This window comes from Bradyrhizobium sp. JHI2711, assembly GCF_056156565.1.
On sequence record NZ_JBPZPT010000004.1, the window covers coordinates 508,265 to 563,358 of the forward strand.

56 protein-coding genes and 3 pseudogenes (2 of these 59 running past the window's edge) are annotated in these 55,094 nt (G+C 64.5%); 23 read left to right on the forward strand and 36 right to left on the reverse strand.

Translation table 11 applies throughout. The annotated features are described in order from the left end of the window. Positions 1-1,052: the 5' portion of a sugar ABC transporter ATP-binding protein gene (locus ACTEK7_RS29845; protein WP_225148105.1), read on the reverse strand. The gene continues 466 nt to the left of window position 1, outside the view; only the first 1,052 of its 1,518 coding nucleotides appear in the window; it begins with the start codon at positions 1,050-1,052; the stop codon falls past the left edge of the window. A gap of 34 nt (positions 1,053-1,086) precedes the next feature. Next, on the reverse strand, positions 1,087-2,040 hold the full coding sequence (locus ACTEK7_RS29850; RefSeq protein WP_036007875.1) for a sugar-binding protein: 954 nt from the start codon (positions 2,038-2,040) through the stop codon (positions 1,087-1,089). A 380-nt stretch (positions 2,041-2,420) separates the two neighbouring features. Between ACTEK7_RS29850 and ACTEK7_RS29855 the strand changes: the two genes are divergently transcribed. Both ACTEK7_RS29855 and ACTEK7_RS29860 read left to right on the forward strand, forming a co-directional pair. Further along, positions 2,421-2,588: a hypothetical protein gene (locus ACTEK7_RS29855; protein ID WP_167361689.1), complete on the forward strand. Its 168-nt coding sequence runs from the start codon at positions 2,421-2,423 to the stop codon at positions 2,586-2,588. A gap of 61 nt (positions 2,589-2,649) precedes the next feature. Further along, positions 2,650-3,057 carry a hypothetical protein gene (locus tag ACTEK7_RS29860; RefSeq protein ID WP_225148106.1) on the forward strand — a complete coding sequence of 136 codons (408 nt, stop codon included), beginning with the start codon at positions 2,650-2,652 and terminating at the stop codon, positions 3,055-3,057. 75 nt (positions 3,058-3,132) lie between these two features. Here ACTEK7_RS29860 and ACTEK7_RS29865 read toward each other — a convergent pair whose 3' ends face one another. Further along, positions 3,133-3,708, reverse strand: a complete 576-nt coding sequence (locus ACTEK7_RS29865) for a YybH family protein (RefSeq protein WP_225148107.1) — start codon at positions 3,706-3,708, stop codon at positions 3,133-3,135. A gap of 79 nt (positions 3,709-3,787) precedes the next feature. On the opposite strand from ACTEK7_RS29865, the gene ACTEK7_RS29870 reads away from it, so the two are divergent. The 4 genes from ACTEK7_RS29870 (at position 3,788) to ACTEK7_RS29885 (ending at position 8,485) form a co-directional block, all read left to right on the forward strand. Then, positions 3,788-4,741, forward strand: coding sequence for a LysR family transcriptional regulator (locus ACTEK7_RS29870; protein ID WP_225148108.1), 954 nt, complete (start codon positions 3,788-3,790; stop codon positions 4,739-4,741). A gap of 159 nt (positions 4,742-4,900) precedes the next feature. Further along, positions 4,901-6,361 (forward strand): GH1 family beta-glucosidase, encoded by a 1,461-nt coding sequence (locus ACTEK7_RS29875; protein ID WP_225148109.1) that lies wholly within the window; start codon positions 4,901-4,903, stop codon positions 6,359-6,361. 243 nt (positions 6,362-6,604) lie between these two features. Further along, positions 6,605-7,837 (forward strand): acetyl-CoA C-acetyltransferase, encoded by a 1,233-nt coding sequence (locus ACTEK7_RS29880; RefSeq protein WP_225148110.1) that lies wholly within the window; start codon positions 6,605-6,607, stop codon positions 7,835-7,837. Positions 7,838-8,182: 345 nt separating this feature from the next. After that, entirely contained in the window at positions 8,183-8,485 is a 303-nt protein-coding gene (locus tag ACTEK7_RS29885; protein WP_018320691.1) for an HU family DNA-binding protein, read from the forward strand. Between the two features lie 70 nt (positions 8,486-8,555). Here ACTEK7_RS29885 and ACTEK7_RS29890 read toward each other — a convergent pair whose 3' ends face one another. The 8 genes and pseudogenes from ACTEK7_RS29890 to ACTEK7_RS29925 all read right to left on the reverse strand — a co-directional run. Next, a complete protein-coding gene (locus tag ACTEK7_RS29890) occupies positions 8,556-8,711 on the reverse strand; it encodes a hypothetical protein (protein ID WP_225127644.1) in 156 nt (51 codons plus the stop codon). A gap of 5 nt (positions 8,712-8,716) precedes the next feature. Beyond that, a complete protein-coding gene (gene lon / locus ACTEK7_RS29895) occupies positions 8,717-11,095 on the reverse strand; it encodes an endopeptidase La (RefSeq protein ID WP_225127643.1) in 2,379 nt (792 codons plus the stop codon). A gap of 8 nt (positions 11,096-11,103) precedes the next feature. Next, a complete protein-coding gene (locus tag ACTEK7_RS29900; RefSeq protein WP_024342525.1) occupies positions 11,104-11,487 on the reverse strand; it encodes an Hsp20/alpha crystallin family protein in 384 nt (127 codons plus the stop codon). A gap of 161 nt (positions 11,488-11,648) precedes the next feature. Continuing rightward, the gene (locus ACTEK7_RS29905; protein WP_036007836.1) at positions 11,649-12,215 is read right to left on the reverse strand and encodes a YciE/YciF ferroxidase family protein; all 567 of its coding nucleotides are present in this window, start codon (positions 12,213-12,215) and stop codon (positions 11,649-11,651) included. 103 nt (positions 12,216-12,318) lie between these two features. Then, positions 12,319-12,525 (reverse strand): hypothetical protein, encoded by a 207-nt coding sequence (locus ACTEK7_RS29910; RefSeq protein WP_036007833.1) that lies wholly within the window; start codon positions 12,523-12,525, stop codon positions 12,319-12,321. Positions 12,526-12,611: 86 nt separating this feature from the next. Beyond that, the gene (locus ACTEK7_RS29915; protein ID WP_225142659.1) at positions 12,612-13,799 is read right to left on the reverse strand and encodes a carboxylate-amine ligase; all 1,188 of its coding nucleotides are present in this window, start codon (positions 13,797-13,799) and stop codon (positions 12,612-12,614) included. A gap of 3 nt (positions 13,800-13,802) precedes the next feature. Next, positions 13,803-14,621 (reverse strand): gamma-glutamyl-gamma-aminobutyrate hydrolase family protein, encoded by an 819-nt coding sequence (locus tag ACTEK7_RS29920; RefSeq protein WP_244608944.1) that lies wholly within the window; start codon positions 14,619-14,621, stop codon positions 13,803-13,805. Between the two features lie 6 nt (positions 14,622-14,627). Then, positions 14,628-14,828 (reverse strand): annotated as a pseudogene (locus ACTEK7_RS29925) (DUF3606 domain-containing protein); the annotation flags it as partial. Positions 14,829-14,873: 45 nt separating this feature from the next. On the opposite strand from ACTEK7_RS29925, the pseudogene ACTEK7_RS29930 reads away from it, so the two are divergent. From ACTEK7_RS29930 to ACTEK7_RS29940, 3 genes and pseudogenes are all read left to right on the forward strand, one after another. Further along, positions 14,874-14,960: pseudogene (locus ACTEK7_RS29930) on the forward strand (MarC family protein); the annotation flags it as partial. Positions 14,961-15,089: 129 nt separating this feature from the next. After that, complete coding sequence (locus tag ACTEK7_RS29935; protein ID WP_225142663.1) at positions 15,090-15,743, forward strand: L-fuculose-phosphate aldolase; 654 nt, start codon at positions 15,090-15,092, stop codon at positions 15,741-15,743. 13 nt (positions 15,744-15,756) lie between these two features. Then, positions 15,757-17,544 (forward strand): chloride channel protein, encoded by a 1,788-nt coding sequence (locus tag ACTEK7_RS29940; RefSeq protein WP_225142665.1) that lies wholly within the window; start codon positions 15,757-15,759, stop codon positions 17,542-17,544. Between the two features lie 6 nt (positions 17,545-17,550). Here the strand turns inward: ACTEK7_RS29940 and ACTEK7_RS29945 are convergent, their stop codons facing one another. Next, positions 17,551-17,802, reverse strand: a complete 252-nt coding sequence (locus tag ACTEK7_RS29945) for a DUF2798 domain-containing protein (RefSeq protein WP_225142667.1) — start codon at positions 17,800-17,802, stop codon at positions 17,551-17,553. Positions 17,803-17,848: 46 nt separating this feature from the next. On the opposite strand from ACTEK7_RS29945, the gene ACTEK7_RS29950 reads away from it, so the two are divergent. The 4 genes from ACTEK7_RS29950 (at position 17,849) to uraD (ending at position 21,957) form a co-directional block, all read left to right on the forward strand. Next, complete coding sequence (locus ACTEK7_RS29950) at positions 17,849-18,490, forward strand: hypothetical protein (protein ID WP_463671677.1); 642 nt, start codon at positions 17,849-17,851, stop codon at positions 18,488-18,490. A 1,225-nt stretch (positions 18,491-19,715) separates the two neighbouring features. Next, complete coding sequence (locus ACTEK7_RS29955; RefSeq protein ID WP_036045261.1) at positions 19,716-20,129, forward strand: DUF3830 family protein; 414 nt, start codon at positions 19,716-19,718, stop codon at positions 20,127-20,129. Beyond that, positions 20,130-21,065 carry an allantoinase PuuE gene (gene puuE / locus ACTEK7_RS29960; RefSeq protein ID WP_225148111.1) on the forward strand — a complete coding sequence of 312 codons (936 nt, stop codon included), beginning with the start codon at positions 20,130-20,132 and terminating at the stop codon, positions 21,063-21,065. 4 nt (positions 21,066-21,069) lie between these two features. Beyond that, entirely contained in the window at positions 21,070-21,957 is an 888-nt protein-coding gene (gene uraD, locus ACTEK7_RS29965) for a 2-oxo-4-hydroxy-4-carboxy-5-ureidoimidazoline decarboxylase (protein ID WP_225148181.1), read from the forward strand. Between the two features lie 97 nt (positions 21,958-22,054). Here uraD and ACTEK7_RS29970 read toward each other — a convergent pair whose 3' ends face one another. The 3 genes from ACTEK7_RS29970 to ACTEK7_RS29980 are packed head-to-tail and all read right to left on the reverse strand — an operon-like array spanning position 22,055 to position 27,024. Beyond that, a complete protein-coding gene (locus ACTEK7_RS29970) occupies positions 22,055-23,452 on the reverse strand; it encodes a nucleobase:cation symporter-2 family protein (RefSeq protein ID WP_225148112.1) in 1,398 nt (465 codons plus the stop codon). A 24-nt stretch (positions 23,453-23,476) separates the two neighbouring features. Next, on the reverse strand, positions 23,477-26,200 hold the full coding sequence (locus ACTEK7_RS29975) for a molybdopterin-dependent oxidoreductase (protein ID WP_225148113.1): 2,724 nt from the start codon (positions 26,198-26,200) through the stop codon (positions 23,477-23,479). Beyond that, positions 26,197-27,024 (reverse strand): FAD binding domain-containing protein, encoded by an 828-nt coding sequence (locus tag ACTEK7_RS29980; protein WP_225148114.1) that lies wholly within the window; start codon positions 27,022-27,024, stop codon positions 26,197-26,199. The genes ACTEK7_RS29975 and ACTEK7_RS29980 overlap by 4 nt, the downstream gene beginning before the upstream one ends. A gap of 146 nt (positions 27,025-27,170) precedes the next feature. Here ACTEK7_RS29980 and ACTEK7_RS29985 point away from each other — a divergent pair, with 146 nt between their 5' ends. After that, the gene (locus tag ACTEK7_RS29985; protein WP_225148115.1) at positions 27,171-28,520 is read left to right on the forward strand and encodes an 8-oxoguanine deaminase; all 1,350 of its coding nucleotides are present in this window, start codon (positions 27,171-27,173) and stop codon (positions 28,518-28,520) included. 110 nt (positions 28,521-28,630) lie between these two features. Here the strand turns inward: ACTEK7_RS29985 and ACTEK7_RS29990 are convergent, their stop codons facing one another. From ACTEK7_RS29990 to ACTEK7_RS30035, 10 genes are all read right to left on the reverse strand, one after another. Continuing rightward, on the reverse strand, positions 28,631-29,707 hold the full coding sequence (locus ACTEK7_RS29990) for a BMP family ABC transporter substrate-binding protein (protein WP_036045328.1): 1,077 nt from the start codon (positions 29,705-29,707) through the stop codon (positions 28,631-28,633). 76 nt (positions 29,708-29,783) lie between these two features. Next, positions 29,784-30,701 carry an ABC transporter permease gene (locus ACTEK7_RS29995; protein ID WP_225148116.1) on the reverse strand — a complete coding sequence of 306 codons (918 nt, stop codon included), beginning with the start codon at positions 30,699-30,701 and terminating at the stop codon, positions 29,784-29,786. Beyond that, entirely contained in the window at positions 30,688-31,782 is a 1,095-nt protein-coding gene (locus tag ACTEK7_RS30000) for an ABC transporter permease (protein ID WP_036045285.1), read from the reverse strand. Before ACTEK7_RS30000 ends, ACTEK7_RS29995 begins: the two co-directional genes overlap by 14 nt. Beyond that, positions 31,766-33,337, reverse strand: coding sequence for an ABC transporter ATP-binding protein (locus tag ACTEK7_RS30005; RefSeq protein ID WP_225148117.1), 1,572 nt, complete (start codon positions 33,335-33,337; stop codon positions 31,766-31,768). The genes ACTEK7_RS30000 and ACTEK7_RS30005 overlap by 17 nt, the downstream gene beginning before the upstream one ends. A gap of 253 nt (positions 33,338-33,590) precedes the next feature. Beyond that, entirely contained in the window at positions 33,591-34,076 is a 486-nt protein-coding gene (locus ACTEK7_RS30010; RefSeq protein ID WP_225133209.1) for a nucleoside deaminase, read from the reverse strand. An 11-nt stretch (positions 34,077-34,087) separates the two neighbouring features. Beyond that, on the reverse strand, positions 34,088-35,620 hold the full coding sequence (locus tag ACTEK7_RS30015) for an ABC transporter ATP-binding protein (RefSeq protein WP_225133208.1): 1,533 nt from the start codon (positions 35,618-35,620) through the stop codon (positions 34,088-34,090). After that, the gene (biuH, locus tag ACTEK7_RS30020; protein ID WP_057028619.1) at positions 35,617-36,300 is read right to left on the reverse strand and encodes a biuret amidohydrolase; all 684 of its coding nucleotides are present in this window, start codon (positions 36,298-36,300) and stop codon (positions 35,617-35,619) included. Before biuH ends, ACTEK7_RS30015 begins: the two co-directional genes overlap by 4 nt. 17 nt (positions 36,301-36,317) lie before the next feature. Beyond that, entirely contained in the window at positions 36,318-37,244 is a 927-nt protein-coding gene (locus ACTEK7_RS30025) for an ABC transporter permease (protein WP_225148118.1), read from the reverse strand. 1 nt (position 37,245) lies between these two features. Further along, on the reverse strand, positions 37,246-38,358 hold the full coding sequence (locus ACTEK7_RS30030) for an ABC transporter permease (protein ID WP_036007716.1): 1,113 nt from the start codon (positions 38,356-38,358) through the stop codon (positions 37,246-37,248). Then, positions 38,355-39,467 carry a BMP family ABC transporter substrate-binding protein gene (locus tag ACTEK7_RS30035; protein ID WP_225148119.1) on the reverse strand — a complete coding sequence of 371 codons (1,113 nt, stop codon included), beginning with the start codon at positions 39,465-39,467 and terminating at the stop codon, positions 38,355-38,357. The genes ACTEK7_RS30030 and ACTEK7_RS30035 overlap by 4 nt, the downstream gene beginning before the upstream one ends. 397 nt (positions 39,468-39,864) lie before the next feature. On the opposite strand from ACTEK7_RS30035, the gene ACTEK7_RS30040 reads away from it, so the two are divergent. Together ACTEK7_RS30040 and ACTEK7_RS30045 are read left to right on the forward strand one after the other, a co-directional pair. After that, a complete protein-coding gene (locus tag ACTEK7_RS30040) occupies positions 39,865-41,121 on the forward strand; it encodes an allantoate amidohydrolase (RefSeq protein WP_225148182.1) in 1,257 nt (418 codons plus the stop codon). A 107-nt stretch (positions 41,122-41,228) separates the two neighbouring features. Further along, positions 41,229-42,602, forward strand: a complete 1,374-nt coding sequence (locus tag ACTEK7_RS30045; protein ID WP_225142690.1) for a hypothetical protein — start codon at positions 41,229-41,231, stop codon at positions 42,600-42,602. Between the two features lie 11 nt (positions 42,603-42,613). On the opposite strand, the pseudogene ACTEK7_RS30050 reads toward ACTEK7_RS30045, so the two are convergent. From ACTEK7_RS30050 to ACTEK7_RS30060, 3 genes and pseudogenes are all read right to left on the reverse strand, one after another. Beyond that, positions 42,614-42,750, reverse strand: a pseudogene (locus ACTEK7_RS30050) (C4-dicarboxylate transporter DctA); the annotation flags it as partial. 37 nt (positions 42,751-42,787) lie between these two features. Next, positions 42,788-43,801, reverse strand: coding sequence for a formamidase (locus ACTEK7_RS30055; RefSeq protein WP_225142692.1), 1,014 nt, complete (start codon positions 43,799-43,801; stop codon positions 42,788-42,790). 135 nt (positions 43,802-43,936) lie between these two features. Further along, a complete protein-coding gene (locus tag ACTEK7_RS30060) occupies positions 43,937-44,158 on the reverse strand; it encodes a hypothetical protein (RefSeq protein ID WP_036007707.1) in 222 nt (73 codons plus the stop codon). A 351-nt stretch (positions 44,159-44,509) separates the two neighbouring features. On the opposite strand from ACTEK7_RS30060, the gene ACTEK7_RS30065 reads away from it, so the two are divergent. Next, entirely contained in the window at positions 44,510-44,686 is a 177-nt protein-coding gene (locus ACTEK7_RS30065; protein ID WP_167361687.1) for a hypothetical protein, read from the forward strand. A gap of 19 nt (positions 44,687-44,705) precedes the next feature. On the opposite strand, the gene ACTEK7_RS30070 is transcribed toward ACTEK7_RS30065, so the two are convergent. The 3 genes from ACTEK7_RS30070 to ACTEK7_RS30080 all read right to left on the reverse strand — a co-directional run bounded on the left by ACTEK7_RS30070 (position 44,706) and on the right by ACTEK7_RS30080 (position 47,385). Then, the gene (locus tag ACTEK7_RS30070; protein ID WP_036007773.1) at positions 44,706-46,085 is read right to left on the reverse strand and encodes a vWA domain-containing protein; all 1,380 of its coding nucleotides are present in this window, start codon (positions 46,083-46,085) and stop codon (positions 44,706-44,708) included. 5 nt (positions 46,086-46,090) lie between these two features. After that, complete coding sequence (locus ACTEK7_RS30075; RefSeq protein ID WP_036007771.1) at positions 46,091-47,038, reverse strand: AAA family ATPase; 948 nt, start codon at positions 47,036-47,038, stop codon at positions 46,091-46,093. A gap of 146 nt (positions 47,039-47,184) precedes the next feature. Then, positions 47,185-47,385, reverse strand: coding sequence for a hypothetical protein (locus tag ACTEK7_RS30080; RefSeq protein WP_036007702.1), 201 nt, complete (start codon positions 47,383-47,385; stop codon positions 47,185-47,187). Positions 47,386-47,608: 223 nt separating this feature from the next. Here ACTEK7_RS30080 and ACTEK7_RS30085 point away from each other — a divergent pair, with 223 nt between their 5' ends. After that, positions 47,609-48,583, forward strand: a complete 975-nt coding sequence (locus ACTEK7_RS30085; protein ID WP_036007700.1) for a quinone oxidoreductase family protein — start codon at positions 47,609-47,611, stop codon at positions 48,581-48,583. 162 nt (positions 48,584-48,745) lie between these two features. Here ACTEK7_RS30085 and ACTEK7_RS30090 read toward each other — a convergent pair whose 3' ends face one another. Next, positions 48,746-49,021 carry a hypothetical protein gene (locus ACTEK7_RS30090; protein ID WP_036007697.1) on the reverse strand — a complete coding sequence of 92 codons (276 nt, stop codon included), beginning with the start codon at positions 49,019-49,021 and terminating at the stop codon, positions 48,746-48,748. 100 nt (positions 49,022-49,121) lie between these two features. Further along, positions 49,122-49,730, reverse strand: coding sequence for a S24 family peptidase (locus tag ACTEK7_RS30095; RefSeq protein WP_036045323.1), 609 nt, complete (start codon positions 49,728-49,730; stop codon positions 49,122-49,124). 155 nt (positions 49,731-49,885) lie between these two features. Between ACTEK7_RS30095 and ACTEK7_RS30100 the strand changes: the two genes are divergently transcribed. Both ACTEK7_RS30100 and ACTEK7_RS30105 read left to right on the forward strand, forming a co-directional pair. Then, a complete protein-coding gene (locus ACTEK7_RS30100) occupies positions 49,886-50,422 on the forward strand; it encodes a GcrA family cell cycle regulator (protein ID WP_157283862.1) in 537 nt (178 codons plus the stop codon). Between the two features lie 45 nt (positions 50,423-50,467). Then, a complete protein-coding gene (locus ACTEK7_RS30105) occupies positions 50,468-51,043 on the forward strand; it encodes a hypothetical protein (RefSeq protein ID WP_225142695.1) in 576 nt (191 codons plus the stop codon). Positions 51,044-51,088: 45 nt separating this feature from the next. On the opposite strand, the gene ACTEK7_RS30110 is transcribed toward ACTEK7_RS30105, so the two are convergent. Further along, positions 51,089-51,445 carry a hypothetical protein gene (locus ACTEK7_RS30110; protein WP_036007687.1) on the reverse strand — a complete coding sequence of 119 codons (357 nt, stop codon included), beginning with the start codon at positions 51,443-51,445 and terminating at the stop codon, positions 51,089-51,091. A gap of 569 nt (positions 51,446-52,014) precedes the next feature. Here ACTEK7_RS30110 and ACTEK7_RS30115 point away from each other — a divergent pair. Both ACTEK7_RS30115 and ACTEK7_RS30120 read left to right on the forward strand, forming a co-directional pair. Next, positions 52,015-52,200 carry a hypothetical protein gene (locus ACTEK7_RS30115; protein WP_036007684.1) on the forward strand — a complete coding sequence of 62 codons (186 nt, stop codon included), beginning with the start codon at positions 52,015-52,017 and terminating at the stop codon, positions 52,198-52,200. A gap of 133 nt (positions 52,201-52,333) precedes the next feature. After that, positions 52,334-52,675, forward strand: coding sequence for a phasin (locus ACTEK7_RS30120; RefSeq protein ID WP_036007681.1), 342 nt, complete (start codon positions 52,334-52,336; stop codon positions 52,673-52,675). 287 nt (positions 52,676-52,962) lie between these two features. On the opposite strand, the gene ACTEK7_RS30125 is transcribed toward ACTEK7_RS30120, so the two are convergent. Next, complete coding sequence (locus ACTEK7_RS30125) at positions 52,963-53,280, reverse strand: c-type cytochrome (RefSeq protein WP_036007678.1); 318 nt, start codon at positions 53,278-53,280, stop codon at positions 52,963-52,965. A 301-nt stretch (positions 53,281-53,581) separates the two neighbouring features. Between ACTEK7_RS30125 and ACTEK7_RS30130 the strand changes: the two genes are divergently transcribed. After that, positions 53,582-53,668, forward strand: coding sequence for a hypothetical protein (locus ACTEK7_RS30130; protein ID WP_368736791.1), 87 nt, complete (start codon positions 53,582-53,584; stop codon positions 53,666-53,668). A 143-nt stretch (positions 53,669-53,811) separates the two neighbouring features. On the opposite strand, the gene ACTEK7_RS30135 is transcribed toward ACTEK7_RS30130, so the two are convergent. Further along, positions 53,812-55,094, reverse strand: partial view of a ShlB/FhaC/HecB family hemolysin secretion/activation protein gene (locus ACTEK7_RS30135; protein ID WP_225148120.1) — the 3' portion only. The gene runs 514 nt beyond the window's last position; 1,283 of the gene's 1,797 nt are visible here — the last part of the coding sequence; its start codon lies off the right edge, out of view — the gene reads right to left on this strand; its stop codon occupies positions 53,812-53,814.

Below are 55,094 nucleotides of genomic sequence, written 5' to 3' on the forward strand. Positions count from 1 at the left end.
GAGACGTCGAGCAGCAGGCCTGCGCCCTTGCGGTCCTCCGGAACGAGATAGATGCCTTGCTCGATGGCGGCCCGTGGGCTTGCGATACGGATCGGCTCGCCATCGAGACGTATCGTGCCGCCACGCAGTGGGTCGATGCCGAAGACGGCGCGGGCGAGCTCGGTGCGGCCGGACCCGACGAGACCGGCAAGCCCGAGGATCTCGCCGTGGCGGACCGACAGGCTCACGGCGCGGCCGGGATAGGTGTCGGTGACCGCATCGACGATCTCCAGCACGCTGTCGCCGGGCGGCGCGGCCGGCGGCACGTAGAGCGATTTCAGGTCGCGGCCGATCATCAAGCGGATCATCGCCGCCGGAGAGAGCTCCGCACGCGTCAGCGCGCCGACCACGCGACCGTCGCGCAGCACGACCGCACGGTCGGCGCACTGCATCACCTCGTTGAGCCGATGCGTGATGAAGATGATGCTGACGCCGTGGGCTTTCAGGCCGGCCACGGTGCGCATCAGGCGGTCCGTCTCGGCGAGCGTCAGGCTCGAGGTCGGCTCGTCCATGATGACGAGACGAGCGTCGAGCGAAAGCGCCTTCATGATCTCGACGAGCTGGCGCTGCGCCAGCGACAGGTCGGCGAGCGGCGCATCGGCCGCGAAATCGCAGCCCAGCCGCTCCAGCAGCGGCGCGACATCGGCATACATCCGTTTGCGGTCGATCAGCCGCAAGGGTCCGCCGTGCACGGGCTCGCGGCCGATGAAGACGTTGCCGGCGACATCGAGATTGTCGAACAGGTTCAGTTCCTGATGGACGAAGGCGATGCCCGCCTTGATCGCATCCGCCACGGTGAGCGAAGATCGCGCGGCGCCGTCGACACGAATGAAGCCGCCGCTGGGCTCCACGACCCCGCCGAGCACGCGCATCAGCGTCGACTTGCCGGCGCCGTTCTCGCCGATCAGCGCAACGACCTCGCCGGGCGACACCTGGAGACCGACGTGGTCGAGGGCGACCACGCCTGGATAGCTCTTGCTGATGTCGACCAGTTCGAGAAACGGTGCTGGCATGGCAGGCTGCGCGGGCGGGCAGCGCGGATATCTCCTATTTCTTCAGCATCTGCTTCATCGAGGCCATGAACTCGTCGACATTCGCCTTTTCGATGACCTTGCCGGGCACGATGATGATACCGTTGGCCGGAATGCCGGACTTGTTGCCGCCGATGTAGTTCGCCATCAGCTTCATGCCCTGATAGCCCCATTCGAACGGCTGCTGCACCACCGTGCCGACGATGCTGCCTTCCTTGACGCCGCCGAGCGTAATCGGATCCTCGTCGAAGCCGATGATCTTGATCTTGCCGAGCTTGCCAGCCTCCTTGAGCACCTCGTAGATCCGCGGCGTGTTGTAGGAGTAGAAGCCGACGAGGCAGCTCACATCGGGCATGGCGGCGAGGATGTCCTCGACGTTGCGCTTGGCGCGGGTCTGGTCGATCTCGTCGCCGCGAACGTCGACGAGCTCGACCTTCGAGCCTTTGAGCGTCTCCTTCACGCCTTCGATGCGTTCGCGTGCGTTGTCGGCGCCGGGTAGGCCGACGAAGCCGACGCATTTGCCGCCGTTCGGCAGCGCCTTGACCATCAGCTTTCCTGCCTCCTTGCCGAGGTCGGTGTTGGAGGAGCCGATATAGGCCACGCGCTTGGATTTCGGCGCGTCGCTGTCGGTGGTGAACAGCACCGTCTGGGACGCAACCTTGTTGAGATGCTCGGTCTGGTTCTTCGGATCGACCGCGCTGACCATGATGCCGGCGGCACCGGCGGCGACGAGGTCGTCCATCACGCGCTGCTGCACGGCGGCCGCAGCCTGTTCCGGATATTTGAACTGGAGCTCGTAGTTGGGCAGCTCGCCCTGCGCCTTCTTCATCCCGGCCTCGGCGATCTTCCAGAAGTCGGACGCCCCGTTGACGACGAAGGCCAGAACCTTCTTGTCCGCCGCATCCGTCGGGCCGACACCCGCTGCGATCGCGAAGGCAACAGACACACCTGCAACCAAGAGACGCTGCATATCATTCCTCCCCTAAGGCGGTCGGCCCTTTGATGGCCAACTCTGCTTGAACCCAGATTGGGCGCATGCCTCACCCCCAGCGGCACGGCAATCAGCCGCTACCCGCATCGTTGCGGCAGAGGCGGGTCACCGACCCGGCCGGCGAGGTGAAATGAGGCACGTACCTCAAGCTAGCAGAAGCCCGCCGCGCACGCAATTGGAAGCAACGGTCTGGACGTCAACCGCCGCGCTCAGGCTGGTGTCGCCGGTCCCGCGGCAGCCTTTTCGGGCAATCCGCAGCCCGCTTGCGCCTTTAACCGATTGGAAACCATCGCAAATGATCTGAAAATTGTAACGAAACTCTCCGGCCGTCTCCGCGTCGGTTCGCCGGAGGGCCTGTGATGACTGAGCAGCAGTTGAGAGAGCAGGAATTCCAGATTGCGCGGTACCGGCATCTGGAGCGCGAGGTGACCGATCCGCTAGCAGCGTGTCTGCTTCACAGCATCATCGAGGAGCTCGAGGCCGAGCTGCGCAAGCAAAGACCGGATTGGCACGGGCCCGGTCATTAACCGTTTATTGGCGCTAATGATGCCAATTGTCGGCGTGGGAATACCAGGGGAGGCTGCTCCCATGCTGAAGGACGGCACCTACGCCGCTTGGTACAAGACGTCCATCGACCAGGGTACCGGGATCGTCCATGTCGCAGACGGCCAGATCTGGGGCCGTGACAGCCTGATGACCTATCACGGCACCTGTCAGATCGATGGAGATCGCTTCACCGCAACCGTATTGACGAAGCGTCACACCGACGGACGCGCCACCGTGTTCGGCAACGATCAAGAGCTGACGTTGACGATCGAGGGAAGCTGCCCTGGCAAGATCGCGACCTACACCGCGACAGCACCTCAGGCGCCGGGCATGATCCTCCACGGAACGCTCATCCTCAGGGAACAACAGCCGCCCCCACCTGAACCACCAGGGCAGATGCCGGCATTCAATCCCGACAAGCTGCCGAAATTGCCGAAGCGCTCGCGCTGATCATCGCGACGAAATCGCACGTCGTCTCGACTGACCGCCGGCCGGCTCCGAATCCAGCTCATCTGCAGCGCTTCGTCATTTTTCCTCCGGCCATCCCCGGGCGAGTGTCGCCGCCTGTTGCAAGGTGATGCTTCGGACCAGCGGATCCGCATGACGGTGCACGAGTTGCCAATCCGTGCCGTCCTTGCGGTAGACTTCGGTCACGCGCAGCGACCAGTCTTGAGCCGGCAACCCGCCCACCTCGGCGCGCTGGCGCTCGACCATGACGAGAGCGACGAGCGCGTCGGATGCATAGGTTTGCAAAACCTCAAGTTCGGTTTGGCCTTCCCTGAAGTATCGGGAGAGGGCAGCCAGACGCTGGGGACTAGCGTCGAATCCCCGACTCGTAGGCCCGCCAAAGGGCTGCATCAGCGTGAAATCGGGCGCGATGCGGACAAGCTGGGACCAGCGGTCCACATCGCCACGCATGAAGGCGGCATTCTTCTCGCGGGCGCGTTCGACGAGGCCTGCTATCGCGTCGCTTCCAGCGGCCGCATCGGCCGAAAGCTGACCGGACAGGGGAATTGCTGCGGTAGCGGCCATCATCGAGCGCCGCGATATCTTTTCCTGCTCGCATGGCCGCCTGTTCAGCCCGGACGGTTTGTTGGTCATTTCTCAGCTCCTGATCGAACGACGAGGCCCATGCATGAAGCCTTGATCCCAATGAATCCAGCGATATGATTTCAGCAACATGCTGAACCAAATTGATTTATCCAGGATCGACCTCAATCTCCTCGTGCTCTTCCGCGTGGTCCTGGAAGAGCGCCATGTCGCGCGTGCAGCCGCTCGGCTGAGCCTGACGCCGTCGGCTGTCAGCCATGCGCTTGGCCGCCTCCGTCTTCTGCTGAACGATCCGCTGTTTCTGCGGACGCCGAAGGGCGTCGTTCCGACGGCGCGCGCCCTGGAGCTCGGCGAGCCGGTGGCCGAGATCATCGCGCGCGTCGAACAGCTGATCGGCTCGGCCACACCGTTCGACCCGGAGCAAAGTGGCCGTCGATTTACGATTGGCGCTCCCGATGCCGTACTGGTCTCAGCGATCGGTCCGCTGTTGCAATCGATCGCGACTGCGGCGCCCCACATTGATATCGGGCTGATCCACCTGATGCCTGCGCCGCGCGGTGGTGCAATCGGAGAACCTTGGCAGCAAAGCCTAGACATGCTCGAACGACGCGAGCTCGATATCGCAATGCTGCCGCTGCCGGCGGTATCACCGCGTTTCGAGGCGCGCAGGCTTTACGAGGAGGAGTTCGTGCTGGCCATGCGCAAGCGACATCCCTTCGCAAAAGCGCCAACCCATGCTGCGTTCGCGCGATCACAGCACCTGCTGGTCTCTCTCAGTGGGGAACCGCGCGGTTTCGTTGATGAGATGTTGGCAAAGCGCGGCCTCGAACGCCGCATCGCTTTGACTGTTCCGAATTTCATGATGGCGCTTGCCCAGCTTTCCGGGTCTGATTTGATCGCCGCATTGCCGCGCCGACTGGTGGAGCAGCACGCCAGCCGTTTCGGCCTCGTGTTGGTCGAGCTGCCTTTCGCGCGCAAACCGGATACGATCCGGGCCATCGCGACCAAAGCGGCTATGAAAGACGCGGGCATCGCGTGGCTGATGCAGATTGTGGTCGGTTCAATCGGAGCAGGCCGAAGCTAGAATCCGGTTTGAACTCAATAGGCGTTCATCTCGGCAAGGGAACGGCATTGTGCTGCCGCGCCTGCGGTGGCGGATCTGGGACCTCCTGCACCCGCTTCTCAAATCGCCCGGAACTGTTCATTGTGCCGGCCCGAAACGAAAAGAAGTGGAGCAGCATCAATGACGGAGGGGGTCTCGCGCCGCCGGTTTGCCAAGCTGGCGGGATTGTCCGCAGCCGGGATTGCGAGTCCGCTTGTCGCCGAAGCCAAGCCGGCGCGGCCGCCGCGCAATGCAGCCGGTTTTCCGGCGGGCTTTCTCTGGGGCACGGCGACCTCGTCCTATCAGGTCGAGGGTGCGGTCGAGGAGGACGGGCGAGGGGCCTCGATCTGGGACAAGTTCGTCCGCATCCCCGGCAAGATCGAGGACGGCACCAACGGCGACCGCGCCAACGAGCACTATCACCGCTACAAGGAGGACATCGCCCTCATCAAGGAGCTCGGCTGCAAGGCCTATCGCTTCTCGGTGGCCTGGCCGCGGCTGTTCCCGGACGGCGACGGCAAGCCCAATCCGAAGGGGCTCGACTTCTACAACCGTCTCGTCGACGAGCTGCTGAAGAACGGCATCGAGCCGTGGCTGACCCTCTATCATTGGGACCTGCCCCAATCGCTCCAGGACCGGTTCGGCGGTTGGCGTTCGACCGAGACCTGCAAGATCTTCGGCGACTACGCGGCCTATATCGCCGCGCACCTCACCGACCGCGTCAGGAACGTGTTCACGTTGAACGAGAGCGGGCGCTTCGTCTATTTCGGTTACGGCGTCGGCATCGACGCGCCGGGCTTGAAGCTGCCGCAAGCCGATGTCAATCAGATCAGGCACAACAGTGCGCTGGCGCACGGGCTCGCGGTGCAGGCGGTGCGAGCCCATGGCCGCCGCGGCACCAGGGTGGGGCCGGCGGAGAACATCGATGCCTGCGCGCCTGCCTTCGACACGCCGGAAAACGTGCGGGCCGCGGAGACCGCGCTGCGCGAGATGAATGCCGGCTACCTCAACGTCATCATGACGGGCCGCTATACCGACGCCTTCCTGAAATACGCCGGGTCCAACGCGCCGAAATACACCGATGCGGAGCTCAAGATCATCTCTTCGCCGGTCGATTTTCTCGGTCTCAACATCTATGCGCCGCAGAACTACGTGGTGGCCTCCGACCAGGGCGCGGGCTTCAAGCCGCTGCCGATCCCGAAATCGTTCCCGCACATGAATTCGGACTGGCTGCGCGTCGGGCCCGAGACGATCTACTGGGTGCCGAAGCTGGCGGCGAAGATCTGGAAGACGGATGCGATCTATATCAGCGAGAACGGCACCTCCGGCGACGATGTGGTGTCGCCCGACGGCAAGATCTACGACACCGATCGCATCATGTATCTGCGCAACTATCTCGCCCAGCTCCAGCGCGCCACCGACGAAGGCGTGCCGGTGCGCGGCTATTTCCTCTGGAGCCTGATGGACAATTTCGAGTGGGTGTACGGCCTTAACAAGCGTTTCGGGCTGTACCACGTCAATTTCGACACCCAGGTCCGCACGGCAAAACTCAGCGCCAGCTTCTACCGCAACGTGATCGCGAAGAACGCGGCGGGGGCGTAGCTCTTCTCCCTCTCCCCGTTCTTACGGGGAGAGGGCAGGGGTGAGGGGCTCTCTCCGCGAGTCCATCTGTCACCCTGTCACCGTTCTTGCTGAGGCTCCCCCTCACCCGGATTTTCCGCTGCGCGTAAAATCCGGCCCCTCCCCGCACGCGGGGAGAGGCGAAGGGCGAGCGCCGCACATTGACTCTCTTCTCCCCCTTATTCAAAACCGTTCTCAACACCCATAAACAAGAGGACGACGCCAATGCCTGACGCGCTGATCATTGATGCCTGCCGCACGCCGCGGGGCATCGGCAAGGCCGGCAAGGGAGCCCTGTCGGGCATTCATCCGCAGCAGCTCGGGGCGACCGTGCTGCGCGCACTCGCCGACCGCACCGGCATCGATACCGCCGATGTCGACGACATCGTCTGGGGCTGCAGCGCGCAGGTGGCAACGCAAAGCGGCGATCTCGGCCGCATGTCGGCGCTCGATGCTGGCTACGACGTGCGCGCCAGCGCGGTGACGCTCGACCGCTTTTGCGGCAGCGGCATCACCAGCGTCAACATGGCGGCAAGCTCGATCATGGCGGGTGCGGAAGACCTCGTCATCGCCGGCGGCTGCGAGATGATGTCGATGGAGGGACGCCGCGGCGGCGGTCCGATGATGATGGAAGGCGGCAATCTGCGTCTGCGGGCACGGCATCCGCAGTCGCATCAGGGCGTCTGCGCCGATGCGATCGCGACGCTGGAAGGCATCACCCGAAGCGACGTCGACGCGCTCGGGCTGGAGAGCCAGAAGCGCGCCGCGCATGCGATCGCGAACGGCCACTTCAAGAACAGCCTCGTGCCGGTCCACCGCGAGGACGGCAGTCTGGCGCTGGATCATGAAGAATACCCACGGCCGCAGACCACGATGGAAGGCCTCAGCAGCCTGAAGCCGGCATTCCCCGCCGTCGCGGACTACGCGCTCGACGACAAGGGCACGACCTATCGCGGCCTGATCCTGCAAAAGTACCCTGATCTCGAAATCGACTTCGTGCATCACGCCGGCAACTCCTCCGGCGTCGTCGACGGCGCTGCTGCGATCCTTTTGGCCTCGCCCGCTTATGCCAAGGCGCATGGCCTTAAAGCCCGGGCCCGCGTGGTCGCGATGGCCAACATGGGGGACTCGCCGACCCTCATGCTGAACGCACCGGTGCCGGCAACGCGCAAGGCGCTGGCCAAGGCGGGGCTCACCATCGACGATATCGACCTGTTCGAGATCAACGAGGCCTTCGCCGTGGTGGCGGAAAAATATATCCGCGACCTCAAGCTCGATCGGGCCAAGGTCAACGTCAACGGCGGCTCGATCGCGCTCGGCCACCCCATCGGCGCCACCGGCTCGATCTTGATCGGCACCGTGCTCGACGAGCTCGAACGGCGCGACCTCAAGCGCGGTCTTGTCACCATGTGCGCCGCCGGCGGCATGGCGCCGGCCATCATCATCGAGCGCGTCTAGCCAATCGCCCACTGACTTTCTCCCCATTTTTACGGGGAAGAAGACCGGCGACCAGCGATCCGACCCTTATTTTTCAGGGTGAAACACGACCGGCCTCTCATAAAGAGGCCGGTCGTCGCTTGTCGAAAGCGGCGAATCAGTTCTAGCAAGGTTGCGTGCGGGCCTTTGAAACAAGGCAAAAACCGCTGCCCGAGGCTTCCTCCGCTCTGGAAGTAGCTAAAAAGCAGGGTTTTTTGTCACAGCAGGCCAGAAAAGCCCGTAATTTCGCGACAAAACTGTGCAGAAGGCTATAGGCCTTCAACGGTTGGTCTAATATGCAACCGGCAACGAATCAGAGGAGACACGATGCCGACCCAGATGTCCAAATCGCAATTGATCGAAAAGATTGCGACCGCCACCGAGCTTTCCAAGCGTGACGTCAAGAACGTCATGGAGACGCTGACCGACGTCGGCCACAAGGAGCTCAAGAAGAACGGCCTGTTCCTGGTGCCGGGCTTCGCCAAGTTCGTGGTCATCAAGAAGCCCGCGACCAAGGCGCGCAAGGGCACCAACCCGTTCACGGGTGAAGAGATGATGTTCAAGGCCAAGCCGGCCCGGAAGATCGTCCGCGCCCGCCCGGTCAAGGCCGCCAAGGACGCCGTGGGCTAACAACGCAAAGGCCCCCTCGAAGGAGGGGGCCTTTTGTCTGGGGCTGCCGCGAGGGTTCGAGACGGAGGGCTCAACCCTTGCGGCGCTTCACTCGGACCGTAGCAGGCTGAAGCCGCGGCTCGGGTCCTGCGAGCCCATCGCGAATCCGGTCGATCGCGCGATCGAGCAATTGGCGCAGCCGCTGCGTCTTCCGCGACCGCTTCGCTATTTCCAGCAGTTTCTTCATCGCCTTTACTCCGCCGCTTCCTTGGCTTCAGCCGGCTCGAGCGCCGCGGCGATGGCTTCGTCGACGCGCTCCAGCCAGATGAACTCGAGGGTGTCCCGCGCGCTCTTCGGGATGTCGTCATAGTCCCGCTTGTTGCGCGCCGGCAGCATCACCCGCTTCAGGCCGGCAGCAGCCGCAGCCACCACCTTCTCCTTGATGCCGCCGACCGGCAGCACCAGGCCGCGCAGCGAGATCTCGCCGGTCATCGCGGTGTCACTCCTCACCGTGCGGTTGGTGAGCAGGGAGGTCAGCGCCGTGAACATCGCAACGCCCGCGCTCGGCCCGTCCTTCGGGGTTGCGCCCGCGGGGACGTGAACGTGGATGTCGCTCTTCTCGAACGCTTGCGGATCGATGCCGAGCTGAGAGGCCCGGCTCTTCACCAGCGTCAGCGCAGCCTGCACGCTCTCGCGCATGACGTCGCCGAGCTGGCCGGTCAGGATCAGCCCGCCCTTGCCGGGCACGCGCGTGGCTTCGATGAACAGGATGTCACCGCCGACCGGCGTCCAGGCAAGGCCGGTGGCAACGCCCGGAACGCTGGTGCGCAGTGCGATCTCGCCCTCGAAGCGCGGCTGGCCGAGCACGGTGGCGATGTCCTTTGCCGTCACCGTGACCTTCGCGGCCGTGCCTTCGGCGACCTGCACCGCGGCATGCCGGAGCACCTTGCCGATCTCGCGCTCGAGGTTACGCACGCCAGCCTCGCGGGTGTAGCCCTTGACGATCAGCTTCAAGGCTTCCGGCTCGATCTCGGCCTGCTCGGCCGAGAGGCCGTTGGCCTCCAACTGCCGCCGCACCAAATAGCGCCGCGCGATCTCCAGCTTCTCGTCCTCGGTGTAGCCGGCGAGGCTGATCAGCTCCATGCGGTCCAGCAGCGGACCCGGGATCTGGTCGAGCATGTTGGCGGTCGCGATGAACACGACGCGCGACAGATCGAAGGGCACGCCGAGGTAATTGTCCCGGAACGTTCCGTTCTGCTCGGGGTCGAGCACCTCCAGCATCGCGGCGGAAGGATCGCCCTGCACGCCACGGCCCATCTTGTCGATCTCGTCCAGCATCATGACGCAGTTCCTCGCGCCCGCCTTCTTGATGCCCTGGATGATGTTGCCGGGCAACGCGCCGATATAGGTGCGGCGGTGACCGCGAATCTCGGCCTCGTCATGCACGCCGCCCAAGCTGACGCGCACGAAGGGGCGATCCATCGCGCGCGCGATGGATTGGCCGAGCGAGGTCTTGCCGACGCCGGGCGGGCCGACGAAGCACAGGATCGGCGCCTTGCCCTGCGGGGCGAGCTTGCGCACCGCCAGATATTCGATGATCCGGCTCTTGATCTTCTCCAGGCCGAAATGGTCGGCATCCAGGATGGCTCGCGCCTCCTTGATGTCGATCGGCTTCTCCGCGGGCAGCGCCCAGGGCAGCTCGATCAGCCAGTCCAGATAGGTGCGGACCATGCCGGCCTCGCCGGCGGCCTCCGGCATGCGCTCGTAGCGGCGCAGCTCCTTCTTGGCATGCGCTTCCGCCTCCGGCGGCATGTTGGCCTTGGCGATCGCAGCCGTCAGCTCGGTGACCTCGGCCTGCTTGCCGTCGCCCTCGCCCAGCTGGCGCTGGATCGTCGCCATCTGCTCGCGCAGGATCGCCTCGCGCTGCCGCTCGTCGAAGGAGGCCTTGGTCTGCTGGCCGATTTCGTTGCTGATGCGCAGCACCTCCAGCCGCTCGGCCAGGTGCTTCGACACCTTCTCCACGCGAAGAGCGAGGTCGATGGTCTCCAGCACCTCCTGCTTGTCCTGCGGCTTGATGTCCATGAACGAGGTTGCCAGATCCGCCAGCGCGCCGGGCGCGCTGGTGCCCTGGAACATCGCGGCGAGCTCGGGCGGCGCCTGCGGCAGCAGCTCGATCGCCTCGATGGCCTGGCGCTGCAGGTTCAGCGCGCGGGCCTCGATCTCGGGCGAGGTCGTGGTCGGCTCGGGGATCTGCTGGAAGCGCGCGGCCGGGAACGGCGTCCCCGGCAGGAAGTCGAGGATGCGCGCGCGCTGCACGCCCTGGCAGACGATGTGATGGGTGCCGTCGGGCGCGGTGATGTAGCGCACGATGTTGGCGATGGTTGCGACCCTGTAGAGGTCGTCCGGCCCGGGGTCATTGGTCTCGGGGCTGCGCTGCAGGACGATGCCAATCGGCCGCTGCTCGCGCAGCGCCTGCTGCGCGGCGGCAATGGACTTCGCCCGGCCGATCGTGATCGGCGCGATCGCGCCGGGAAACAGCACCATCTCGCGCACGGGGACGATGATCAGCGCGTCGTCGGGGATCTTCACGTCGTTATTGCTTTGTTCGTTGTTCATCTGTTCGGTGGCCATGATCGACCTCAGGATTTCGCGAGGCGCAGTGCGACGCAGCCGTCCATCACGAAGCGGCTGATGGCGTAACGGCCGAGGGGCAATGCAATGCGGCGCTCAAAACGCCCTTGCGGCAGCTCGAGCCGATGGATGCGGGCGTTGCGAAGCTCCGGCGGGAGGGTGCGCTGACCCGAGATGACGAGCACGCCGTCATGGATGACGGTCTCGACATTGTCCGGATTGACGCCGGGAAGCGCGACCAGGATCAGGAGCTCGCGCTCGGTCTCGAGCACGTCGATCGGCGGCTCCCAGCAGGCTTCCTGGCGGCCGAACTGCTGGCGCAGCCGATCGGCGCGGGTCAGCGAGTCCAGGGCTTCGGACAGCATCCAGTCGAGGGGATTTTTGGGTTGCATGATGCAGGCTCTGGGGTGGGAAAGCCTGCATATGGGGCCGGTTCCAAGGAAATCCAGTGCGGAAATCCAGTGCAGTGGCGCTGACGTGTTATGCGCCGCCGTGCGATCAAGGCAAGCGGACGCCGCGGCGTGGCCGCGACGTTCCGTTCATTGGCAGGGGGTCAGGCTGCGGCGCGGTACTCTTGTTCCGCTTCGAGGTTGATCACGGAGGTGGCGAGCTCGGTCAGCGTGCGATCGGTTGCCTCTTCCTCGTCCAGCGTCTCCTGGAGCAGCCTTGCGGCGTCCTGCATGCCGAGCTCCTCGGCCCAGGTGCGCAGCGTGCCGTAGCGGGAGATCTCGTAATGCTCGACCGACTGCGCTGACGCGAGCAGTCCGGCATCGAGCGCCGGCGCGCCCTTGAACTCCTTCATGATCTCGGCGCCCTCGTCGGCAATGCCGTTGATGGCCTCGCAGGGCTTGCCGCGCGCCGGCTTGCCCAGCATCTTGAAGATCTGGTCGAGCCGTTTGACCTGCCCTTGGGTCTCGCGCAAATGCTTGTTGAAGGCGGCCGTAAGCTCCTTGGAATTCGCGGCCTTGGCCATCTTGGGCAGGGTCTTGATGATCTTGTTCTCGGCGAAATAGATGTCCTTCAGCGTCTCCAGAAACAGGTCGCTGAGCATCTTCGGCGCCTGACGCGGCCGGCGCGCCGCGGTCTTCTTTGTCGTGCGTTTCTTCGCTCGTTTAGCCATACGTCCTCCTCATGAGGTAACACGGGAAGGCCTCGCCCTCCTCAATCCTCGGGCGATCAAAGCCGCTCCATGAACGAAAGTTCCAAACTGCCACCCGCGAGAGCTAGGTCGGGCGCTTGTAGGGATCTTCCTGGCGCTGCCGTGCCTCGGTGTTGCGATCGAGCTGCGCCCGCTCGCTGCGGCGCAAGTTGCCCGCCTTCATCACGCCGTAAACGAGCGCCCCGCCGAGCACGAACGCTCCGATGAACCAGAGCCAGAGCATCTGGGCCGAGGCGTGGCCCAGGAGCATGCTAATGCCGCTGTCGCTCATGATTGGTCTCCACGATTGTCCATTGCTATCACGCTGAGCTAAGTCGGCGGTCGAAACCTCGTTCCATGCGACCGCAGCCGGAGACGTCAGACCGGGTCGGTCAGCGGTTGCCGCACCGCTTGCGCTTTCGGCTCGCCGCCCCGGGCGGTGAAGTCTCCGGCTTCGGTGGAAGTCCGCAGCCATTTCGTCACGTCGCTGATTGCTTCCCGCGGCGAGTGGCCGAACTTGCGCAAGCCGCGAAAATATTCGAGCTGAAGGTGGGCCGACGTGCCGCGCTTGGGGATCGACTTCAGATGCTGGATGTCGTCTTCGATGCCGAGATGGTCGACGTGGGGTGCCACCATGGCGATCACCGAATCGAGCCAGCTTCTGAACGAGACCGGCTCGAACGAGACCAGGTCGATATAGGTGCCGTCGGTTCCGTAGCGCTGGGCGCGCCAGCGATTCTCCTCCACCAGCGCGCGGTGCACGGCCGAATAGGTGGCGTTCAGCTCGGGATGGTGGACGGCGTGGCGGACCAGCGCGCGGAACAGCGCCGCGATCGCCACCGAATCCGCGATCGCCGTGCAGCAATCGGTGATGCGCAGCTCGAGCGTCGGATGCTGCAGCGAGGGCCGCAACGCCCACCAGACATAGGTGGCGTTGGGGACGATGCCGGCATCGACCAAGGTCTTCACGTAGGTCTCGTATTCGGAAAGGTTCCGAAACATCTCGGGAAAGCCGGTCCGGGGCAGGGCATCGTTGGCGGCATTGCGGTAGCCCAGCAATCCTGTCGGGTAGCCGCACCAGAACGGTGAGGAGGTCGAGAGCGCCAGCAGCAGCGGCAGGAACGGCACCAGGCGGTGCATGATCTCGACGCGCAAATCGGGCTCGGGGACCTCGACATGGACGTGCAGTCCGCTGATCGGGTTGCCGAGGCCGACCATCCCGAGATCGCTGATGACCTTGCTGTAGCGACGCTTGCGCGTCATGCGCTGCTGCTGCGGCTGCGCCAGCGGGTGTGTGCCGGCCGCGATGATGCCGACGCCGTGGTCCTTGCCGACCTCGGTGAGCACCGCGCGATAATGCGTGAGCTCGGCCAACGCATCGGCCGAAGACGTCAGCGGCGGGGTCGCCACCTCGATCTGCGATTGCAGGATCTCGGTGGTCAGCCGCTCGCCGAGGCGCTTCTGCGCCGCGGCCATGTAGGGCTTGGGCAGCTCGGATCGCGGCGCCGCGGACTGGCGGTTGACCAGAAAATATTCCTCCTCGATGCCGAAGCGGTAGCGGTGCATCGCCTACGCCGCCCCTTGTGCCTTGGCGTGGCGGCGAACCGCGTCTCCAAAAGCCGCCAGAATGCGCGCCGAGGCGTGGTCGGAGCTCGCCCAATAATCGGGATGGAAAAGCGTGCCGAGCGCAAAATCGCTGGCGCCCTCGACGCTGACGGCCTCGATCGAGCCGTCGTCAGCGACGGCCTCCGCGACGAGACCCGGTGCGAGATCGGCGATCAGGAAGCTGTGCAGCGAATTCACTAGAATCGAATCCGCGCCGCAGATCTGCTGCAGGACGCCGCCCTTGCGCAAGGCCACCTTCTGCCGCAGCCGATAGCGGGCATCCTCGTTGTCCGCGTCGGGCGTGCCATGGCGTTGCTCCTCGGGCAAATCGTCTGGCTCTTTCGCCAGCGTGCCGCCGAAAGCGACGTTCAGCTCCTGGAAGCCGCGACAGATGAACAGAGCGGGGATGCCCCGCGCCAGCGCCCGCGGGATCAGGCGCAGCGCGACCTCGTCGCGGAATTCGTCGAACGGGCCGTCACGCTTCTCGTCGACCGTTTGTCCATAGCGGGACGGATGGACGTTGGTCTGTCCGCCGCCGACGAAGAGGCCGTCGAGCCTGTCCAGATAGGCATCGATGTCAGCCTCCGGCGCCGCGGGCAGAATCCGCGGCACGGCGCCGGCGACGAGGCCGATCGCATTGACGCAGACCATCGAAACGGCGGCGAGCTGTTCGCCGCGCGCGACCATGGAATCGGAGAGAATGCCGATCTGCGGTGCGCCGCTGCGCCCCTGCCACTGCCCGCGCGAGGCGCTACGCCGCCACTGCTGAAGGCCGTACGCCACGGCATCCGCTGCGCTGCCGAATTGATGAATCGCCGCCTTGAGCTCTCTGACGTTTGTCCCTAATCGAAGTGCCCAACGGCTGCAGGCAACGGGATCGTGCGGATCAATTCTGGAACGGGGCTCGTGCAATTGCTTCGGCTGCTTCTGTTCGTGTATCGATGCACAGTGAAACGGCAATCGTCGGGAATGGTTGCTTTGCGATTGCACCGTTCGATCTCATTGCCTCCGCACCAGCCTTAACTTTTGTTATGGCTCTCGCGCGTCCTCGGCATGCTGCTCGCCGCCTATTCCGTGCAGTTCGCCATCAACGGGTCGGCCCGGATCGGCCTGCCCCAGTAGCTGCGACAATCTGTTAACCTGTCGCTATCCCGTTCGGCCGGAGTGTCACGGGATCCGGGACGCTTTCGCTTGCACTGTCATGTTGCTTTGACGTAACTCGGTCCAATAAGCCCTCGACAGGAAATCGACATGTCGATGACAGCGAACGAGCTCGGCAAGAGACAGGCCATTATCGACGCCTGCCGGCGCATGAACGCGCTCGGCATCAACCAGGGCACATCGGGCAATATCAGCGTCCGGCATGTGGACGGCCTCCTGGTCACGCCGACCAGCGTGCCCTATGAGGCCATGCGTCCGGACCAGATCGTCTTCATGGCCATGGACGGCTCGCACGCGCCCGACCAGAAGCCGTCGAGCGAATGGCGCTTTCATCGCGACATCCTGAAGTCGCGGCCCGACGTCAACGCCGTCGTGCACGCCCATCCGACCTATTGCACCATCCTGGCGATCATGGGCATGGAGATCCCGCCCGTGCATTACATGATCGCGGCGGCGGGCGGCGACAGCATCCGCTGCGCGCCCTACGCGACGTTCGGAACGGCGGAGCTGTCCGAGCACGCGGTGCGGGCGCTGGAGGGCCGGCTCGCCTGCCTGCTCGATCATCACGGCATGATCGCGATCGGCAAGACCCTGGACAAGGCGATGTGGCTGGCGGTCGAGGTCGAGACGCTGGCGCGGCAATATCACGGCTGTCTGCAGATCGGACAACCGCCGCTGCTCCCGAGCGACGAGATCGAGCGGGTGCGTCAGCGCATGGCCGGCTACGGCCTGTCGGAAGGGTAGGGCGGGCCAGACGGTGTTAGTGCGGATCAAACATCTCGTGGATCGCAAGAAGACGAACCGCACCATGGTTCGGCTGCGCGCCCTGCTGCGCAGCAACGAGTTCTACCTGATCCCGCTGGCGCTCGTGATCGGCACGCTCGCGGGCGCGGTCGTGACGCTGATGGCCCACATCGCGCAGATCGCGCATGTCGTGATCTACGGCATTCCCGTTGATGTCCACCTGTCCGCCCACGCGAGCGTCAGTCCCTGGGCGGCATTGATCGCGCCTGCGCTTGGCGGGCTGTCGCTCGGAATCATGGAATGGTCGCGGCGGCGCATGAAGATATCGAACGCGGTCGACCCCATCGAGGCCAACGCGCTGCGCGGCGGCAATCTGTCGATGCGCGACAGCGTGGTGGTGTCCAGCCAGACCCTGATTTCGAACGGCTGCGGCGCCTCGGTCGGCCTGGAGGCCGGCTACACTCAGATCGGCTCCGGCATCGCCTCGCAGCTCGGCAAGTTCTTCAATCTCCGCCGCAACGATCTGCGCCTGATGGTCGGCTGCGGCGCTGCTGCGGCGATCGCAGCGGCGTTCGGCGCGCCGATCACCGGCGCTTTCTATGCCTGCGAGCTGATCGTCGGCGTCTATGCCGTAGGCAGCGCCGCGCCGATCCTCGCCGCCTCCCTCGCGGGCGCCTTGACCGCGCAATGGCTGGGCGGCGCGCCATACTCGCTGGAGATTCCGAAGGTCGGCGCCGTCGGCGTCGAGCAATATCTGGCGCTGATCGGGCTCGCCCTCATCACCAGCGGCGTCGGCATCGCCGTGATGCGCTCCTCGCCGATGTTCGAGCGGCTGTTCGCGTGGATGCCGGTCTGGCTCCGTCCTGTGATCGGCGGACTCATAGTCGGCGGCTTCGCCATCATCACGCCGCAGGTTCTCGCGGCCGGCCATGGCGCCATGGTGCTAGATCTCTTCCACGACATGACGATCGGCCTGATCGCGCTGATCATCGCCTTGAAGGTGACGGCCTGCCTGATCTCGCTCGCCTCGGGCTTCCGCGGCGGCCTGTTCTTCGCCTCGCTGTTCGTCGGCAGCCTGATCGGAAAGTTCTTTGCCGCGGTGCTGCTGCTCATCAGCCCGAACTTCGCGATCGATCCGCTGGTGGCGATGCTGACGGGCATGGCGACGCTCGGCGTCGCCATCGTCGGCGGCCCGCTCACGATGTCGTTCCTCGTGCTCGAGATGACACGCAACGTCGACGTCACCGCCGTGGTGCTGGCCGGCTGCATCGTGACCTCGATCTGCGTTCGCTTCATGTTCGGCCATTCCTTCTCGACCTGGCGCCTGCATCTGCGCGGCGAGACCATCCGCAGCGCCAACGACGTCGGCTGGCTGCGCAATCTCACGGTCGAGCGCCTGATGCGCTCGGACGTCGGCAAGGTGCCCTCGACCACGACGATTGCCGCCGCGCGCCGCGAGTTCGCGCTCGGCTCGCGGCCGGGAATCGTCATCGTCAACAATGCTGACGAATATATCGGCCTCGTCCTGCTGCCCGATTTGTTCTCCAGCGACCTCGACACCATCGCCGACGACATCCAGGTGATCGAGCTCGCCCGCCTCATCGACATCGTGCTGATCCCGGAAATGAACGTGAAGTCGGCGATGGCGGTGTTCGACGAAGCCGAGGCGGAGATGCTGGCGGTGGTCGATTCCACCGACAGCCGCAAGGTGGTCGGTTTCCTCACCGAGAGCTTCGCCCGCCGCCGCTATGTCGAGGAGATCGACAAGGCGACGAGAGGCGTGCTGGGGGCGCTGTCCTAGGCGAGGTTACCGGGCGGGTGGCGCATCGACGAGCCAGGCCACGATCCGGCGGACCAGCGGCAGCACCACGAGCAGGGTCGGGAAGGCGACGAGCCAGGACAGTCCCCAGGCGCCCGGCCAGGTCGCCAGGAACGCCAGCGTTGCCCCCAGGCTCCGCAGCGTCGAAATGACCGATACCACCGCCGTCATGAGGGTGGACAGCACGAATGGCATCACGATCGGCGCATAGCGCGCCGGCAGTTTGCGAACCACGATCATCTGGTTTCTCTACGAAAGGACGCGTCGATCACGTTGAACCTGGAAAATGGCATCGATCCCGACGGCGTCGGTTGATGCGTTGGTTCACGTAAACGCTTACGGCGACCGAAAACGGCGCGGCCGTTCATTAACCGCTCAGGTTGGCTGGTTCAAGCTGGGTCTGATCGTTCGGGATTTACAATCGTTCAAAGCGTGGCAGATCGCCGCGATCATGAAACCATTTCAGTGGTTTGCGGATTATAGATCGTTTGCTTATGTTTCTTTGGGCGAGAACAGAGGAAATTCGAACATGAGTATTGGACCCGTGATTTCCGGAGCCGGCCGCAACACGATCGTGGTCGCGCTCGCTGGCCTCGCCCTGATTGCGGCTTCCGCATCCCCGTCCGCAGCGGCGTCGGCCGGGAGCCCGGCTGTCAAGGCGGCCGTTGCCGGCCAGGCTGCCTCCGACGTCACCGATTTCAGCGCACACCGGCGTCGTTACTATCGACGCGGGCCGAATGCCGCGGGTCTCGCCTTCATGGGCATGGCCGCAGGTCTGATCGGAGGCGCGATCGCCGAGAGCCGCCGCCGCGAATATTATGAAAACCGCTATTATTATGGCTATGGCCCGCGTTACTACGGCGGCCCTGGTTACTACGGCGGTTCCGGCTACTACTACGATCCGGGCTATCGTTACGCACCGTACTGAGCGCTCCAGGTCTCGACGAGCTCAATCCCGTCTCTCGTAGCCCGGATGGAGCGAAAGCGTAATCCGGGGCTGCGCGCTCGGCATCTTGCGCTGTCCCGGATTACGCTGGCGCTCCATCCAGGCTACGGGACCGAGGTGTGTCGCGGCGCTGTCAACCCGCTCGCGCGAAAATATTCCGCTTTACCGAAATTCGGAAATGACGTATGTGTCGCCCATCCCGGCTCAATCTCGAGGGGCGATCATGAGGTCGTCATTGTCGCGAGCCGGGCTTGCGGTGGACGCGGCAGCGTCGTGTACGAGAGCTGAGGGCAGGGCGGATTGCTCTCCGTGAGCCCCTAAGCTTCGTACGGACGAGCGGCGCTGTCAGGTTCGTCGCGCCGGCATTTCGATGGCAACGTGCACAACGCCGTCGAACCCTGCGGCGCCAACGGAGCGCGCGTACGGCAAAACCGTGTGGTCCTGGCCGTCGTTGCTACGGTCAAGCTCTGGCGAATGCGGCATTGGCGTCAACCGGCGCGGTGCCGGTGACTTTCGCGGGAGCGAGGGAGGCCAGAGGGAACTCGGCTCCCGGGAGAGCGCGGCATAAGCCGTCCGACCATCGCGCAGGGAAGGCCGTGTGTTGGGCTTCACCTGTATGCTGCTGTGCGGTTCTTCCTGCGTGTGCTTTTCGCGCAGCGGACCGCGGGTGCCGCCGGCACCCGGTCTTCCCTGCGCCCTCTTGGCTATGAGGGCGGCGAGACGAAGCAAAGCTCGGGCGAAGCAGCCGCGAGGTCGAGTACGCACGTCTGCGTCCACACATTCGGTGTCATCGCCCGGCTTGACCGGGCGATCCAGTACTCCGAGACGCCAGTGATTGAATCGAGAGGCCGCGGCGTACTGGATTCCCCGCTCCAGTGCGCGATTGCGTACAAGGCGGGGAATGACAGTGTTACTTGGAGAACGCACCATCGCCTCATCTTCGTCGTTCCGAACGCAGCACCACGCTCAGCTCTCGTGCCCCGGACGCAGCGCATCCGCGCCGGCGCCCCTTTGCCCGGCAATTCTGCCGGTGGACTCACCTCCTGCAATCCGGTTCAATGGCACCGAGCTTTCAGGCGATCGGGCACGCCGGGTGGCGTGCCCCAACTTGTACGAGAGCCTCCCGCGCCACTTGCGCGAAACGGTCGGGAGTGCTTTTTGCTGAAAGTTCCCCGTGGGCGCATCGCCCCCGATCCAGAGAGATGAGATGAGCAAACTCGTTATCCGCGCCGGCGACTTCACCTTCGATGCCCGTTTCGAGGAGCAGGCGGCGCCCAAGACTGTCGCCGCCTTCCGCAAGGCGCTGCCGTTCGAAAGCCACATCATCCATGTGCGCTGGAGCGGCGAGGGCGTGTGGATGCCGCTCGGCGACCTCGACTTCGGCGTCGGCTACGAGAACCACACCAGCTATCCCGCGCCCGGCCAAATCATCCTCTATCCCGGCGGCATCAGCGAAACCGAGATCCTGCTGGCCTATGGCGGCGTGCACTTCGCGAGCAAGATGGGCCAGCTCGCCGGCAACCATTTCATCACGCTGACCTCGGGCCTGGAGAACCTCGCAACGCTGGGCAAGAGCGTGCTGTGGAAGGGCGCGCTGCCGATCCGCTTCGAGGAAGTCTGAGTGACCGAGCCCCGCTACCCGCGCGATCTCCGCGGCTACGGCCGCAACCCGCCGCATCCGCAATGGCCTGGTGACGCGCGGGTCGCGGTTCAGTTCGTCGTCAATTTCGAGGAGGGTGGCGAGAACAACATCCTGCACGGCGACCGCGCCTCGGAAGCCTTCCTGTCCGACGTGCTCGGCGCGCAGCCCTGGCCCGGCCAGCGCCACGCCAACATCGAATCCATGTTCGAATATGGCTCGCGCGCCGGCTTCTGGCGGCTGTGGCGGATGTTCAACGAGCGGAGCTGGCCGACCACGGTGTTCGGCGTCGCCACCGCGCTCAAGCGCAATCCCGAGATTGTCGCTGCGATGAAGGAGGCGGGCTGGGATATCGCCAGCCACAGCCTGAAATGGATCGAGCACAAGGACATGACCGAGGCGCAGGAGCGCGCCGAGATCGCCGAGGCCATCCGCGTGCATACCGAGGCGACCGGCGCACGTCCGCTCGGCTGGTACACCGGGCGCTCCTCGATCAACACCAACCGTCTCTTGATGGAGGAGGGCGGCTTCCTCTATCTCTGCGACTCCTATGCCGACGATCTGCCCTATTGGGTCAAGGGCGCCAGCGGCAAGCAGCTCATCATTCCCTATACGCTCGATGCCAACGACATGCGGTTCATCAACCCGCAAGGATTTGCCGAGGGCGAGCAGTTCTACACCTATCTGAAGGACGCCTTCGACGTGCTCTATGCGGAAGGCGAAACCGCGCCAAAAATGATGTCGGTCGGTCTGCATTGCCGCCTCGCGGGCCGGCCCGGCCGCGCAGCGGGCTTGATCCGCTTCCTCGACTATATCGGCAAGCACGAGCGCGTCTGGGTGCCGACGCGGCTTCAGATCGCGCAGCACTGGCACGAGAAGCACGCCCATCTTGCCGCCGACGTATTCGAGATCGGGTGAGATGATGTCGCAGATTTCACTCGCCGATCTCAACGCTGCAAGCACGGCCGACTTCGTCGCGGCGCTCGCCAACGTCGTCGAATATTCGCCGTGGATCGCCGAGCAGCTCGCGGCAAAGCGGCCGTTCGCCGGCATCAACGAGCTGCACGCCGCGCTGATGGCCGCGATCCAGAGTGCCGAGCCTGACGTGCAGCTGGCGCTGATCCGGGCGCATCCCGATCTCGCCAACAAGACGCAGCGCGCCGCGGGCCTCACCGCGGAATCGACCGACGAGCAGAACAGCGCCGGGCTCGACGGGCTGTCGGATGCCGAATATTCCGCGTTCGAGCGGGCCAACAACGCCTACCGCGACAAGTTCGGCTTCCCCTACATCGTCTGTGTGCGCCGTCACACCAAGGATTCCGTGCTGCGCGACTTCGAGGCGCGGCTGCTCAACATCGCCAAGACCGAGATAAGGCGTGCGATCGAGGAGATCGGCCGCATCTCGGCGCTGCGGCTCGACCAGCTGGTCGCCGCCGACGACAGGCTGAAGGTGCACGGCCGGCTCTCGACCCATGTGCTGGACAACCAGATCGGCAAGCCCGCACCTAGCATCCCGATCGAGCTCGTGGAGCTCGCGAGCCTTGGCGAGAATCGCGTCATCGCGCGCACGGTGACTAATGCCGACGGCCGCACCGACCAGCCGCTGATCGGCGGCCGTCCGCTGCCGATCGGCCGCTACGAGCTGCGCTTCAGCGTCGCCAAATATTACGCCGCGCGCAACGTGCCGCTGTCCGATCCGCCGTTTCTCGACGAGATCCCGCTGCGCTTTGCGATCAGCGAGCCGGAAAGCCATTACCACGTGCCGCTGCTGGTCACGCCCTGGAGTTACTCGACCTATCGCGGCAGCTAGAGCATGATCCGGAAAAGTGCGTAGCGGTTTTCCGACAAGATCATGCTTAAACAATAATCCAAAGCGCGATGACGATTCATCCTAGTCGCATCGCGCCTTAGACATGCTGTGCCGATGCGGCGGCTGACGCCGCGTCGGCCTCGGCGGCAGCGCCACCGCTCAATCCGTTGAAGAAGGCATTGAGCAGCACCGACACGACCGCGCAGAGCAGAATGCCGGACTCCAGCAGCGGGTGCAGATCGTGCGGCAGATTGCGGAAAAAACCGGGAGCAACGAGCGGTATCAGTCCAAAGCTGATCGAGATCGCTACAATGAACAGATTGTAGCGGTTGTTGCGGAAATCGACCGAGGCCAGGATGCGTGCGCCGGTGGCCGCCACCATGCCGAACATCACGAGGCCGGCGCCGCCGAGCACGACCAGCGGCACCGCCTCCACCAGCGCAGCGAGCTTCGGCAAGAGCCCGAGCACGAGCAGGATGCAGCCGCCCGTCACCGTCACCCAGCGCGAGCGCACGGCCGTGACTGAGACGAGGCCGACGTTCTGCGAAAACGAGGTATAGGGAAACGTGTTGAAGATGCCGCCGAGCAGCGTGCCGAGCCCGTCGGCGCGCAAGCCGCGGCTCAGGGCTTCGCGGTCGACGGCCTTGCCGGTGATCTCGCCAAGCGCCAGGAACATACCGAGCGATTCGATCATCACCACGATCATGACGATGCACATGGTGATGACAGGCACCAGGTGGAATTGCGGCATGCCGAAGCGGAAGGGAATCACGAGTGCGCCCCAGGAGGCGGCGGCGACCTTGTCGAAATGCATCACGCCCAGAATGCTCGCGAGCACCGCGCCGGCGATGATGCCGAGCAGCACGGCCACGTTGGCAAGAAACCCGCTGCCCCATTTGATCAGGGCGAGGATGAAGAGCAGCACGAACAGCGAGATGCCGAGCCCCTGCAACTGCCCATAGGCCGGATTGGGAAAGCTGCCGGGAACGCCGTCGACCACCTTCGTCAACGTCGGCAGGCCGCCGCCGGCCCAGTTGATGCCGACGCGCATCAGGGAGATGCCGATGATGAGGATGATGGTGCCGGTGACGACGGGAGGAAACAGCGGCAGCAGCCGGCTGACGAACGGCGCAACGACGATGCCGAACAGACCGGCGGCGATCACGGAGCCGTAGATGCCGAGCAGGCCGATGTCTGGTGAAGCCGCCATCGACAGCATCGGGCCGACCGACGCAAAGGTCACGCCCATCATCACGGGCAGGCGGATGCCGACGCCGGGGAAGCCGAGGCACTGGACCAGCGTCACAAGTCCACAGGCGAACAGGTCGGCGCTGATCAGGAAGGCGACGTCCTCCGGCGGCAGCTTCAGCGCGCGGCCGATGATGAGGGGGACCGCGACCGCGCCGGCATACATCACCAGCACGTGCTGGAGCCCGAGCGCGAGCAGACGCGGGGCCGGCAGGACCTCGTCGACCGGATGGACGTCGTTGCTCATGGATGTATCCCCCGAAATATGCATCTAGCCAAATTTATCGTGTAGCGCCGGAAACAGCCGGTCCGGCTTGAAGGGCGGCGCGGTGAAGCGAATGCCGGTGGCGTCCGCGATCGCGTTGCCGAGCGCAGCGGCGACCGGATTGTAGGGGCTCTCGCTCATCGACTTCGCGCCCAGCGGGCCGATCGTGTCGGACGTCTCGGCGAAGAACACCTCCGTGCGCGGGACGTCGGCGAAAGAGGGCAGGTGGTAGTCGCGGAATTTCGGATTGGTGACGCGGCCGCTCGCGTCGATCACCATCTCCTCGTAGAGCGCAGCGCCGAGCGCCTGCGCCACGCCGCCTTCGACCTGACCGCGGCACTGCATGGGATTGGCGACGACGCCGGCGTCCGCGGCGTGCACGCTCCTGAGAATCCGGAGCTCGCCGGTCGCCTTGTTCACCGCGACGCGAAAGCCCTGCACGTTGAACCCCACCGATCGCGGCGTGCCGCCGGACGTGCCGCTGCCTGCGAACGGCCGGCCGCGCTCACGGGCGAGCTTCGCCAGCTCCGTGAAAGGCATGCGGCGGACGCCGCTGACGACGGAATCCGCATCGAGCGCGCAAGTTTCCACATCGCACAGCCAGGCCCCGGCGGCTGCCGCCTTCAGCTCGCTCGCGAGCTGCATGGCTGCCGCATGCGTCGCCTTGCCCGCAACGAAGGTGCCGGCGCTGCCATACGCGCCGGTGTCGTGGCCGCCATGCGCGGTGTCGGACTGGCGCAGACGAATCCTGTCGACCGTGGTCGCCAGCGTGGTCGCCGCGATCTGGCGATGCACGGTGCTGGTGCCGTTGCCGAACTCGGCGGTGCCGACGGTGAGGTCGAAGCCGCCGTCGTCGTTGAGCGCGATCGTCGCGTCCGAGAAGTGGCCCGCCGGCGGCACGGTGTCGATCATGGTCAGCGCGATGCCGTCGCCGATCAGCCAATCCGGCGACAGCTCCGGCTGCGGGGCATCGGCCTGCATCGCGCGCTCGACGAGATCGAGGCACTGGTCGAGCCCGTAGGAGCCGTAGAGCACGTCGTGATATTCGGACGGCGGCGGCGACAGCATGGGGTCGCCGGGCCTCACGATATTGCGCCGGCGCATCTCGTAGGGGTTGATGCCGAGCTGCCTCGCCAGTTCGTCGGTCGCCGCTTCCACCGCGATCAGCGCCTGCGGCAGGCCATAGCCGCGAAACGCGCCCGCCGGCACGGTGTTGGTGTAGACGGCGACGCCGTCGACCCGCTTGTTCGGGCAATTGTAGACGGCGATGGACTCCGCCAGCGCGTGGAACATCACGGGGCCGGCGTGATTGCCGTAGGCGCCGGTGTTGGAGAGCACGTCGAGCTGGAGCGCAGTGAGCTTGCCCTCGCTGTCCGCGCCAGCCCTGACGTGGATCCGCATCGGATGCCGCGTCGAGGTCGCGATGAACTGCTCCTCGCGTGTCAGCTCCAGCTTGACCGGCCGCCCGGTCTTCAGCGCGGCAAGCGCCAGGATGTCCTCGACGAACATCTCCTGCTTGCCGCCGAACCCGCCGCCGACGCGTTCGCAGAACACGCGGACCTTGTCCATGGGAAGCTGAAAGATGTCCGACAGCGCACGCCGGGTCAGGAACGGCACCTGCGTCGAGGTGCGGACGTTGAGCACGCCGGAATCATCGAGCCAGGCGAGGCCGCCATGGGTCTCGAGCGCAGCGTGCTGCACACGGTGACTGTGGAAAGTAGCCTCATAGGTGGCGGCAGATGTTGCAAGCGCCGATGCGACATCGCCGAACTCGCCATGCGTCTCCGCGACCAGGTTGCGCTGGGCATCGGCAACGCGGTTCGCAGCTGTGCGGTCGGGATGAACGACCGGCGAACCCGGGGCCATCGCCTGCTCGGGATCGATCAGCGCCGGCAGGATCTCGTAGCTGACCTTCAGCTTGCGGCACGCAGCCTCCGCGGCGGCTTCAGTCTCGGCGACGACGGCGGCAACCTTCTGGCCGACGAAACGCACGACGTCATCCAGGATGCGGGTGTCCTCCGGGTCCATCCAGTCTTTCTCATGCCGTGCCGTCGAGATCAGGACGGACGGCGCATCTTCGTGCGTCAGCACGGCGTGTACACCGGGGATGCTCAGCGCGTCCCACTTGTCGATCGCGACGATCCTGGCGTGCGCATGCGGCGAGCGCAGCAGCTTGATGTGCAGCAAGCCATCGATTGCGGTGTCGAAGGTGTAGCGTGCCGTGCCGCGGACCACATTGGGGCCTGCGGGGGCGGGCAGGCTGCGGCCGAAGGCGGCGCCGGCCTCGACGCTCGTCTCGACATTGGTCTTGCCGAGGATCGCGTCCTCGATCGACCGATAGCCGGTGCAGCGGCAGATATTGCCTTTCAGCGCCGTGCCGAGATCGGTGCGCTGCGCCTGGTTCAACGAGGCGCAGGTCAGGATCATGCCGGCGGTGCAGAATCCGCATTGAAAGCCCTGTGCATCGAGAAAGGCCTGTTGCATCGGATGCGTGCCGTGATCGCCGCCAAGGCCTTCGATCGTGGTCACGCTGCGGCCCTCGGCCCGGAACGCCGGGATCAGGCAGCTGTGCACCGGCTCGCCGTCCAGCAGCACGGTGCAGGCGCCGCAGTCGCCGGCATCGCAGCCTTTCTTCACGCCGAAATGGCCGAGCTCGCGCAGGAACGTGCGCAGGCACTGGCCGGCGCGTGGCTCCTGGGAGAACGCCTTGCCGTTGACCTCCAGGCTCATGCGGGGGGCGCTCCCAGCAGCTCGCCGCGAATCTCCTCGGCCAGGCGCATCGTCATGTGCTTGCGCCAGAGTGGCGCGCCATGGATGTCCGTGTGGTACAGATCATCGGTAATCTCCTGCATGAGCGCGGCGCGCAGCGCGCCTGCGTCTGGGGCTTTGCGGAAGCGCAGCTGGATCGGCCGCACCGTCGACGCGGTGACCGTGAGTGTCAGCGTATCATCGGCTTCGAGACTGCCGATCAGCAGCGCCGCGGAGCGGCCGACGGGCGCCAGCGAGATCTGGCGGAAGGCCGTGCGGCGCTTCAGCGCGGGAAGCGGGATGTCGATCTGCCGGAGCAGGTCGCCTGGCGTCAGGCGATTGCGCTGGTTGCCGGTGACGAATTCGGTGACCGGAAGCCTCTGTTCACCACCGCTGGCCTTCCAGATGGTGCAGACACCGTCGAGTGCGGACGTCAGCGAGATCATCGGTCCCGCCGGCAGCGACATGCAGAGATTGCCGCCGACGGTCGCGGTCTTCCAGATCTTGAATGAGGCAAGGAAGGCCCGGCAGCACTGGTTGATCAGCGGCGCTGCGAGCCAATCGGAGGGGCAGGCGAGTCCATCGAGCTCTGCGATGGTGCAAGTGGCGGCGATCGAGAGGTGGCTCTCTGTGATCGCAAGTGCCGGCCATTTCAGATCGGTGAGATCGATCAGTCGCGTCAGATGCGTTTGCGGCTCCGAGAACAGCCAGGTGCCGCCCGCGAGCCAAGCATCACCTGCCGTCCAAACGGGCAGCTGCGCGCGCGTTTGCGGATGGGCGACGGCTGTGATGGTATTCAAGTCCATGGCTGCGCCAACGCTTCCGACGGTTGAATGGTCCGAGCGAAGTGTTGCAAGACGGGAGCCAAGTGGCAACAACAAGTCGAAGCAAGGACGCAATCGTCCTCGGCCTTGCAGGTCCGCCGTCAGGGTGGGCGAGGAGAAGCAGGATCATGACTGAGGCAAGTTCGACCTGGATCAGGGATCCCCTGGCCATCCTCGCCGACCGGGCCGAGCGTGGCATTGTCGTGAAGGACGGCCGGATCGTCGAGCTCGTGCCGGCGGGCGGTGTGCCCGCAACCGCCGATGTCGCAGTGTTCGATGCGGGCGAACACGTCGTGCTGCCGGGCCTGATCAATACCCATCATCACTTCTACCAGACGCTGACGCGGGCGCTGCCGGCCGCGATGGACCGCGAGCTGTTCCCCTGGCTCCAGGCGCTCTATCCGGTGTGGGCGAGGCTGACGCCGGAAGCGCTCGAGCTCGGCGTCACCGTGGCGATGTCCGAGCTGTTGCTCTCCGGCTGCACCACCACGACGGATCACCACTACGTCGTCCCGGCCGGACTCGAAGACGCCGTCGATATCGAGGTGGCGGTGGCGAAGCGACTCGGCGTGCGCGTGCTGCTCACGCGCGGCTCGATGAACCTGTCGCAGCGCGACGGCGGCTTGCCGCCCGACAGCGTCGTGCAGGACGAGGACACCATTCTCGCCGATAGCGCCCGCGTGGTCGCCAAGCATCACCAGCGCGGCGCGGATGCGATGGTGCAGATTGCGCTCGCGCCATGCTCGCCGTTCTCGGTGACGACGTCGCTGATGCGCGCCACGGCCGATCTCGCCGACAAGCTCGACGTGCGCCTGCACACCCATCTCGCCGAAACCGAGGACGAGAATAGCTTCTGCCAGCAGATGTATGGCTGCCGTCCGCTCGACTATCTCGAGCAATGCGGTTGGCTCAATGCGCGCACCTGGCTCGCCCATGGAATCTTCTTCAATCCGGACGAGATGAGACGGCTCGGCAAGGCCGGCACGACCGTCAGCCATTGTGCGTGCAGCAACCAGCTGCTCGCGTCGGGCTGTTGCCCGGTGTGCGACATGGAAGAGGCCGGCGTCGGGATCGGCATTGGTGTCGACGGCTCGGCCTCCAACGACGGATCCAACCTCATGCAGGAGGTGCGGGCCGCGTTCCTGCTGCAACGCGCGCGTTATGGCGTCACGAAGGTCAGCCACAAGGATGCGTTGCGCTGGGCCACCAAGGGTTCGGCGGCGTGTGTCGGCCGGCCGGAACTCGGCGACATCGCCGTCGGCAAGGCCGCCGATCTTGCGCTGTTCAGGCTCGACGAGCTGCGCTTCTCCGGCCACGGCGATCCGCTGGCTGCGCTCGTGCTGTGCGGAGCGCATCGCGCCGACCGGGTGATGGTGGCTGGAAAATGGGCGGTGATCGACGGTGCGATCCCGGGTCTCGATGTGGCAGACCTCATCCGCCGCCACAGTTCCGCGGCGCGGGCCATGCAGGCTGGATAGCCGGGCGAAATAGAGAAAGAGGGGGCAGCCACAAGTGCCGGGTGCTTCTGGCCACCCCCTCCGAACCTCCTCCGGGAGGAGCAGGTGATTTAGTCAATGCAAGAAGCGTGCTACTTGCCCGGCAGCTTGTCGTCGATGCCTTTCACGTAGAAATTCATGCCGAGGATCTGGCCGTCATCCAGGTGAGCGCCGCCCTTGCACTCGACCGGCTTGCCGTCCTGCCCAACGATCGGGCATTTGAACGGATGCAGCTTGCCCGCGGTGATCGCGGCTTGGGCATCCTCAGCCATTTTTTTCACATCGTCAGGCATGTTGGTGTAGGGCGCCATCGCGAACATGCGGCTGTCGAGGCCACCCCAGGTGTCCTCGGACTTCCAGGTGCCGGCGAGCTCGGCCTTGACGCGCTCGATATAGTAAGGCCCCCAGTTGTTGATGATCGAGGTCAGCTGAGCCTTTGGCCCGAACTGGATCATTTCGGAATCCTGGCCGAAGGCCAGCTTGCCGCGTTCGCTGGCGATCTGCATGGCGGCCGGCGAATCCGTGTGCTGCATGATGACGTCGGCACCCTGGTCGATCAGCGCCTTGGCGGCGTCGGCCTCCTTGCCTGGGTCGAACCAGGTGTTGGCCCAGATGATCTTGACCTTGATGTTCGGATTGATGGTCTGCGCCGCCAGTATCGTCGCGTTGATGCCGGAGACAACCTCCGGAATCGGGAACGAGCCGATATAGCCGAGCACGCCCGACTTCGACATCTTCGCCGCAATCAGGCCTTGAATGTAGCGGCCCTGATACCATTTCGCCGAATAGGTCGACATGTTCGGGTTGCGCTTGTAGCCGGTCGCGTGCTCGAAATGCACGTTCGGATATTTCTTGGCGACCTTCAGCGTCGGATCCATGTAGCCGAACGATGTGGTGAAGATCAGTTTGTTGCCGGCGCGGACGAGCTGCTCGATCGCTCGCTCGGAGTCCGGGCCTTCGGGCACGTTCTCGAGATAAGTGGTCTCGATCTTGTCGCCCAATTCTTTCACCAGCGCCTGGCGACCGAGGTCGTGCTGATAGGTCCAGCCGAGGTCTCCGATCGGACCGAGATAAACGAAGCCGACTTTCAACTTGTCGGCGGCGGAGGCCGCACTGACGCTCCCAGCGAGCAAGAGCCCGGCAGCCAGTGCAAGAAGTGATTTCCTCATCATCGATCTCCAAACTTCGGGGGAAGCCACGATCCGCAGCATGCGCGCCCCATCGTGCACACTGCGGAAACGAAATCTAGCGGTCGGGCACGAACACCGTGCCGAGCGCGGCCGGTGCGGTCGAGCCGCCCGTGCGCGCGCGGGAGAGCAGGACCAGCACGATGACGGTCGCGAGATAAGGCAGCGCCGACATGAATTGCGAGGGAATGCCGACGCCCCATCCTTGCGCATGCAGTTGCAGGATCGTCACCGCGCCGAACAGATAGGCGCCGACGACGAGCCGGCCCGGCCGCCAGGACGAGAACACCACCAGCGCCAGCGCGATCCAGCCGCGTCCGGCGGTCATGCCCGGAATGAAGAACGGCGTATAGGCGAGCGGCAGATAGGCCCCCGCAAGACCCGCGCAGGCGCCGCCGAACATCACGGCCAAGGTGCGGATGCGCAGGACGGGATAGCCGAGCGCATGCGCGGAAGCGTGATTGTCGCCGCAGGCTCGCAGGATCAATCCCGCCCGTGTGCGGTACAGGAACCACCACACCGCGACGATCAGCGCGATCGAGAAATAGACGAAGCCATTCTCGCCGAACAGCACGCGGCCGATCAGCGGGATATCCGTCAGGACGGGAATAGAGAGGTGCACGGCCGGCGTGATGCGCTCGCCGACGAAGCCGGCGCCGATCAGACCCGAGAGGCCAACACCCAGGATGGTCAGCGCGAGGCCGGTTGCGACCTGGTTGACGGCAAGCCCGAGTGCCATCAGCGCGAAGACGAGCGACATCAGCGTGCCCGCGACGATGCCGAACAGCGCGCCGATAAAGATCGATCCGGTCAGCCAGGCGCCGGCAAAGCCACAGGCCGCGCCGACGATCATCATGCCCTCGACGCCGAGATTGAGCACGCCGGAACGCTCGGCCACGAGCTCGCCCGTCGCCGCAATCAACAGCGGCGTCGATGCGGCAAGCACCGCCAGGATGATGGCCTCAACCAGCTCCACGGGCCACCACCTTTCGGTTCGGGAACACCAGCTTGAAGCGGTAGAGAATGAGGGAGTCGCAGGCGAGCACGTAAAACAGCAGAATGCCCTGAAAGACCTTGGTGACGTCCAGCGGAATCTTCATCGCGATCTGCGCCTGCTCGCCGCCGATAAAGGTCAACGCGAGGAAGAGGCCTGCAACTAATATTCCAAGCGGGTTCAGTCGGCCGAGGAAAGCGACGATGATCGCGGTAAAGCCGTAGCCTGGCGAGATGCCGGGCTGGAGATGCCCGACTGGACCCGCCACCTCGATGATGCCGGCAAGCCCCGCCAGCGCCCCGGAGACGGCGAAGGTCAGGATGATGAGCTGGTTGGCGTTGAAGCCGCCGAACCGCGCGGCGCGCGGCGCAGCGCCGACCACGCGGATCTCGAAACCCTTGATGGTGCGCCCGAGCAGGATCGCGGCTGCCGCGACGACGAGCAGGGCGATGATCGAGCCGAGATGCAGCCGGCCGCCTTCGATCAGCAACGGCACGGTCGCTACCGGATCGAACTCGGCCGTGGTCGGGAAATTGAAGCCGTGCGGATCGCGCCAGGGGCCGCGCACGAGATAGTCGAGGAAGAGGTCGGCGACATAGACCAGCATCAGGCTGGTCAGGATCTCGCTGGCGCCGAATTTCACCTTGCAGATCGCCGGGATCAGCGCATAGAGCGCGCCCGCAGCGGCGGCGAGGACGAGCATGGCCGGCAGCACCCAGGCGCCGGCATCAGTACCTTGCGTCTTCACCGCGATCCAGCTTCCCGCGACTGCGCCGATCAGGAATTGCCCTTCGGCGCCGATGTTCCAGGCGTTGGCGAGATAGCACAGCGACAGGCCGATCGCGATCATCACCAGCGGCGTCGCCTTCACCGCGATCTCCTGGAGCGAATAGCCATCGGTGAGGGGCGCAATGAAATAGGCGTGCAGGGCAAGCAGTGGATTCTTGCCGAGGATCGCGAACAGGATGACCATGGTCACGATCGTGAGGCCAATCGCGATCAGGGGGGACACCAGCGCGATCGTGCCGGAGCGCTCGGCACGCTTCTCAAGCACCAGCTGCATGCGCGATCTCCTTTGGCTGCAGGCTGCTGCCGCCCATCAGAAGGCCCAGCTTCTCGCGGCTTGCTTCGCGTGCCGAGAGCGGAGCCGACAGCTTGCCGTGGAACATCACGGCGATGCGGTCGGCAATCTCGGCGAGCTCGTCGAGATCCTGGCTGGTCACGAGTACCGCGGCGCCTGCGGTGGCGAGATCAAGCAGCGCCTGACGGATGACGGCGGCGGCGCCGGCATCGACGCCCCAGGTCGGCTGGCTCACCACCAGTACCGCGGGATTGCGCAGGATCTCACGTCCCACGATGAACTTCTGCAGATTGCCGCCGGACAGGCTGCCGGCCTCGGGATCGCGCTTGGCCTTGCGGACGTCGAAGGCTTCGGTGGCGCGGTCGACCGTTCTCAGCGTGGCCGCCGTATCGATGAAGCCGCGATGGACCATGCCGCTGGCGGCATGGCCGGTGAGCAGCGCGTTCTCAGACAGTCTCATCCGCGGCGCGGTGCCGTGGCCGAGTCGCTCCTCGGGAACGAAGGCCGCCCCCAGCTTGCGCCGCTGGGTGATCGAAAGGTGACCGGCGGCGATGCCCTCGATCACCACCGTCCCGGGGGCCTTCGCGAGGCGCTCGCCGGAGAGCGCTGCGAACAATTCGTCCTGGCCGTTACCGGCGACGCCGGCGATGCCGAGAATCTCGCCGCCCTTCAGCTCGAATGAGATGTGCTCGAGCCGTACGCCGTACGCTTCGACGGGAGCCAGCGAGAGATCGTTGACGACGAGCCGCGGCACGGTGGTCTTGCGGCCGGATGCGCCCGTCACCTCCTTGATCTCGCCGCCGACCATCATCCGCGCAAGCGAGGCGGCGGTTTCGAGCCGAGGGTTGCAGGTCTCGACCTTCCTGCCGCCGCGCAGGATCGTCGCGGTGTCGCAGAGCCGCTTCACCTCCTCCAGCTTGTGGCTGATATAGAGGATGGCGCGGCCCTCGGCCTTGAGGCGATCCAGCACGATGAAGAGCTGGTCAGCCTCCTGCGGCGTCAGCACCGCGGTGGGCTCGTCCAGGATCAGGAATTTCGGATCCTGCATCAGGGCGCGGACGATCTCGATGCGCTGACGCTCGCCGACGGAGAGTTGCCACACCTCACGCCTGGGATCGAGCGGCAGACCGTAAGTCTTCGACACCTGTTCCAGCCGGGCCGACATGTCCTTGAAGGATTCCTTGCCGTCGAGGCCGAGCGCGACGTTCTCGGCAACCGTGAGATTGTCGAACAGCGAGAAGTGCTGGAACACCATGCCGATGCCGCGGATGCGCGCTTCGGACGGACCGGACAGCACGATCCGCTCGCCCTGCCAGTGAATCTCGCCGGCGCTGGGCTGGATCAGTCCGTAGATCGCCTTGACCAGCGTCGACTTGCCGGCGCCGTTCTCGCCCAGCAGGGCGTGGATTTCCCTCGGCCGGATCTCGATATCGATGCAATCGTTGGCGAGGAAATCGCCATAACGTTTGGTGAGCCCGATGGTCCTCAGGAGCGGGGACTCGCCTGAATGCTGGCCGTTGGGCGTCGGATCTAACATTCGCTGATACGCTTGCATGGGTGAAGTGCCTCAATACTGGGCCAGTTTGAACCCCGGCGTAAGATGTGAAAAAGCATCATCCCTTGCTCAACGCGTCGGCAGGCTCTCGGCCCAGCGCTCGTCGTCGATTTGCGAGCGATCATACCCCGCAAGCAGCCCCGGACGGCGGGGAAGCGATCGCGTCGGGCGATGCGTGTTGCAAATTTGTGACGATCCAAGGGGAATCGGAACCTGCTATGCAGGGGATGTGCTGCTACTTCGTCCAAACGCCGACATGCAGCGCTTCGGCTTCGTCTTCGAGCAGTGGGCCGACGACCTCCGTCGGCCGCTGGCCGCTGGCAAAGACCTCGCGGCATGGCAGGTTGAGCGTCGGATTTTCCGGATGGTTGCCGGTGATGCCGCGCAGGCGATGCTCGCTGAGGCCATAGACGACACGGCCGATACCGGCCCAGTAGATCGCGCCGGCACACATCGCGCAGGGTTCGGCTGAGGAATAGAGCGTGGCCTTCGCCAGCACCTCTCGATCGAGTGTACGGCAGGCCTGGGTGGCTGCGAGCCGCTCGGCATGCGCGGTGCCGTCGCGATCCGGCATGTAGCCGTTCTCAGTCTCGATCAGCACCTTGCCGTCGGCATCGACGACGATGCAGCCGAAGGGGTGGTTGCCATGGGTGAGGGAACGGCCGGCGACCGCGAAAGACAGGCGCAGAAAGTGCTCGTCCCGCCCTGATGCGTCGCCCATCGATCCTCCGTTCAGTGCCCTGCCATGTGGCGGCCGACCACCGTGAGATCGGCTTCGCTGGTCCGCGCTTCATACACGAATTCGCCGTGGAACATCACCACGAGCCTATCCGACAGTTCGAGCAACTCGTCGAGGTCCTCGCTGACGAGCAGGACGGCGGCGCCGCGGTTGCGCGCGGCCATGATCTCGGCATGGATCTGCGCCACCGCCGCGAAATCGAGGCCGAAGCAGGGATTGGCGGCGATCAGCACCTCGACGTCGCCGCCGAGCTCGCGGGCCAGCACAGCCCGCTGTACGTTGCCGCCCGATAGCGCCGAGATCGGCGTATCGGGCGTGCGGGTCTTGATCTTGTACTGGCCGATCTTCTTCCTTGCGTCGCTCCGGAAGGCGCTACGATTGAGCCACCAGCCGCCACTTGCAAAGGGTGCGCGGTCGAATTCTCGGAAGGCGATGTTGTCGGCGACGCTCATGCCGCCGACGCAGGCATTCTTCAGCGGCTCCTCGGGCAGCAGCGACATCCTGTGCCGCCGCATCTCCTCGCGGCTTGCGTGATAGGGATCGCCGGCGACGCGCACCTCCCCGCTTTCGGCCTCGCGCTGGCCGGCCAGCACCTCGACGAGCTGGCGCTGGCCATTCCCGGAAACGCCGGCGATGCCGACGATCTCGCCGGCGCGAACGGTGAGCGAGACATCGTGCACGGCAACGGCGCCCGCATCGTCCAGGGCGCGGAGCTTTTGGAGCTCCAGCCTGGCCTGACCGGCTTCGCCGGTGCGCGGCGGCTGCACCGTCAACTCCTCGGCACCGATCATGGTGCGGGCCATCGCGTCCGGCGTCAGCTCGGAAACCTTGCCGGCTCCAGCGAGCTTGCCGCGGCGCAGGATGGTGACGTCATCGGCAAACGCCATGACCTCGCGGAACTTGTGCGTGATCATCAGGATGGTCAGCTCGCCCTCCACAACCATGTCGCGGAGCATGCCGAGCACCTCGTCGGCTTCCGCCGGGGTCAGCACCGAGGTCGGCTCGTCCAGGATCAGGAAGCGTCGCTTCAGATAGAGCTGCTTGAGGATCTCGCACTTCTGCCGTTCGCCGGCAGAGATGTCGGAGACCTTTGCGGAGAGCGGTACCTTGAAGGGCATGCGGCCCAAGAACGCCTCCAGCTCCTTCATCTCCTTCGGCCAGTTCACCACGGCCGGCACGTCGTCGCGCGCCAGCACGAGATTTTCGGCAACGGTCATCGCCGGCACCAGCGTAAAATGCTGATAGACCATGCCGAGGCCGAGCGCGTGGGCATCCTTCGGGTTGGCGATCGCCTGCTCGCGGCCGCCGACGAGAATGTCGCCTTCGGTCGCGTGGTAGTAGCCCATGATGCATTTGACGAGGGTGGATTTGCCGGCGCCATTCTCGCCGAGCAGCGCATGGAACGAGCCCGGCCGCACCTTCAGCTCGACATTGTCCAGCGCCAGGAAGTCGCCGAAGCGCATGGTCATGGCGATGGCATCGACGCCGAAGGCGCCCGATGGCGGCGGCGTTTCGCCGATGATCACGAAATCGCTCCGATGAAGGCATCAGAGGTCGAGACTGCGCCGAACACGCCGCCCTGCATCTTGATCATCTTCAGCGCGTGGTCGTGGTTGCTCTTGTCGGTCGCGCCGCAGCAATCGTGCAGCAGGACGCATTCGAAGCCGCGGTCGTTGGCCTCGCGCATCGTGGTGTGGACGCAGACGTCGGTCGTGATCCCGGTCAGCACGATGTTCTCGATGCCGCGCACGCGCAGGATCAGCTCCAGATCAGTGGCGCAGAACGAGCCCTTGCCGGGCTTGTCGATGATCGGCTCGCCCGGTAGCGGCGCGAGTTCTTCGATGATGTCCCAGCCGGGCTCGCCGCGCACCAGGATGCGTCCGCACGGGCCGGGATCGCCGATGCCGGCGCCGATTTGGCGCGAGCGCCAGCGTTTGTTGGCGGGCAGGTCGGAGAGATCGGGGCGGTGGCCCTCGCGGGTATGGATGATATGGAAGCCTTGCTTGCGCATCACTGCGAGCAGCCGCTTGATCGGCTCGATCGGTGCCCGTGTCAGCGAGAGGTCGTAGCCCATCTTGTCGACATAGCCGCCGACGCCGCAGAAATCGGTCTGCATGTCGATGATGATCAGCGCGGTGTTCTCGGGGCGGAGATCACCATTGTAGGGCCAGGCATAGGGCTCGGACTTGATGTAGCGCTCGGGCATGGACGACCTCGTGCGTGTTACCGTGTGATCGAGAGTTCGGCGGGCGCGCCGGTCAGTGTCCGCTTCGGCGAGCAGGTGATGATCATGATCGCCAGCGTCAGGATGTAGGGCGCGGCGTTGAATAGGTGATAGCCAGAGGTGACGCCGACCGATTGCAGCGCCGGACCCAGCGCCGCCGCGCCGCCGAAGGCGAGCGAGGCCCACAGGCAGAGCAGGGGATCCCAGCGCGCGAAGATCACGAGCGCCACGGCGGTGATGCCCTGGCCCGAGGAAAGGCCCTCGTTCCAGCTTCCGGGGTAGAACAGGGACAGAAACGAGCCGCCGATGCCCGCGAGGAAACCACCGGCCATGGTGGCGCGCAGGCGGATCAGCAGCACGGAATGGCCCATCGCGCGTGCGGCATCCGCGCTCTCGCCGGCGGTGCGGATGAGCAAGCCCCAGCGGGTGGTGCGGAAGGCCCAATAGAGGATTGGGGCCAGCGCCACGCCGATCAGGAACAGCACGTTGATGCGCAGCGCTGCCTGGACTTGCGGGATGCCGCTCCACCAGCCGAAGTCGACGGCGGGCAGCCGCGGCGCTGTCGGCTCGATCAGCGGCTTGCCGAGATAGAACGCAAGGCCAGTGCCGAACAGCATCAAGGCGATGCCCACGGCAACGTCGTTGACGCGCGGCAGCGAGCAAATGCCGGCATGCAGCGCACCCAGCAGCGCGCCGGTGATGCCGGCGGCAAGCACCCCGAGCCACGGAGAGCCGGTGAGATAGGAGATGCCATAGGCGCTCATCGCGCCCATCACCAGCGTGCCTTCCAGGCCGAGATTGATGCGGCCCGCGCGCTCGGTAATGCATTCGCCCAGGCTCACGAACAGGAAGGGGGTGGAGACGCGAATGGCGCCGCCGAGGACGGCGAGCGGGACGGTCCAGAGGCCAATCGATCCGTCTGCCATCTCAGGATTTTCCCTTCAGGAATCCGATGCGGCCGTAGAGCGCATCGCTGGCGAGAACGAAGACGAAGATGATGCCCTGCAGCACCAGCACGGACGCATCGGGCAGCCCCAGGCGGCGTTGCAGCAGGCCGCCGCTGGCGCTGATGCCGCCGAGCAGGATCGCGACGGGAATGATGGCGAGCGGATTCTGCCGCGCCAGAAAGGCGACGAGAATGCCGGTGAAGCCGTAGCCGGCGGCGAGGTTGGCGTTGGTGCGTCCCTGCACGGCGGCGACCTCGACCATGCCGGCGAGGCCAGCCGCGCCGCCGGCAAGGAAGCAGACGGTCAGGATCAGCTTGTCGACGCCGAGACCGACGATCTTCGCAGCACGGATGTTGCCGCCCGCCACGCGCGCGGCGAAGCCGAACACAGTGTGATAGATCAGGATGTAGGAGGCGATGGCAGCGACCAGGCCGAACACGAGGCCCCAATGCACGTCGGTGCCGGGAATGGAGCCGATCATGTTGGCGGCGCCGATCTCGCGGGTGGACGGCTTGTTGAGGCTGGCGGGATCGCGCATCAGCCCCTCGACGAGATGGTTGAGGATCGCGAGCGCAATGTAGACGAGCAGCAGGCTCGAGATGGTCTCGTTGACGCCGCGATATTGCCGCAAGCCACCCGCGAGCATGATCCACAGCCCGCCGCCGATCACGCCGGCGCAGACCATGGCGATCTGGACGACGAGCGGCGGCATGCCCTGAAGCGCGAGTGCGGCGCTGGTTGCCGACAACGCGCCGATCAGCAGCGCGCCTTCGCCACCGATGATGACCATGCCGAGCTGCGCCGGCAGCGCGGTACAGAGTGCGGTGAGGATCAGGGGCGCTGCGCGCGTCAGCGTGTTCTGCCAGGAGAACCAGGTGCCGAACGCGCCGTAATACATGTAGAAATAGAGATCGAGCGGATTCTTGCCGAACATCGCGACGAAGATGCCGAACACCGCGAGCGCGCCGACCAGCGCCGCGCCCGGGATCAGGACATATTCGATCGTGCCGCCGTGACGCTGGAGGAAACCGGGATCGGCGGCCGGGGCGACTGTCCCGACCGCGTCCGTGGAATCCGCCGCTTCCGTCGTCACGAAGTGGCTCCGAGCACGCCCTCGACCAGGTAGTCCATCTTCTCCAGTTCAGGATCCTTCTGGCCGCGGTCGGTACCGGCAGGGATCACCGTCTTGCCCTTGTTGTCGACCAGCCCACCCTTGAAGATGGCGAAGCCTTCTGCCGACAGGAATTTTGCCTTGGCCGCGTCGGCCGCCTTGCGCGCTTCGGCCGAGACCGCTTCGGCATAGGGCGAGGTCTTGACGATCTCTTCCTTCAGGCCGCCGCGGTAGAAATTCGGGATGCCTTCGCCGGAGGCGATCATCTTGACGAACTTCGGATAGAGCGCTTCCCAGTTCCACTCCGCGCCGGTGAGATAGGCCTTGGGTGCCAACGCCGACTGGTTGGTGTGATAGCCGCAGACGAAGGCGCCGCGCCGCGCCGCGTTCTCGACCATGGTCTTGGGCCCATCGACGTGGCAGGTGAGCACGTCCACGCCCTGATCGATCAGGCTGTTGGTGGCTTCGGCCTCCTTGACCGGCATCGACCAGTCGCCGGTGAAGATCACCTGCGTGGTGGCCTTTGGATTGACGGACTTGGCGCCAAGCGTGAAGGCGTTGATGTTGCGCAGCACTTGAGGGATCGGCTTGGCCGCGACAAAGCCGAGCTTGCTGCTCTTCGATGTCAGGCTGGCGACGATGCCGGAGATGTACTGAGCCTCGTCGATATAGCCGAAATAGCTGCCGGCGTTCTTGGGGTCCTTCTCGCTCCAGAGGCCGCCGCAATGCTCGAAGCGGAGCTTCGGGTACTTGTTGGCCATCTTGATCATGTGCGGATTGTAGTACCCGAACGAGGTCGGGAAGAGCAGGGTGGCGCCATCGAGATTGATCATGGACTCGATCGTCTTCTCGACCGCGTCGGTCTCCGGCACCTTCTCCTCCTCGACCACCTTGAGGCCGGGAATCTTCTTCAGCGCCGCCGCGCCCTGCGCGTGCGCCTGGTTGTAGCCGTAGTCGTCGCGCGAGCCGACATAGATGAAGCCGATGGTGGTCTCGGCCGCGAAGGCCGGGCGGAGGCCCGCTGCCGCGCCGAGGGTGAGGGCCGCGCCGCCCTGCAACACATGACGTCGTGAAATCCTGCCAGAATCCATTGCTCGCTCCCCTTGGCGGATGCCCCGCCTTGATCTCACGGCTGCGCCGGCTTGGCGGAGCCGGGATCAGATGTCGCAAGCTTCGTGCCAGAGACTATGAAGCGTGCAATTCGTTATAAGTACTTGAAATTAATATGGGATAATGTGTGCTCTGAACTTGGCGAGGAAAATGGCAGACTAATTTCTAGGCAATATCAAAATATTGTATGCAGCGGAGTTGAGCAGCGAGAACCTGCTCGCGCATGTGCATGACCGGCGTTGGACGGTCGGCCGGCAAGGCGCATTCATGCTAACCACGCGCTGACTGGGACGGCGCCGGAGGATGTCCGCTGGCACCGAACTTGTATCGATTGTCGTCAGGACCGCCGTGTCCTCAGAAGATGGAAAGCTCGCCGAGATGGGCGCTGGTACCGTTCACGATGCATCGCTCGGCAATGAGATCGTTCGCCGGATCAACGAGCTCGGCGCGATCTCGGAAGAGCCCGAGAAGCTCACCCGCATCTTCCTCAGCAAGGAGCTGCGCAAGGCCGCGGACCTCATCATGGGATGGATGCGCGAGGCCGGCATGAGCGCCCATCTCGATGCCATCGGCAATGTCTGCGGACGGTACGAAGGCGACCGGCCGGGCATGCCCTGCCTGATGCTCGGCTCGCATTACGACACCGTGCGCGATGCCGGCAAATGGGATGGACCGCTGGGTGTGATCACCGCGATCTCTTGCGTCGCCGATCTCAACCGCCGCGGCAAGCGCCTGCCATTTGCGATCGAGGTGATCGGCTTTGCCGACGAGGAGGGGGTGCGGTTCGCTTCGACCTTGCTCGGCAGCCGTGCGGTGGCCGGCACCTTCGATGAGAGTATCCTGAACACGCGCGACCGCGACGGCGTGTCGATGCGCGAGGCGCTCGTGCAGTTCGGCCTCGATCCCGACCATATCGGTGCGGCCGCGCGCGCGCGGCGCGAGCTGCTTGCCTATCTCGAATTGCACATCGAGCAGGGGCCGGTGCTGGAAGCGCAGAACCTGCCGGTGGGCGTCGTCACCGCCATTGCCGGGGCCACGCGCCTTGCGGCCCGGCTCACCGGTATGGCCGGTCACGCCGGCACCGTGCCGATGGCGCTGCGCCGAGATGCGCTCGCCGGCGCGGCCGAATGCATCAATGCGATCGAGCAATTTTGCCGCACCGACGAGGGCGGCCTCGTCGGCACCGTGGGCTACATCCAGGCGAGGCCCGGCGCGACCAACGTCATTCCGGGTGAGGTATCCTTCACCATCGACATGCGCGCGCCGACCGACATGCATCGCAAGCGCGCGGTGGCCGATGTCGTCCGCCAGATCGAGGCGATCGCCAAGCGGCGACAGCTGGCGCTTCAGCTCGACGTTACCCACGAGAACCGCACCGCGCCCTGCGCGCCCTGGCTCAAGCAGCAGATCGCGCAAGCGATCGAAGCCGAAGGCTTCTCCGTGTTCGAGCTGCCGAGCGGGGCAGGGCACGACGGCATGGCGATGATCGACATTGCCGATGTCGGCATGATCTTCGTCCGCTGCCGCGGCGGCATCAGCCATCACCCGGACGAGCATGTCGAGCTCGCCGATGCCGACGCCGGCGCGCGTGTGCTGCTGCGGGTGATCGAGAATTTCGGGCCGCGCAAGGCGTAGGCGAGCGTCACGAACCCGCAAGTCACCGGGTAGAGATACGAATCAGTCATGTTTAAGATGGTGGCCATCATCACGAGGGTCACGAGACAATCAGCCGATTGACGGACATGAACAGCGACATCTCTTTTCCATCACATCGTGAAAACCGGTTCTATCAGGGGATGGCTGCGACCTTCGTCGCCAACGCCCTTCAGGCGGTCAATTTCCTCGGTGATCGATTCCTGAGACAATCGCATCATTCGTTGTCGGCGATCGAGGACCTCTATCGGCACTCGATGGACAGCGCCTTTTCGGTGACCGAGGCCTTCCTCGTCACCGGCGCACCGCACGCCTCGGCCTATTACCCCCGCGACTTCGCCTGGTTCTATCCCGACGTTCTCGATCCTGAAACCATCATGGATGCGCAGGACGCCGTGCGACGGGTCCGTCTGCTCGAGAAGAGCGTGCGCCTGCTGCTGGAGGCCGTTCGCGCCGACGTGGTCACCACGACCATCGTACCGGCCGGGCGCGGCCGGTATCTCGGCGTGAACTATTTTTCGCGACCCTCGGATACGCTGCTCGGCATTCTCGCCGGTCTGCAGCAGATGATCTCTGCCGAGGAGAGGGCGTCGTCTTACCTTGAGATGTCGCAATGCGCGCACGCCGGCCGCTTGTTGCTGGCCGAATATGGCGGAGACCTGAAGCGCGCGATCCTGAAGCTTGCGAGCGAGCTGGAGTCCTTCGACGCTGACGGCACCAGATATTTGCTGTGCGACGCCAACGGCCCGCGCTCCGCGGCGACGGATACCCGCGCCGAGCGCCGGCGTTTCGTCACCAATGCCTGCGTCTGCACGACCTTCGTGTGGGGCGTGCAGCTCGGGATCGTCGGCGAGAACGAGCTGAAGCGGCTGCTCGGGCGCGACCTTGCGCAGTACAAGAGGGATCTGCTCCGCCTCTTCGGCAAGAACGGCTACATCAGGCATTCCCTGGACGGCCCGGCGAGCTCACCGGCATCGTCGGTCGCATTGGATTTCGTCAGCGTGCATCGCGGCTTCTGGGATATGAGCGAGGCGAGCGAGCGCGCGCTGTTCGCGGCCACGACGGATGTGATCATCGCCGAGCCACGGTTTCGCATTCCGAGCACGTTCCACTTCCTGGTTTCGGCGGACAACCCGCGGACCAAGATGATCCACAAGATTGCAGCTCCCGCATATCAGGGGCGTTCCTCCTGGCCGACGTTCAACGTCGAATTTGCCGACCGCATGCTGGATTACGATGAGTTCTCGGGTGGCGATACCTATCGGGCCTGCGCGCAAGGAATCCTGAAGGACATTCGCGCCGCGACCGAACTCCACGGCGGCTATCAGGAGCTGATTTCGGAGCAAGGTCTGAAGTATCGCACCTGGGCCTATAAGGGTGCCGTGGCCCACTCGTGGTTTCCGCGCTTTCTGTCGGTCTGGAGGAGGGCCTACGGCACGCCACTCCTCCAGTGGAACGATTGATCGCCGAACCTCTATCCCGCCGTCACGTCGACCACCTCGCCGCCCTCCAGCACCTTGGCCGCCTTGGCCGGTCGAGATCGCCTTCCCGGGCCGCGACCACGACGGTTGCGACGCAATTGCCGACGAGGTTGCCGAGCGCGCAGGCCACGGTGCCAGATTGTCGCGGTTTCACCCGAGAAACCGGCTTATTCCGCCGCCTTCGCCGTCTTGCCGAACATCCGCGTCGGGGCCGGGAAGCCGCACGAGGTGCCGTCGGTGACCTTGACCTGATTTTCCCACGGCAATCGGAAGGTGCCGGCGACCATGTCCTGCATGAAGGTGTAGGGGCAGTCCATCGCGCCGCCCTTCACCGCGACATAGCCGCGGTGCCAGAGCTGGTAGATGTTGTTTTCGACGCCCCAGTTGATGCGGGCTTCGCGCACGAGATCCGGCCGGACCTCTGCGGTGATGATCTCGTCGGCACGGCCGGTCGTACCATGCGCCAGGACCGTGCCGTCGAAATTGATGATCATGCCTTCGCCCATGGAATCGAACGAGCCGTCCGAGCCGCACATGCAGACATTTGCGGTGATCATCAGATTCTGAAACGAATTGGCCTGGTTGGTGAAGCGCCAGGCTTCGCGGATCGGCGCGGTGTAGCCGGCGGTGCGGATCATGATCTCCGCGCCTTTGTAGGCGCATTCCCGTGCCATCTCCGGGAACATGCCGTCATGGCAGATGATCAGCGCGATCTTCGCGCCCTTCGGTCCCTCGATCACGGGAATGCCGATGTCGCCGGGCTCCCACGGCTCGACCGGAATCCAGGGATGAAGTTTGCGATAGTAGAGCTTGATCTCGCCGTGATCGTCGATGATCAGGCCCGAGTTGTAGGGATTGCCATGCGGGTTGAACTCCATGATGGAGAAGCAGCCCCAGATCTTGTTATCGACACAGGCCTGCTTGAAGGCCGCAACCTCCGGTCCGTCAAGCCGACACATGATCTCCGGATTGGTGTCCATCGACAGGCCGTGCAGCGAGTATTCGGGGAAGACCACCAGATCCATGGTGGAGAGATTGCGGCGGGCCTTGCCGACCATCCAGACGATGCGCTCGGTCTGCCTGGCGAGATCGGCCGCGCTCACCACGCTAGGCAGCTGCAGCTGCACAAGTCCGATAACCACACCGTTGGGGGATTTGTTCAGCCCGCCAAGCCCGTTCATGATCAGCTCCCTTGCCTGTCTGGCGCAGCGTCGTTGCGCGCCAGATCTTGTCGCAAGAAGCAAATCCGATTTCGATGAAGAGCTAAAGGTTATTTTTCAGGCGATGGCGCAGTTACGCGGCAGCAGGCGATCTCGTCACGCCACGAGATCGAGCAGCCGGCATGAGCCGCGCACCAGCACCTTGCGTCCTGTGGATGTTATCGCAGGCACGCCGTCATTCATGACAACGAGGCCGAGCTTGGCGAGGCTTTCGACGAGATAGGCCTTCGCGAGGCGACCGTTCGACACCGGGTTGCGAAGCGCCTTTAGCGCTTCCCACTGGTCGGTCGATAGATCAAACTCGAAATCGTTGCTCATGGTGCCTCAGCCGATCGTCCGGTTCGCGTGCCCCTGTTAGCGGCGCCGCATGAAGACCATGCGACGACAATGAGTCGGGAATTCGGTCAGCTGTTTAGAACATCTCTTCACAAATTGCGGCACTTCGTTGCGCCACAAGAGTTAACGTCGTTAGTGCACGACTACCGTCACGTTCTCCGATCACTAATTGATGATCCGCACTTGATGTTGCGATGCGAGCTGCCGCAGTGCACGGCAAGCATCACTGTCCTATTTGGCGTCGCGATATGCACAGAAATGATGAGGCGGGAGATTGAGGACTCTGTTACCTTGGCCTGCGGGGAATGGCTTCACACGGCCGGAGTGGAGTGCATGAACAGGCTGGTGGAAATTCGCAGGCAGGAATTCCTTTGCCGAGAGCGCGCGGCGCTCGATTCGAAGCGCCGGCCGTTCTGGCTGGCGCAGGCAGAAGAATGGGAGCAGCGCGCGCTCGACGAAATCGCGCGTCACTTTCGGGAATGCAATCAGGCCGAGCTGAACGCCGCCTGACGGAGGCGGCTGTTATTGCTTATTGATAAGTCGCCACAATATCGGAAACAGCGCGTTCGAGCTGTTGCGCGGTGGCGCATTGGCGCACGACGCTGCAAAAGGTTGCGTAGCGCGGCATCTCGGAATCGCCAAAGCCCCAGGCGAGCCGCCCCTCGGGATTGAGCCAGACCAACCGCTTCGAACGCTCGGAGATCCGGCGCAAAATGTCGGCGCGTGGGTCGAGATTGTTGCTGCGGGCATCGCCGAGCACGATCACCGTGGTCTGCGGCGTCAGCGCGCTCATGAACTCCTTCTCGAAATCGACCAGCGAGGCGCCGTAATCCGACGAGCCGAAACCGACCTTGGACATGATCTCGGACATCGCCTCCTCCGGCGACTTCGTCTCCAGGATCTCGCTGACCTCGATCAGGTGCGAAGAGAAGGCGAAGGAGCGGACGTCGTCGACCACCTCGTGCAGCGAGTGGATCAGCAGCAGGAAGAAGTCCGAGACTTGCGCAACGGAGCCCGAGACGTCGCACAGCGCGACGATCTTCGGCCTGTCGCGATGCTTGCGCTTCCATGCCGTGAGGAAGGGCACGCCGCCCCAGGCTGCGTTGCGGCGGAGCGTGCGGCGAACGTCGAGATGGCCGCGGCGCTGGCGCTTGCGCGGCTTGGAATAGCGCTCGCGCAGCCGGCGTGCGATCTGGCGGATGAGGGCACGCATCTCGGCGACCTGGCGCCGCTCGATGCGGGCAAGCGGCGCGTTGCGCAGGATCTCGTTGCGGAGGTTCTCGGCCTCCTCGCGGGCATAGAGTGCGAGCCCTTGCGAGACCGTATCGCGCACGGCTTCGCGCAAGGCATCGAGCGCGGCGCGCAGGCGCTCGGCCAGCGACGGGTTGGTCGCGGTCAGTTGGTCGAGATCGTCGCGCAGGCGCTGGAGGCCCATGGCGTCGAGGATGCGGCTGGAGAATATGCCGCGCTGGGTGGAGTAGCGGATGTCGGACAGGGAGGCCGCGCCGGAGGCGCTGGCAATCGCGGCAGCGATCGCGTTGCGATCCTGCGACAATAGCATCTGCGCCAAGGGACCCAGGCCCTGGGAAGGCTGACCTTCGCCCGCCTCGCTCGCCGAGCCGGCGGAGGGCGGCTGATCCTCGCCTTGCGCAGCATCGTCTTCGCCGGCAGCCTCAGGCTGCTCCTGTCGCGGCTCCGGCTGGCTGAAGAACAGATCAAAGCAGTCGCCGAGCGCGAGCTTCTCGTCCTGCGACTTGGCGAGCGTCAGCAGCAGCGCATCGCGTAGCACGGCGCGGTCGGAGATGCCGACCTGCGCGACGGCGCGCATCGCATCGATGCTTTCGGCCGGCGAGACGTGAACGCCAGCCCCGCGTGCCGCCCGAAAGAAGCGATGGAGATTTTCGCGCATCGGCGTCAACCGAAGACGTTGGACCGGGCCGCCTTGGCAATGAAGGTCGTCACCTGCGGCGTCGCGGCCTCGATGTCGGCTTCGTATTTCAGGAGCACGTTGAGCGTGTCCTTGACGATCTCAGTATCGAGTTCGGAAGCCTGGAGCAGTACCAGCACACGCGCCCAGTCGATGGTCTCGCTGACCGAGGGCAGCTTCTTCAGATCCAGCGAGCGGATCTCGTGGATGAAGCCGACCATCTGCCGGCGCAGCGTCTGCGAGATGCCGGGCACACGGCTTTCGACGATGCGCTCCTCGAGCCGCTGCTCGGGAAAGCCGATATGCAGATGCAGGCAGCGTCGCTTCAGGGCATCGCCGAGGTCGCGCTCGCTGTTGGAGGTGAGGATCACCGTCGGCGGCGTGATCGCCGAAACGGTTCCGAGCTCGGGGATCGTGACCTGGAAGTCGGACAGGATTTCCAGCAGCAGCGATTCGAATTCGGCGTCCGACTTGTCGATCTCGTCGATCAGGAGCACGCAGCCGCCCGGCTGCTCAAGCGCCTGGAGCAGCGGCCGCGGCTCGACGAATTCCTTGGAGAAGAACACGTCGCCGAAATCGTGGAGCTGGTCGAGCGCGGCATGCAGCGTCTGCGCGCCGCCGAGAACCTCGCCGAGCTTGTCCTTGAGGATCTGCGTGTAGAGAAGCTGCTTGGCGTATTTCCACTCGTAGAGCGCCTTGGCCTCGTCGAGGCCCTCATAGCATTGCAGGCGGATCATCTTCATGCCGCGCCAAGCCGCGATCGCCTTGGCGAGCTCGGTCTTGCCGACGCCCGCGGGGCCCTCGACCAGGATCGGCTTCTCGATCTGCTGCGACAAATAGACGGCAGTCGCGATCTGCCGGCTCGCGATGTAGCCCTGCGCGGCGAGGCCGCTCTCCACTGCCTCGATCGAGGTCGAGGCCTTCTGATCAGCCACGAAAGGGCGCTCCCAAAGGTCTTGCTTGAGGCTTGTTCTGCCTGCGTTCCAGGCAAAGAACAAGCCACGTTTGGGAGACATCTGACCCGCGTGAACGGCGTTTTTCCGCTAAGCGCAAATAGTTGAGCGCTTCGCTGTTGGCGCGATCAGTGCCGCAGCAGCTCCGGCTTGCGGATCGTCTGCCTCAGCTCGGCGCCGCAATCGGCGCATTCATAGACGAAGTCGATCTTGGCTAGGCTCCAATGCGGCTCGACCTCGCGCACATACATCGGCAGGAACCCCATACAGGTAGGGCAATTCACTGGCGCGATTTCGACGTCCTGATGATGCTGAACGTAAGCTGGCATCTCGGCTCTCCTTCGCAGGCGACCATCAAACCCCGCGCAAGGCTACTGCGGGTCGCCGCGGGGCCCTCATCAACTCTTTCGAACGGAGGCGGAACGGCGGCTGTTTGTGGTTCGCTGTGACATTCTTGTTACGGCTTCTATACTGTAACGGGCGGACCAAATGCCTATTTCACAGGCCGATCCGGTGTTCGAACTTTCATTTCAACGATAAAGGAGCACGCCCATGACGCATGCCATTCGCTTTCACAAAACCGGCGGTCCGGAAGTCCTGGTCTGGGAGGAGGTCAGCGTCGGCAAACCTGGGCCCGGCGAGGCGCGCATCCGCCACACCGCGGTCGGCCTCAATTTCGTCGACATCTATAACCGTTCCGGCCTCTATCCGGCGCAACTGCCGAGCGGGCTCGGCAGCGAGGCGGCTGGCGTCGTCGAAGAGGTCGGGCCTGGCGTCAGCGATCTGAAGCCGGGCGATCGCGTCGCTTATGGCGCCTCGCCGCTCGGGGCGTATGCGGAGGCGCGGCTGATCCCCGCCGACCGGCTGTTGAAATTGCCCGACGGCGTCGACGACAAGACGGCGGCGGCGATGATGCTCAAGGGGCTCACCACGCAATATCTGATCCGCCAGACCTATCGGGTGAAAGCCGGCGATACCATCCTGCTGCATGCGGCCGCCGGCGGTGTCGGCCTGATCTTGAGCCAGTGGGCCAAGCATCTCGGCGCGACCGTGATCGGCACCGTCAGCAACGACGAGAAGGCGAAGCTCGCCAAGGCGCATGGCTGCGACCATGTCATCATCTATACAAGGGAAGATTTCGTGAAGCGGGTCGACGAGATCACCGGCGGCAAGAAAGTGCCAGTGGTTTACGACTCCGTCGGCAAGGACACGTTCCTGAAATCGCTGGATTGCCTCGCCCCGCTCGGCGTCGCCGCGCTGTTCGGCCAGTCCTCCGGCGCGGTGGAGCCGCTTAATCTTGGCCTGCTCGCCCAGAAGGGCTCGCTCTACGTCACGCGTCCGACGCTGTTTACCTACGCCGCCAAGCGCGAAAATCTGGTGGCGATGGCGAATGAGCTGTTCGACGTCGTCAAGTCCGGCGCGGTCAAGATCGAGGTGCACCAGACCTACCCGCTAAAGGACGCCGCCAAGGCGCATGCCGATCTTGCGGCACGCAAGACCACGGGATCGACCGTTCTCCTGGTGTAATGCCCAACGGGACGGTGGCGCGCCCTAAAGCGCGATGCGATTAGGATGAATCGTCACGTCATCGCGCTTTAGGCTGTTGATTGATCATGATCGTTTCGGAAAACCGCTGCACACTTTGCGCTAACGCGGCCCTTCAGGTCTGGATCATGCTCTAGGCCTGAGTCACGTCCTCTCGTGCTTGCGCAGGTCGTGGATGTGGTCGAGGCGGATTGCCTGGAGATCGACGTCCTCGGGCTCGATCTGTGGGAGGGCCGCCTCGGCCAGGATGGCCGCGGTGACATCTTCGACCGAGTTCTCCACGATCTCGTGGATGAACGAGACGTTCCGATACTCACCCGAGGCGAGGCGGGAAATGACCTCGCGCCGGGTGATTTCGGGATCGACGACCGCCTCGCGGCCCCGCCGTCCATAATCGATCATCACGACGAAGTATTGCATGAAACGACCCTGCCGCGCCCCATGGTCGGGACGCGGCAGATTATTTCCGAAAATCGGAACTATGTCAAGTGTGATTTCTTTTAATCAGAAGTGGCAGCCCTCATTTGCCCTTCTTGCGCGGCCGCGCCGACTTCGCGCGCAGCCGCTCAAGCTGTCCCTTGGGCATGGACAGGCAGATCTCCCCGACCCAGTCAAGCTTGACGCCGACGATCGGCTTGGCATTGAAGCTCGTGAGGTTGACCACTGAGGGAGATTTGCCCCGCTCGATGGTCTTCAGATAGCGCTCGCCGGTCTTGAGGCGGACCACTGCCTCTTCGCCGTAGAAGCTCGACAGCGGGTGGCGCTGGTCCTTGTAGACGACGATCACGTCGCCGCTTTCGTATTTGGGCAGCATCGAATCGCCCACGATCTCGAATGCGATCGTCTCTTCCATGATCGGGAAGGGCAACGCGACGTCGCCGAGACCTTCCGGCGGAACCTGTTCGTAGTCCGGCTCGATCACGGCGCCGGCTCCGACGCGCCCCATGATCGGCGCGAGATTGAGCTCGAGATATTCCATGATCGGAATGATCTCCGAGGCCTTCACCAGGCGCTCGCCGCCGAGAATCTCCGAGACCGCGCCGGGCCGCACGCCCATGGCCGCAGCCAGGCCGCCCTTGCTCTTGCCCGTCTTCTCCAGGCCCCGCTCGATCATTGCTACGTCCAACATGGTGATTCCCTCGATTGCGCACCGTCTCGCCTCTTGTAATCCGAAATTCGGAATTGATGCAATTATGAATATCAGAAATACGGCTTGACTCTGTATTCGGAATAACGGAATGTGCGTCTCGCCTCCCGGGTGGAGGCGCATCACAGGACAGCAGCATGGAACCGGGCCATTGGCCGTCGGAGCACTCCGACGCGCTTCGCGACTATTTTCACAAAGGCATGTCTTATGCGGAGATCGGAAGACAGATAAACGCAAGGTTTGGAACGGCTTATACGCGCAGCGCGGTGGTCGGCCGCGCCAAGCGGCTCGGGCTCATCGTGCCGCAATGGATGACGAGCCCGGCGCTCGCGCCGCCCTTGCCGGGTGAACCCAGCCTGCTTTCGCCGCGCCGGGTGGCGTGGCCGAGCCTCAATCTGCCGCCGAAGTCCGCCATGAAGCCTGCGGCGCGGGTGAAGTTGCGCTGTGTCGGCATCCAGCCGCGCCTGATCCAATTGGTCGAGCTCGAGCCGGCCGACTGCCGCTATCCCTATGGCGGCGACAAGGACGGTGAGGAGATCACCTTCTGCGGCCACCCGCGCCAGCCGGGCTCGAGCTATTGCGCGCCGCATGGCCGTCTGACGCGCCGTTCCGAGGCTGCGTCGGCGGCCCGTGCCGCAGGCCCGGTCGTGCTGAAGCTGGTCTCGGCGCTCTGACGGTGCCGCCCTCCGTTCAACTCTCAGTCTTGCAAGGAGATCCGAGTGGCTCGTGCCCGACGCAACAAGTCCTACAAATTGGCGCAGATCTACGACCGGCGGTCGCGGGAGGTGCCGTTCAACGCCGAGATCGCGGAGGTGGAAGTCGACAATCCGCTCGCGCTCGGTTCCGGCGAGAAGATCCTGGCGATCCGGTCGGTCCGCGGCGATCCGCTTGGCCGGCTGCACGCGCACCATCAGATCGACGAGGCGCAGTACCGCGGCGGCCGCGCCTTCCAGAACGATTGGGAGCGGGCGGAGCGCGGCCCGCAGGCGGTGGATACGACGCGCGAATATGTCGATGGGACGGGCACGCGTGAGGTCGTCACCGAAAGCCAGCGCCAGGCGGTGCTGCGGCTCAACAGGATCGAACGAGAGCTCGGCACCGACGGCGCCGCGCTGGTGCACGACGTGCTGGTGCTGGGTCTGACCATGGATCAGGTTGGGCAGCGTCGTGCCGTCCGCACGCAACGCTGGAACGATTACTTCGCGCGGCGTTTCCGCGAATGCCTGGACCGGCTGGCGCTGATCTACGGCTTCGCGACGGAGACGGGAACGGCGCGCGGGGGCCGACGTGGATGATTGCGGAGCGCCGGCGGTCTCGGCCGCCGGCGTCCCGCCCATTGCTTACGGGTGAGGGACGATCTGGTAAGGCGTGGTGTAGGGCTCGACGCGCAGCGAGGCATGGGCCAGCAGCCCGATCTTGGCTGTCGGTGCCTGCTGTAATTCGCCGTTGGGGCCACGATGCACGTTGTATTGCCAGACGGTGAGATCGCCCTTCTGTGCCAGCGCGTGTGCGACGGCGCTCGCATCATTGCCGCCGAGCGCCTGAAGCTCCTGCGCCGACAGTCCGACGACGATTTCGTCCTTGACGGTGACGATCTTGAACAGGTTCATCTTGGTCTCCTGCGCCCATGCGCCTTGTGTCGAGAGGGTGAGAAGCGCGATTGCGGCGCCCTTGATGAGATCGCAGCGAGAAAGCATGCCGTCGTCCTTTTGGTGCTGAGGCGCGCCCAAATCGAAGAGTTTTCAGCCATGGCGCCCGTGTCTGCGTGGCCGTGCCGCAACGGCTTGGTCGCTCGCGCGAGGACGGCGGTTCACGGTGGACCGGCCGCGAGATCGACTTTCACGCGCTTAATGCAACCGCCGGGACGGATTCAACAAATGCGTGTATCTTGCTGAAGAATCGCCAATTCGTGCGCGCTAACGTGCATTTGACATCGGAAACACGACGAAACCCCGTGTTGATTGACAGCAAGAGGGGCTGTGCGCGTGATTGATGACGCTTCTTGACGCAGGTGGGTGACGGCGATCGATATTCCTGTTATCCGGAAACGCTGTGGCGCGATGCAGACCAAGCATCGCTATACCCACGGTTGGGCTTGCCGGATGGGTTGTTGCTTGGCATAGTTGCAACCAGATGGAGGCCGTCGTTTGGACGCGGTTCAGCCTGCAACCCGGCGGGTCCCTTCGGCCGAACGTTCGTCGCCATAGTTCTGTTGCGGCGTTCGGTTCTCGAGCGGATCACGACCGATGCTTGTCATAGGTGCGAGATGAAAAACCTCAATTTCGCGGCTGAGCTGCATCTCAAGCTCGGTGTGCCTGCAGGCAGCACCGTGGAAAGTCTGCGCCTGCTCCGGGCCTTCCTGAAGCTCGCGCCGCGACAGCGCTTCGAGGTGATCAAGCTGGTCGAAGATCTCGCCACCGACGAAGCTCTTCCCGAGCACCCCTTATCCTAGAGCCCGGCCGCGCGCCCATCCTGCCCATTTTCCTGCCAGAGCAGGCTCCCCGGCATCGTTCGCCGGAGCGCTGGCGGCTGGATGGCGGTCAGGCAAATGTGGTATTCAGACGGAAAAAGGGAGGAGTGAGACCATGATCGAACCGAAAATCGAAGTTCCGGCCGAACTGCGTGATTTGGCCGAGAAGACCATCGACCAGGCCGAAAAGGCCTTCGGCATGTTCTTTGAAGCGGCGACCAAATCGATGTCGTCCGTTCCGGGGGCGGGGACAGAGGTGTCGAAGCAGGCGTTGGCTTTCACGGAGCAGAACATGAAGTCGGCCTTCGAGCATGCGCGCAAGCTGGTGCATGCCACCGACCTCCAGGAGGCGATGCGAATCCAATCCGATTTCCTCCGCAGTCAGTTCACCAGCGCCGGAGATCACATGCGTCAGATGACCGGCAGTCTCATGCAACCCGGCAAGGGCAAGTCCTGATTTTCGGTCTGTGTACAGCGTGCCCACAAATTGATCTTGTATGACGTGAAGATCCGCGCTTCGATACCGGTGCAGGTCCATGATGGGCCACCGAATGATCTCATTCGCCGTCTGTCATCCTTTCTGCTGATCCCTGCCGGTCCACCGGCAGGGATTTGCATTTGCAGCCTTCGTGCAGCCCGGCGTGACCATCCGGGATGAAGCTCAGACTATTGCTGAAGTATGACCTTCGGAAAAGCGCGCCGCTCGGTTTGCGCGAGCGCGGCCTTCGGCGGCCGATCAGGCATCTAACGCAGCGATGCGATGTAGGCCGCGATATCGCCGGCTTCGGTTCGGCTCAGGGGAAAATTCGGCATCTTCGGGTGCGGATCGAGCAGGAAGAATGCGAGCCTTTCCGCACTGAAATCCGGCCTGCGCGCGACTGACGCAAAGGAAGGGACGTCGGCGCTCGCCTGAGCCTGTCCGTTCGCCACGACATGGCAGCTCGCGCACCAGCGCCTGGCGAGTTCGGCGCCGTGACCGGCATCAGCACCGAGAGCGGACGACGAGCCGAAGCCAGAGACGAGGCCAAGCAGCAGGAAAATCCGTCTCACATGTCGGAGCATAGGGCAATCTTTCTGCATTCGCTTGCGGCTGCCGCGCTCATCCGCAGCAGGATCCTGGAAATTGCGAGAGATCGATGCGAGCGACGATCGAGCGCAGCAGCCTGCGGGTCGAACGATAGAGATGCCGCATGAATGCCGGCACCCTCGCCGCGGGCAGGCCCTTCGGAACAAGGCTTTTCGTACCAAGACTTCCGGTATAGTGCGACACGTGTCTCTCCGACAGCATGTGGTTTCTTAGCGTGCCGTGTCGGAGCCGCCTTGATCTGCCGCAAAGCGTCCCGGCCAATAGTCGCCCGGGTTCATGATCATTGGGCTCTTCGTATCCGCAGGCGTGAGCGCGCTGCTGGCGCTGTCACGCAGGAAGCGGTCGAGCGTCTCCTCACGATGAGGCTCATCAGCGTCTGTGCCCGTGGAAACTCCGGCCGCGCACTCCGGCCTCATTCTGAGGAGCCCGCCTCAAGCGGGAGTCTCGAAGGATGGCCGCGGGGAAAAGCTGTCAGGATGCGACATCCCGCCCGAAGGACCGGGCGGCTAGAGACAGCTCGCCCGGCCGCGTTCGGGGCAGAGCCGGAACGCGCTCGACAGCGTGAAAAGAAAGCGTGGGCTGCGACGCTCGTTGTCCGGCGCCCGGTAGCTTAAGGGGACGGCGACGCCGAAATCGGCCTGGAGGTCGTCCGGCAGGAAGAAGCGCACACCGGCTCCGGCCGATGTCAGCGACAGCCCGTCGCTCAGGCGATAACCGTGGTTCCAGACTGCGCCAGCGTCGCCAAAGGCATAGAGCTGGTAGCCGGTCCAATAGCGGAAATTGAGCTTCTGGTCGAAGCGCAGCTCGAGCGAGCCGGCAAGGCCGTTGTCGCCGCTGATCTCGGCTGCGCCATAGCCACGGCCGAAGGCCGCGCCGCCGAGATAGAATTGTTGCGAAGTGAACAGCGGGCGCGACGCCGTCTGGCTCGCGGCAGCGAGCTTGAGCGACCAGACATCGTTGAGTGTCTGGTAGCGCGTGAACCAGAGGTTCAGGACCGAGAAGTTCGAGGAGGCTCCGTCGCGTGACAACAGATTGTCCTCGAAATGTGAGGCGCCAAAAACGTCGAGCCCCTGACGGTAGGTCAGAGTCGCAAAATTGGTGCCGCCAAAAGGATCCAACAGCCGGTAGTCGGCGGTCAGGCTCGCCGTCCTGATGTGGTCGTTGTACCAGGGCCCGTAAAGATCATGCTCGGACACATTGCTGAAGGTCGTGGCGGCGGTCAGCGTGAGCGTGGAGGATTGCGACTGCAACGGGACCATGCTGGCACGCAGCTCGAACGCCTGGGTCGTGGTGATGTCGCTATCGAGCCGGCGCATATCGCCCGGCCTTACCGCGCTGTACAGCACGGAAGCACCCAGGCGGACACCGTCGACGCCGACGGGCGCATCGTACGACAGCCGTGCGAAGCCGAGTTGGCGGGGGTCGTTGGCAATGGTCGACAGGTTGACCGCCAATGCATCGCCGGGCGTGAGGTAGGAGTTGAACGCGCCGGTGGCGTAGGTTTGCCAGGGACCGACCGACGAGGATCCGAGATTGTCGAGGCCGAACGAGGAGAAGACGTGCCAGGTTTTCAAGTAGATGGTCAGGCGGAAGCGGCCCGTCGTACCGCCGATCTCCTCCAGCGCAGTGTCGGTGATCCGGACGCCCGGCCTGCCATTGATCAGGAAGAGCTGGCGTTCGAGCGTTGCCAGTCGCGAAGGATGTTCGGTCAGAACCGGCGCCAGCATCGGCCTTATGCCGAACCGCTCTGCACCGTCGCCCTTCAACTCGGCCTGCACGATCGCACCTT

Bases quoted from the DNA above. Each gene is read 5' to 3' on its own strand.
- ACTEK7_RS29910 (WP_036007833.1), bottom strand. From the start codon at position 12,525: ATGAGCGACAGCGGCATTAGCATGCTCCTGGGCCACGCCTCGGCCCAG.
- ACTEK7_RS30120 (WP_036007681.1), top strand. From the start codon at position 52,334: ATGATCGAACCGAAAATCGAAGTTCCGGCCGAACTGCGTGATTTGGCC.
- ACTEK7_RS30055 (WP_225142692.1), bottom strand. From the start codon at position 43,801: ATGAACGGGCTTGGCGGGCTGAACAAATCCCCCAACGGTGTGGTTATC.
- ACTEK7_RS30130 (WP_368736791.1), top strand. From the start codon at position 53,582: ATGATCATTGGGCTCTTCGTATCCGCAGGCGTGAGCGCGCTGCTGGCG.
- ACTEK7_RS29900 (WP_024342525.1), bottom strand. From the start codon at position 11,487: ATGCAACCCAAAAATCCCCTCGACTGGATGCTGTCCGAAGCCCTGGAC.
- ACTEK7_RS29980 (WP_225148114.1), bottom strand. From the start codon at position 27,024: ATGGACTTGAATACCATCACAGCCGTCGCCCATCCGCAAACGCGCGCG.
- ACTEK7_RS29880 (WP_225148110.1), top strand. From the start codon at position 6,605: ATGCCTGACGCGCTGATCATTGATGCCTGCCGCACGCCGCGGGGCATC.
- ACTEK7_RS29865 (WP_225148107.1), bottom strand. From the start codon at position 3,708: ATGACCAACAAACCGTCCGGGCTGAACAGGCGGCCATGCGAGCAGGAA.
- ACTEK7_RS29975 (WP_225148113.1), bottom strand. From the start codon at position 26,200: ATGAGCCTGGAGGTCAACGGCAAGGCGTTCTCCCAGGAGCCACGCGCC.
- ACTEK7_RS29885 (WP_018320691.1), top strand. From the start codon at position 8,183: ATGCCGACCCAGATGTCCAAATCGCAATTGATCGAAAAGATTGCGACC.
- ACTEK7_RS29990 (WP_036045328.1), bottom strand. From the start codon at position 29,707: ATGAGGAAATCACTTCTTGCACTGGCTGCCGGGCTCTTGCTCGCTGGG.
- ACTEK7_RS29985 (WP_225148115.1), top strand. From the start codon at position 27,171: ATGACTGAGGCAAGTTCGACCTGGATCAGGGATCCCCTGGCCATCCTC.
- lon (WP_225127643.1), bottom strand. From the start codon at position 11,095: ATGGCCACCGAACAGATGAACAACGAACAAAGCAATAACGACGTGAAG.
- ACTEK7_RS30095 (WP_036045323.1), bottom strand. From the start codon at position 49,730: ATGTTGGACGTAGCAATGATCGAGCGGGGCCTGGAGAAGACGGGCAAG.
- ACTEK7_RS29915 (WP_225142659.1), bottom strand. From the start codon at position 13,799: ATGCACCGCTACCGCTTCGGCATCGAGGAGGAATATTTTCTGGTCAAC.
- ACTEK7_RS30100 (WP_157283862.1), top strand. From the start codon at position 49,886: ATGGAACCGGGCCATTGGCCGTCGGAGCACTCCGACGCGCTTCGCGAC.
- ACTEK7_RS29905 (WP_036007836.1), bottom strand. From the start codon at position 12,215: ATGGCTAAACGAGCGAAGAAACGCACGACAAAGAAGACCGCGGCGCGC.
- ACTEK7_RS29860 (WP_225148106.1), top strand. From the start codon at position 2,650: ATGCTGAAGGACGGCACCTACGCCGCTTGGTACAAGACGTCCATCGAC.
- ACTEK7_RS29890 (WP_225127644.1), bottom strand. From the start codon at position 8,711: ATGAAGAAACTGCTGGAAATAGCGAAGCGGTCGCGGAAGACGCAGCGG.
- ACTEK7_RS30025 (WP_225148118.1), bottom strand. From the start codon at position 37,244: ATGGCAGACGGATCGATTGGCCTCTGGACCGTCCCGCTCGCCGTCCTC.
- ACTEK7_RS30125 (WP_036007678.1), bottom strand. From the start codon at position 53,280: ATGCTCCGACATGTGAGACGGATTTTCCTGCTGCTTGGCCTCGTCTCT.
- biuH (WP_057028619.1), bottom strand. From the start codon at position 36,300: ATGCCCGAGCGCTACATCAAGTCCGAGCCCTATGCCTGGCCCTACAAT.
- ACTEK7_RS30110 (WP_036007687.1), bottom strand. From the start codon at position 51,445: ATGCTTTCTCGCTGCGATCTCATCAAGGGCGCCGCAATCGCGCTTCTC.
- ACTEK7_RS30090 (WP_036007697.1), bottom strand. From the start codon at position 49,021: ATGCAATACTTCGTCGTGATGATCGATTATGGACGGCGGGGCCGCGAG.
- ACTEK7_RS30040 (WP_225148182.1), top strand. From the start codon at position 39,865: ATGGGCGCTGGTACCGTTCACGATGCATCGCTCGGCAATGAGATCGTT.
- ACTEK7_RS29855 (WP_167361689.1), top strand. From the start codon at position 2,421: ATGACTGAGCAGCAGTTGAGAGAGCAGGAATTCCAGATTGCGCGGTAC.
- ACTEK7_RS29945 (WP_225142667.1), bottom strand. From the start codon at position 17,802: ATGATCGTGGTTCGCAAACTGCCGGCGCGCTATGCGCCGATCGTGATG.
- ACTEK7_RS29970 (WP_225148112.1), bottom strand. From the start codon at position 23,452: ATGAGCAACGACGTCCATCCGGTCGACGAGGTCCTGCCGGCCCCGCGT.
- ACTEK7_RS30080 (WP_036007702.1), bottom strand. From the start codon at position 47,385: ATGCCAGCTTACGTTCAGCATCATCAGGACGTCGAAATCGCGCCAGTG.
- ACTEK7_RS29870 (WP_225148108.1), top strand. From the start codon at position 3,788: ATGCTGAACCAAATTGATTTATCCAGGATCGACCTCAATCTCCTCGTG.
- ACTEK7_RS30010 (WP_225133209.1), bottom strand. From the start codon at position 34,076: ATGGGCGACGCATCAGGGCGGGACGAGCACTTTCTGCGCCTGTCTTTC.
- ACTEK7_RS30115 (WP_036007684.1), top strand. From the start codon at position 52,015: ATGAAAAACCTCAATTTCGCGGCTGAGCTGCATCTCAAGCTCGGTGTG.
- ACTEK7_RS29935 (WP_225142663.1), top strand. From the start codon at position 15,090: ATGTCGATGACAGCGAACGAGCTCGGCAAGAGACAGGCCATTATCGAC.
- ACTEK7_RS30065 (WP_167361687.1), top strand. From the start codon at position 44,510: ATGAACAGGCTGGTGGAAATTCGCAGGCAGGAATTCCTTTGCCGAGAG.
- ACTEK7_RS30085 (WP_036007700.1), top strand. From the start codon at position 47,609: ATGACGCATGCCATTCGCTTTCACAAAACCGGCGGTCCGGAAGTCCTG.
- uraD (WP_225148181.1), top strand. From the start codon at position 21,070: ATGTCGCAGATTTCACTCGCCGATCTCAACGCTGCAAGCACGGCCGAC.
- ACTEK7_RS29950 (WP_463671677.1), top strand. From the start codon at position 17,849: ATGGCATCGATCCCGACGGCGTCGGTTGATGCGTTGGTTCACGTAAAC.
- ACTEK7_RS29850 (WP_036007875.1), bottom strand. From the start codon at position 2,040: ATGCAGCGTCTCTTGGTTGCAGGTGTGTCTGTTGCCTTCGCGATCGCA.
- ACTEK7_RS30000 (WP_036045285.1), bottom strand. From the start codon at position 31,782: ATGCAGCTGGTGCTTGAGAAGCGTGCCGAGCGCTCCGGCACGATCGCG.
- ACTEK7_RS29955 (WP_036045261.1), top strand. From the start codon at position 19,716: ATGAGCAAACTCGTTATCCGCGCCGGCGACTTCACCTTCGATGCCCGT.
- ACTEK7_RS30045 (WP_225142690.1), top strand. From the start codon at position 41,229: ATGAACAGCGACATCTCTTTTCCATCACATCGTGAAAACCGGTTCTAT.
- ACTEK7_RS30035 (WP_225148119.1), bottom strand. From the start codon at position 39,467: ATGGATTCTGGCAGGATTTCACGACGTCATGTGTTGCAGGGCGGCGCG.
- ACTEK7_RS29875 (WP_225148109.1), top strand. From the start codon at position 4,901: ATGACGGAGGGGGTCTCGCGCCGCCGGTTTGCCAAGCTGGCGGGATTG.
- ACTEK7_RS30070 (WP_036007773.1), bottom strand. From the start codon at position 46,085: ATGCGCGAAAATCTCCATCGCTTCTTTCGGGCGGCACGCGGGGCTGGC.
- ACTEK7_RS30005 (WP_225148117.1), bottom strand. From the start codon at position 33,337: ATGTTAGATCCGACGCCCAACGGCCAGCATTCAGGCGAGTCCCCGCTC.
- ACTEK7_RS30060 (WP_036007707.1), bottom strand. From the start codon at position 44,158: ATGAGCAACGATTTCGAGTTTGATCTATCGACCGACCAGTGGGAAGCG.